Annotated in this window: 62 protein-coding genes and 1 pseudogene (2 of these 63 running past the window's edge); 51 read left to right on the plus strand and 12 right to left on the minus strand. The window is 31.3% G+C overall.

Annotated features, from left to right (window positions below; genetic code table 11):
* The 7 genes from ELQ16_RS03775 to ELQ16_RS03805 all read left to right on the plus strand — a co-directional run.
* On the plus strand, nt 1-241 hold the final stretch of the coding sequence (locus ELQ16_RS03775; protein ID WP_134238246.1) for a hypothetical protein. 566 nt of this gene lie to the left of the window's left edge; 241 of the gene's 807 nt are visible here — the last part of the coding sequence; the start codon falls outside the window, past its left edge; it ends in the stop codon at nt 239-241.
* 6 nt (nt 242-247) lie between these two features.
* Nucleotides 248-1,453: an LL-diaminopimelate aminotransferase gene (locus ELQ16_RS03780; protein WP_134238247.1), complete on the plus strand. Its 1,206-nt coding sequence runs from the start codon at nt 248-250 to the stop codon at nt 1,451-1,453.
* A complete protein-coding gene (locus tag ELQ16_RS03785) occupies nt 1,454-2,707 on the plus strand; it encodes a homoserine dehydrogenase (protein WP_134238248.1) in 1,254 nt (417 codons plus the stop codon).
* A complete protein-coding gene (locus ELQ16_RS03790; RefSeq protein WP_134238249.1) occupies nt 2,707-3,045 on the plus strand; it encodes a YraN family protein in 339 nt (112 codons plus the stop codon). Before ELQ16_RS03785 ends, ELQ16_RS03790 begins: the two co-directional genes overlap by 1 nt.
* A gap of 55 nt (nt 3,046-3,100) precedes the next feature.
* The gene (gene trxA, locus ELQ16_RS03795; protein WP_134238250.1) at nt 3,101-3,415 is read left to right on the plus strand and encodes a thioredoxin; all 315 of its coding nucleotides are present in this window, start codon (nt 3,101-3,103) and stop codon (nt 3,413-3,415) included.
* Nucleotides 3,416-3,544: 129 nt separating this feature from the next.
* Complete coding sequence (gene trxB, locus ELQ16_RS03800; protein WP_134238251.1) at nt 3,545-4,483, plus strand: thioredoxin-disulfide reductase; 939 nt, start codon at nt 3,545-3,547, stop codon at nt 4,481-4,483.
* Between the two features lie 100 nt (nt 4,484-4,583).
* The gene (locus tag ELQ16_RS03805; RefSeq protein WP_407919960.1) at nt 4,584-8,087 is read left to right on the plus strand and encodes an acyl-[ACP]--phospholipid O-acyltransferase; all 3,504 of its coding nucleotides are present in this window, start codon (nt 4,584-4,586) and stop codon (nt 8,085-8,087) included.
* On the opposite strand, the gene murG is transcribed toward ELQ16_RS03805, so the two are convergent.
* On the minus strand, nt 8,065-9,072 hold the full coding sequence (gene murG / locus ELQ16_RS03810) for an undecaprenyldiphospho-muramoylpentapeptide beta-N-acetylglucosaminyltransferase (protein WP_134238253.1): 1,008 nt from the start codon (nt 9,070-9,072) through the stop codon (nt 8,065-8,067). The genes ELQ16_RS03805 and murG overlap by 23 nt on opposite strands.
* Nucleotides 9,069-10,232 carry a putative lipid II flippase FtsW gene (gene ftsW / locus ELQ16_RS03815; RefSeq protein ID WP_134238361.1) on the minus strand — a complete coding sequence of 388 codons (1,164 nt, stop codon included), beginning with the start codon at nt 10,230-10,232 and terminating at the stop codon, nt 9,069-9,071. The genes murG and ftsW overlap by 4 nt, the downstream gene beginning before the upstream one ends.
* Before the next feature lie 181 nt (nt 10,233-10,413).
* Between ftsW and ELQ16_RS03820 the strand changes: the two genes are divergently transcribed.
* From ELQ16_RS03820 to ELQ16_RS03835, 4 genes are read left to right on the plus strand one after another with little or no spacing between them, the layout of a single operon-like run.
* Complete coding sequence (locus ELQ16_RS03820) at nt 10,414-11,853, plus strand: acetyl-CoA carboxylase subunit A (protein ID WP_134238254.1); 1,440 nt, start codon at nt 10,414-10,416, stop codon at nt 11,851-11,853.
* On the plus strand, nt 11,853-12,113 hold the full coding sequence (locus ELQ16_RS03825; RefSeq protein WP_134238255.1) for a hypothetical protein: 261 nt from the start codon (nt 11,853-11,855) through the stop codon (nt 12,111-12,113). Before ELQ16_RS03820 ends, ELQ16_RS03825 begins: the two co-directional genes overlap by 1 nt.
* Nucleotides 12,113-12,832: an arginyltransferase gene (locus ELQ16_RS03830; RefSeq protein WP_134238362.1), complete on the plus strand. Its 720-nt coding sequence runs from the start codon at nt 12,113-12,115 to the stop codon at nt 12,830-12,832. The genes ELQ16_RS03825 and ELQ16_RS03830 overlap by 1 nt, the downstream gene beginning before the upstream one ends.
* A 3-nt stretch (nt 12,833-12,835) precedes the next feature.
* The gene (locus ELQ16_RS03835; RefSeq protein WP_134238256.1) at nt 12,836-13,639 is read left to right on the plus strand and encodes an adenylosuccinate lyase; all 804 of its coding nucleotides are present in this window, start codon (nt 12,836-12,838) and stop codon (nt 13,637-13,639) included.
* Here ELQ16_RS03835 and ELQ16_RS03840 read toward each other — a convergent pair.
* On the minus strand, nt 13,636-14,265 hold the full coding sequence (locus ELQ16_RS03840; RefSeq protein ID WP_134238257.1) for a protein-L-isoaspartate(D-aspartate) O-methyltransferase: 630 nt from the start codon (nt 14,263-14,265) through the stop codon (nt 13,636-13,638). The genes ELQ16_RS03835 and ELQ16_RS03840 overlap by 4 nt on opposite strands.
* A gap of 95 nt (nt 14,266-14,360) precedes the next feature.
* Between ELQ16_RS03840 and ELQ16_RS03845 the strand changes: the two genes are divergently transcribed.
* Complete coding sequence (locus ELQ16_RS03845) at nt 14,361-14,909, plus strand: gamma carbonic anhydrase family protein (RefSeq protein WP_134238258.1); 549 nt, start codon at nt 14,361-14,363, stop codon at nt 14,907-14,909.
* A 163-nt stretch (nt 14,910-15,072) separates the two neighbouring features.
* Here the strand turns inward: ELQ16_RS03845 and ELQ16_RS03850 are convergent, their stop codons facing one another.
* The 7 genes from ELQ16_RS03850 to ELQ16_RS03880 form a co-directional block, all read right to left on the minus strand.
* Nucleotides 15,073-16,443, minus strand: coding sequence for a nicotinate phosphoribosyltransferase (locus tag ELQ16_RS03850; RefSeq protein WP_134238363.1), 1,371 nt, complete (start codon nt 16,441-16,443; stop codon nt 15,073-15,075).
* A 38-nt stretch (nt 16,444-16,481) separates the two neighbouring features.
* On the minus strand, nt 16,482-17,504 hold the full coding sequence (locus ELQ16_RS03855; protein ID WP_134238259.1) for a ribonucleotide-diphosphate reductase subunit beta: 1,023 nt from the start codon (nt 17,502-17,504) through the stop codon (nt 16,482-16,484).
* On the minus strand, nt 17,497-17,916 hold the full coding sequence (locus tag ELQ16_RS03860) for an RDD family protein (RefSeq protein ID WP_134238260.1): 420 nt from the start codon (nt 17,914-17,916) through the stop codon (nt 17,497-17,499). Before ELQ16_RS03860 ends, ELQ16_RS03855 begins: the two co-directional genes overlap by 8 nt.
* A complete protein-coding gene (gene pyrE / locus ELQ16_RS03865) occupies nt 17,917-18,525 on the minus strand; it encodes an orotate phosphoribosyltransferase (protein ID WP_134238261.1) in 609 nt (202 codons plus the stop codon).
* A gap of 2 nt (nt 18,526-18,527) precedes the next feature.
* Nucleotides 18,528-19,085 carry a ribosome recycling factor gene (frr, locus tag ELQ16_RS03870; protein WP_134238262.1) on the minus strand — a complete coding sequence of 186 codons (558 nt, stop codon included), beginning with the start codon at nt 19,083-19,085 and terminating at the stop codon, nt 18,528-18,530.
* A 9-nt stretch (nt 19,086-19,094) separates the two neighbouring features.
* On the minus strand, nt 19,095-19,457 hold the full coding sequence (gene secG / locus ELQ16_RS03875) for a preprotein translocase subunit SecG (RefSeq protein WP_134238263.1): 363 nt from the start codon (nt 19,455-19,457) through the stop codon (nt 19,095-19,097).
* Nucleotides 19,458-19,557: 100 nt separating this feature from the next.
* Nucleotides 19,558-20,250 carry a Bax inhibitor-1/YccA family protein gene (locus ELQ16_RS03880; protein ID WP_134238264.1) on the minus strand — a complete coding sequence of 231 codons (693 nt, stop codon included), beginning with the start codon at nt 20,248-20,250 and terminating at the stop codon, nt 19,558-19,560.
* 137 nt (nt 20,251-20,387) lie between these two features.
* Here ELQ16_RS03880 and ELQ16_RS03885 point away from each other — a divergent pair, with 137 nt between their 5' ends.
* The 3 genes from ELQ16_RS03885 to ELQ16_RS03895 are packed head-to-tail and all read left to right on the plus strand — an operon-like array spanning nt 20,388 to nt 23,777.
* Nucleotides 20,388-21,020 carry a carbonic anhydrase gene (locus tag ELQ16_RS03885; RefSeq protein ID WP_134238265.1) on the plus strand — a complete coding sequence of 211 codons (633 nt, stop codon included), beginning with the start codon at nt 20,388-20,390 and terminating at the stop codon, nt 21,018-21,020.
* Nucleotides 21,017-22,891, plus strand: coding sequence for a mechanosensitive ion channel family protein (locus tag ELQ16_RS03890; RefSeq protein ID WP_134238266.1), 1,875 nt, complete (start codon nt 21,017-21,019; stop codon nt 22,889-22,891). The genes ELQ16_RS03885 and ELQ16_RS03890 overlap by 4 nt, the downstream gene beginning before the upstream one ends.
* Before the next feature lie 10 nt (nt 22,892-22,901).
* The gene (locus ELQ16_RS03895; protein ID WP_134238267.1) at nt 22,902-23,777 is read left to right on the plus strand and encodes a fumarylacetoacetate hydrolase family protein; all 876 of its coding nucleotides are present in this window, start codon (nt 22,902-22,904) and stop codon (nt 23,775-23,777) included.
* A gap of 20 nt (nt 23,778-23,797) precedes the next feature.
* Here the strand turns inward: ELQ16_RS03895 and ELQ16_RS03900 are convergent, their stop codons facing one another.
* Nucleotides 23,798-24,154: a hypothetical protein gene (locus tag ELQ16_RS03900; RefSeq protein WP_134238268.1), complete on the minus strand. Its 357-nt coding sequence runs from the start codon at nt 24,152-24,154 to the stop codon at nt 23,798-23,800.
* Nucleotides 24,155-24,292: 138 nt separating this feature from the next.
* On the opposite strand from ELQ16_RS03900, the gene ELQ16_RS03905 reads away from it, so the two are divergent.
* The 19 genes and pseudogenes from ELQ16_RS03905 (at nt 24,293) to ELQ16_RS04000 (ending at nt 44,236) form a co-directional block, all read left to right on the plus strand.
* Complete coding sequence (locus ELQ16_RS03905; protein ID WP_208335057.1) at nt 24,293-29,569, plus strand: alpha-2-macroglobulin; 5,277 nt, start codon at nt 24,293-24,295, stop codon at nt 29,567-29,569.
* 5 nt (nt 29,570-29,574) lie between these two features.
* Nucleotides 29,575-31,800 (plus strand): penicillin-binding protein 1C, encoded by a 2,226-nt coding sequence (gene pbpC, locus ELQ16_RS03910; RefSeq protein ID WP_134238365.1) that lies wholly within the window; start codon nt 29,575-29,577, stop codon nt 31,798-31,800.
* A gap of 138 nt (nt 31,801-31,938) precedes the next feature.
* Entirely contained in the window at nt 31,939-33,291 is a 1,353-nt protein-coding gene (locus tag ELQ16_RS03915; RefSeq protein WP_134238269.1) for a hypothetical protein, read from the plus strand.
* A 9-nt stretch (nt 33,292-33,300) separates the two neighbouring features.
* A complete protein-coding gene (locus ELQ16_RS03920; RefSeq protein WP_134238270.1) occupies nt 33,301-33,696 on the plus strand; it encodes a YcfL family protein in 396 nt (131 codons plus the stop codon).
* A 36-nt stretch (nt 33,697-33,732) separates the two neighbouring features.
* Complete coding sequence (gene lpoB, locus ELQ16_RS03925) at nt 33,733-34,338, plus strand: penicillin-binding protein activator LpoB (protein ID WP_243832586.1); 606 nt, start codon at nt 33,733-33,735, stop codon at nt 34,336-34,338.
* Nucleotides 34,339-34,429: 91 nt separating this feature from the next.
* Nucleotides 34,430-35,767 (plus strand): DUF6844 domain-containing protein, encoded by a 1,338-nt coding sequence (locus ELQ16_RS03930; protein WP_134238272.1) that lies wholly within the window; start codon nt 34,430-34,432, stop codon nt 35,765-35,767.
* Between the two features lie 11 nt (nt 35,768-35,778).
* A complete protein-coding gene (locus ELQ16_RS03935; RefSeq protein ID WP_134238273.1) occupies nt 35,779-36,981 on the plus strand; it encodes a CsgG/HfaB family protein in 1,203 nt (400 codons plus the stop codon).
* 157 nt (nt 36,982-37,138) lie between these two features.
* Entirely contained in the window at nt 37,139-37,447 is a 309-nt protein-coding gene (gene rplU, locus ELQ16_RS03940; RefSeq protein ID WP_087725499.1) for a 50S ribosomal protein L21, read from the plus strand.
* Between the two features lie 10 nt (nt 37,448-37,457).
* Complete coding sequence (gene rpmA / locus ELQ16_RS03945; RefSeq protein WP_002800974.1) at nt 37,458-37,712, plus strand: 50S ribosomal protein L27; 255 nt, start codon at nt 37,458-37,460, stop codon at nt 37,710-37,712.
* 52 nt (nt 37,713-37,764) lie between these two features.
* Nucleotides 37,765-38,235, plus strand: a complete 471-nt coding sequence (locus ELQ16_RS03950) for a DUF2059 domain-containing protein (protein ID WP_134238274.1) — start codon at nt 37,765-37,767, stop codon at nt 38,233-38,235.
* Nucleotides 38,235-39,278, plus strand: coding sequence for a GTPase ObgE (gene obgE / locus ELQ16_RS03955; protein WP_134238275.1), 1,044 nt, complete (start codon nt 38,235-38,237; stop codon nt 39,276-39,278). The genes ELQ16_RS03950 and obgE overlap by 1 nt, the downstream gene beginning before the upstream one ends.
* Nucleotides 39,268-39,480: a hypothetical protein gene (locus ELQ16_RS03960; protein ID WP_134238276.1), complete on the plus strand. Its 213-nt coding sequence runs from the start codon at nt 39,268-39,270 to the stop codon at nt 39,478-39,480. The genes obgE and ELQ16_RS03960 overlap by 11 nt, the downstream gene beginning before the upstream one ends.
* Before the next feature lie 18 nt (nt 39,481-39,498).
* Complete coding sequence (locus ELQ16_RS03965) at nt 39,499-39,798, plus strand: TfoX/Sxy family protein (protein ID WP_134238277.1); 300 nt, start codon at nt 39,499-39,501, stop codon at nt 39,796-39,798.
* 95 nt (nt 39,799-39,893) lie between these two features.
* Nucleotides 39,894-40,253: pseudogene (locus ELQ16_RS03970) on the plus strand (DUF6194 family protein); the annotation flags it as partial.
* Between the two features lie 141 nt (nt 40,254-40,394).
* The gene (locus ELQ16_RS03975) at nt 40,395-41,312 is read left to right on the plus strand and encodes an SPFH domain-containing protein (protein WP_134238279.1); all 918 of its coding nucleotides are present in this window, start codon (nt 40,395-40,397) and stop codon (nt 41,310-41,312) included.
* Nucleotides 41,305-41,703, plus strand: a complete 399-nt coding sequence (locus ELQ16_RS03980) for an NfeD family protein (protein ID WP_134238280.1) — start codon at nt 41,305-41,307, stop codon at nt 41,701-41,703. The genes ELQ16_RS03975 and ELQ16_RS03980 overlap by 8 nt, the downstream gene beginning before the upstream one ends.
* A gap of 1 nt (nt 41,704) precedes the next feature.
* On the plus strand, nt 41,705-42,460 hold the full coding sequence (gene proB, locus ELQ16_RS03985; protein WP_134238281.1) for a glutamate 5-kinase: 756 nt from the start codon (nt 41,705-41,707) through the stop codon (nt 42,458-42,460).
* Entirely contained in the window at nt 42,453-43,526 is a 1,074-nt protein-coding gene (locus tag ELQ16_RS10145; RefSeq protein WP_208335058.1) for a DUF4365 domain-containing protein, read from the plus strand. The genes proB and ELQ16_RS10145 overlap by 8 nt, the downstream gene beginning before the upstream one ends.
* A complete protein-coding gene (locus ELQ16_RS04000; RefSeq protein ID WP_208335059.1) occupies nt 43,523-44,236 on the plus strand; it encodes a hypothetical protein in 714 nt (237 codons plus the stop codon). The genes ELQ16_RS10145 and ELQ16_RS04000 overlap by 4 nt, the downstream gene beginning before the upstream one ends.
* Before the next feature lie 4 nt (nt 44,237-44,240).
* On the opposite strand, the gene ELQ16_RS04005 is transcribed toward ELQ16_RS04000, so the two are convergent.
* Nucleotides 44,241-44,489 (minus strand): helix-turn-helix domain-containing protein, encoded by a 249-nt coding sequence (locus ELQ16_RS04005; protein ID WP_134238282.1) that lies wholly within the window; start codon nt 44,487-44,489, stop codon nt 44,241-44,243.
* Between the two features lie 226 nt (nt 44,490-44,715).
* Here ELQ16_RS04005 and ELQ16_RS04010 point away from each other — a divergent pair, with 226 nt between their 5' ends.
* From ELQ16_RS04010 to ELQ16_RS04090, 17 genes are all read left to right on the plus strand, one after another.
* Nucleotides 44,716-45,366 carry an FkbM family methyltransferase gene (locus ELQ16_RS04010; protein ID WP_208335060.1) on the plus strand — a complete coding sequence of 217 codons (651 nt, stop codon included), beginning with the start codon at nt 44,716-44,718 and terminating at the stop codon, nt 45,364-45,366.
* 63 nt (nt 45,367-45,429) lie between these two features.
* Nucleotides 45,430-46,347 (plus strand): methionyl-tRNA formyltransferase, encoded by a 918-nt coding sequence (fmt, locus tag ELQ16_RS04015; protein ID WP_134238283.1) that lies wholly within the window; start codon nt 45,430-45,432, stop codon nt 46,345-46,347.
* On the plus strand, nt 46,328-46,963 hold the full coding sequence (locus ELQ16_RS04020) for a biotin--[acetyl-CoA-carboxylase] ligase (RefSeq protein ID WP_134238284.1): 636 nt from the start codon (nt 46,328-46,330) through the stop codon (nt 46,961-46,963). The genes fmt and ELQ16_RS04020 overlap by 20 nt, the downstream gene beginning before the upstream one ends.
* Entirely contained in the window at nt 46,960-47,742 is a 783-nt protein-coding gene (locus ELQ16_RS04025) for a ParA family protein (RefSeq protein WP_134238285.1), read from the plus strand. The genes ELQ16_RS04020 and ELQ16_RS04025 overlap by 4 nt, the downstream gene beginning before the upstream one ends.
* 3 nt (nt 47,743-47,745) lie before the next feature.
* Nucleotides 47,746-48,591, plus strand: a complete 846-nt coding sequence (locus tag ELQ16_RS04030) for a ParB/RepB/Spo0J family partition protein (RefSeq protein WP_134238286.1) — start codon at nt 47,746-47,748, stop codon at nt 48,589-48,591.
* A gap of 58 nt (nt 48,592-48,649) precedes the next feature.
* Nucleotides 48,650-49,075 carry a FoF1 ATP synthase subunit B' gene (locus ELQ16_RS04035; RefSeq protein ID WP_134238287.1) on the plus strand — a complete coding sequence of 142 codons (426 nt, stop codon included), beginning with the start codon at nt 48,650-48,652 and terminating at the stop codon, nt 49,073-49,075.
* A 7-nt stretch (nt 49,076-49,082) separates the two neighbouring features.
* Nucleotides 49,083-49,595 carry a F0F1 ATP synthase subunit B gene (locus tag ELQ16_RS04040; protein WP_243832583.1) on the plus strand — a complete coding sequence of 171 codons (513 nt, stop codon included), beginning with the start codon at nt 49,083-49,085 and terminating at the stop codon, nt 49,593-49,595.
* Nucleotides 49,595-50,116: a F0F1 ATP synthase subunit delta gene (locus ELQ16_RS04045; RefSeq protein ID WP_134238289.1), complete on the plus strand. Its 522-nt coding sequence runs from the start codon at nt 49,595-49,597 to the stop codon at nt 50,114-50,116. The genes ELQ16_RS04040 and ELQ16_RS04045 overlap by 1 nt, the downstream gene beginning before the upstream one ends.
* A gap of 14 nt (nt 50,117-50,130) precedes the next feature.
* Nucleotides 50,131-51,636 (plus strand): F0F1 ATP synthase subunit alpha, encoded by a 1,506-nt coding sequence (atpA, locus tag ELQ16_RS04050; protein ID WP_134238290.1) that lies wholly within the window; start codon nt 50,131-50,133, stop codon nt 51,634-51,636.
* 8 nt (nt 51,637-51,644) lie between these two features.
* Nucleotides 51,645-52,529, plus strand: coding sequence for an ATP synthase F1 subunit gamma (gene atpG / locus ELQ16_RS04055; protein WP_134238291.1), 885 nt, complete (start codon nt 51,645-51,647; stop codon nt 52,527-52,529).
* 26 nt (nt 52,530-52,555) lie between these two features.
* Complete coding sequence (atpD, locus tag ELQ16_RS04060) at nt 52,556-53,953, plus strand: F0F1 ATP synthase subunit beta (protein WP_134238292.1); 1,398 nt, start codon at nt 52,556-52,558, stop codon at nt 53,951-53,953.
* Between the two features lie 3 nt (nt 53,954-53,956).
* On the plus strand, nt 53,957-54,337 hold the full coding sequence (gene atpC, locus ELQ16_RS04065) for an ATP synthase F1 subunit epsilon (RefSeq protein WP_134238293.1): 381 nt from the start codon (nt 53,957-53,959) through the stop codon (nt 54,335-54,337).
* Between the two features lie 3 nt (nt 54,338-54,340).
* Complete coding sequence (locus tag ELQ16_RS04070; protein WP_134238294.1) at nt 54,341-54,898, plus strand: MotA/TolQ/ExbB proton channel family protein; 558 nt, start codon at nt 54,341-54,343, stop codon at nt 54,896-54,898.
* Between the two features lie 2 nt (nt 54,899-54,900).
* Nucleotides 54,901-55,290: an ExbD/TolR family protein gene (locus ELQ16_RS04075; protein WP_134238295.1), complete on the plus strand. Its 390-nt coding sequence runs from the start codon at nt 54,901-54,903 to the stop codon at nt 55,288-55,290.
* 5 nt (nt 55,291-55,295) lie between these two features.
* Nucleotides 55,296-56,063 (plus strand): TonB C-terminal domain-containing protein, encoded by a 768-nt coding sequence (locus ELQ16_RS04080; RefSeq protein ID WP_134238296.1) that lies wholly within the window; start codon nt 55,296-55,298, stop codon nt 56,061-56,063.
* A 3-nt stretch (nt 56,064-56,066) separates the two neighbouring features.
* A complete protein-coding gene (gene tolB / locus ELQ16_RS04085) occupies nt 56,067-57,272 on the plus strand; it encodes a Tol-Pal system protein TolB (protein ID WP_134238297.1) in 1,206 nt (401 codons plus the stop codon).
* 66 nt (nt 57,273-57,338) lie between these two features.
* Nucleotides 57,339-57,417 carry the beginning of an OmpA family protein gene (locus ELQ16_RS04090; RefSeq protein ID WP_134238298.1) on the plus strand. The gene runs 422 nt beyond the window's last position, so only the first 79 of its 501 coding nucleotides appear in the window; it begins with the start codon at nt 57,339-57,341; the stop codon falls past the right edge of the window.

Genomic DNA, 57,417 nt, shown 5'->3' on the forward strand with positions numbered 1-57,417 from the left:
TTATATTGTTTTGTTGCAAGGTGCAAAAAGTATAGAAATTACCTCAAATTCTATGGATGTATGGTTTGCAAAAATTATATTTTTGGATCAAAATTTAAATTTAATTCGTGCGGTTCAAAGCTCTACGAAAAGTGATAAATTTAAAGATTTTATTCCCAGCGGTGCAGTTTATGCTATTATAGGCGATATATTTACTCTTGATAATATACGCAGAGGTTTAACTATTTATCTAAAAAAGTGAGACAAAATGTTTGAAGAAATTCATTTTAATACCATAGAAAGACTTCCAAATTATGTTTTTGCAGAAGTAAATGCAATCAAAATGGCAGCAAGAAGAGCTGGAGCAGATATCATCGATTTTTCTATGGGAAATCCTGATGGCAAAACACCACAACACATCATTGATAAGCTTTGTGAAAGTGCAAACAAAGACAAGACTTCGGGCTATTCAACTTCTATGGGAATTTATAAACTCCGTTTAGCCATTTGTAATTGGTATAAAAGAAAATATGGCGTGAATTTAGATCCAGATAGCGAAGTGGTAGCTACTATGGGTTCTAAGGAAGGCTTTGTAAATTTAGCAAGAGCGATTATTAATCCTGGTGATGTTGCTATAGTACCAACTCCTGCTTATCCTATCCACACTCAAGCTTTTATCATTGCAGGGGGAAATGTAGCTAAAATGCCTTTAATTTATAATGAAAAATTTGAGCTTGATGAAAATCAATTTTTTGAAGATTTAAATAGAACTTTACATGAAAGCATTCCGCGTCCAAAATATGTAGTGGTAAATTTTCCACACAATCCTACCACTGTGACTTGCGAAAAAAGCTTTTATGAAAGACTTGTTGCAACTGCTAAAAAAGAAAGATTTTATATTATTTCAGATATTGCTTATGCAGATCTTACTTATGATGAGTATAAAACTCCATCTATTTTAGAAGTAGAAGGCGCAAAAGATGTAGCGGTAGAAACTTACACTCTTTCAAAATCTTATAATATGGCAGGTTGGCGTGTGGGTTTTGTTGTGGGCAATAAACGCTTAGTGGCTGCACTTAAGAAGATAAAATCATGGTTTGATTATGGTATGTATACACCTATACAAGTAGCTGCTACTATAGCTTTAGATGGGGATCAAAAATGTGTTGATGAAATTAGGGCTACTTATGATAAAAGAATGCATATTTTACTTGAAGCCTTTGAAAATGCTGGTTGGAAGCTTTCAAAACCAAGGGCAAGTATGTTTGTGTGGGCAAGATTACCTGAAAGTAAAATGCATTTAAAGAGTTTAGAATTTTCAAAACAACTCTTGCAAAGTGCAAGTGTGGCAGTAAGCCCTGGTATTGGTTTTGGTGAAGCGGGTGATGAGTATGTAAGGATAGCTTTAATAGAAAATGAAAATCGTATCCGACAAGCTGCAAGAAATATTAAAAAATATTTAAAAGAAGAATAAATGAGAGTAGCAATTTTAGGTTATGGAGTTGTAGGAAGTGCAGTTGTAGAAATTTTACTTAAAAATCAAGAGCTTATTAAAGCAAGGTGTAATGAAGAAATAATCCCTGTTGTAGCTTTAGCAAGAAGTACTAAAAAAAATGCTTTAATACCTGTGGTAAATGATATAGAAGAAATTTTAAACCGCGATGATATTGATGTTTTTGTAGAGCTTATGGGTGGTATTGAAACACCTTTGAAATTAATTAGCGAAATTCTACAAAGAAAAAAAGCAGTAGTTACTGCCAATAAAGCTTTGCTTGCTTATCATAGAGAAGAGCTAGAAAAATTAGCCCAAAATACAGCTTTTGGTTATGAGGCTAGTGTTGCAGGTGGAATTCCTATTATAAAAATTTTAAAAGAAGGGTTAAGTGCAAATAATATTTTTTGCATTAAAGGAATTTTAAATGGAACTAGCAATTATATTTTAACCCAAATGAGTAAAGGGGGTATTGATTTTAATTCTGTGCTAAAAAAAGCACAAGAATTAGGCTATGCAGAAGCTGATCCTACTTTTGACATTGAAGGGCAAGATGCAGCACATAAGCTTTTAATCTTGGCTAATATTGCTTATGGTTTGCGTGCAAAACCTGAAGATATTTTAATAGAAGGTATTAGCAAAGTGAGTGATGAGGATATTTATTTTGCTAATGAATTTGAATACACGATTAAACATTTGGGTATTGCAAAAATTAAAGATGATAAAGTAGAACTTCGCGTGCATCCTGCGATGACGAGTCGTGATAAAATGCTTGCCAAAGTAGATGGCGTGATGAATGCTATTAGTATTTATGGAGATGTTTTAGGCGAAAGTTTGTATTATGGAGCAGGAGCGGGTGGCAAGGCTACTGCAAGTGCAGTGATAGCGGATTTAATAGACATAGCTAGAAAAGAAAAAAATTCTGCTATTTTTGGCTACTTAAATGATACTAAATATAAGCTTTTGCCAAAAGAAGAAAGCTATACAAAATATTATTTAAGACTAAAAGTAGAAGACAAAATCGGGGTTTTGTCTAAAATTACTCAAATGATGAGTGAGCATGAAATTTCTATTGATAGCTTTTTGCAAAAACCTAAAAAAGAGCAGGAAAATTCCGCAGTGTTATTTTTTGTAACACATCAAACTTATGAAAAAAATATACAAATTTTAATGCAAAAACTTAAAGAACAAGAATTTGTAAAAGATGATGTTTTTATGATAAGAATCGAAGATTAATGGGTTTAGCTGAATATCTTTTTGGCATGAAGGCAGAAGATAGAGCTTGTAAATTTTTAAAAAAGCAAGGCTATAAAATTATAGAACGCAATTTTCATTCTAAATTTGGTGAAATAGATATCATTGCTAAAAAGAATGAAATTTTGCATTTTATAGAAGTAAAAAGTACTGCAGGAGATTATGAAGTCGCTGAACGCTTGAATGCTAAAAAATATGAAAAGATTTTAAAGACTATTGAATTTTATACGCTCAAAAAAGGAATTTGCAACGATTTTCAACTTGATCTCATTTGTATTAAAAATGATGTGATAGAATTTGCTGAAAATATCAGTTTTTAAGCTAATATTTTTTTTATTTGATTAAAATAGCAAATAAAAATTTAAGGAGAAAATTATGGGAAAATATATTGAGTTAACTTCTGAGAATTTTGCAGAAGCAAAAGAAGGTGTAGCATTGGTTGATTTTTGGGCACCATGGTGCGGACCTTGTAGAATGCTTGCTCCAGTTATTGATGAGCTTGCAAATGATTTTGATGGAAAGGCAAAAATTTGCAAAGTAAACACCGATGAACAAGGCGATTTGGCTGCAGAATTTGGTGTTCGTTCTATTCCTACGCTTATTTTCTTTAAAAATGGTGAAGTGGTAGATCAACTTGTGGGTGCACAATCAAAACAAGCAATTAGCGATAAACTCAATTCTTTATTATAATTTTAAGCCACTTTTTGTGGCTTTTTCTGACTTTAATCTTCTTTTTTATCAAATAATAATTTTTATTAACTACTATTAAGAATAATTTGTATATCATTATCAATAAAAATCAAAAATAAAGGAAAAACAATGTTAGATGTAGCAATTATAGGTGGAGGTCCTGCTGGACTTAGTGCTGGACTTTATGCCACAAGAGGTGGACTTAAAAATGTAGTGATGTTTGAAAAAGGTATGCCAGGAGGTCAAATTACTTCAAGTTCTGAAATCGAAAATTATCCAGGTGTAGCACAAGTTATGGATGGAATTTCTTTTATGGCACCTTGGAGTGAGCAATGCATGCGTTTTGGCTTAAAGCACGAAATGGTAGGCGTGGAACAAGTTAGTAAAAATGCTGATGGAACTTTTACTATAAAGCTTGAAGGTGGTAAAAGTGAGCTTGCGAAAGCAGTGATTGTTTGTACAGGTTCTGCACCAAAAAGAGCAGGTTTTAAAGGTGAAGATGAATTTTTTGGTAAAGGTGTGAGTACTTGTGCGACTTGTGATGGATTTTTTTATAAAAATAAAGAAGTGGCGGTTTTAGGTGGTGGCGATACGGCTTTAGAAGAAGCTTTGTATCTAGCAAATATTTGTTCTAAAGTTTATTTGATTCACCGCAGAGATGAATTTAGAGCTGCACCATCAACCGTTGGAAAAGTAAAGAAAAATGAAAAAATTGAGCTTATTACTAGTGCTAGCGTTGATGAGGTATATGGCGATAAAATGGGTGTTACGGGTGTAAAAGTAAAACTAAAAGATGGTAGCATTAGGGATTTAAATGTGCCTGGGATTTTCACTTTTGTAGGCTTGAATGTAAGGAATGAAATTTTAAAGCAAGATGATGGAAGCTTTTTGTGTGGTATGGAAGAAGGCGGACAAGTAAGTGTAAATCTTAAAATGCAAACAAGTGTTGCAGGGCTTTTTGCGGCAGGAGATCTTAGAAAAGACGCCCCAAAACAAGTTATTTGCGCAGCAGGAGATGGAGCAGTAGCGGCACTTAGTGCTATGGCTTATATAGAAAGCTTGCATTAATCTTTTAGATTTGCTTTTGACTGAAATTTGTTTTTGATTAAATTTTAAAAGCAAATTTTAGCTATAATCTTTGTTTTATTAAAAAATGGAGATTATAGTTATGTCTTTGTTAAAAATTTATGGAGTTATTCCTTTTTTAATTGTTGGTTTTATTAATGCCTTTGTAGATTTGGGGCATAAAATCATTATCCAAAATACTATATATAAAATTTACACAGGTCCTGAACAATTATTTTTAATTTCAATCGTTAATGCTCTAATGATACTTCCTTTCATTATGGTGCTTTCCCCTTCTGGCTTTTTGGCTGATAAATTTCCAAAAAATTCTGTGATGAAAATTTCAGCTTGGTTTTCAGTTGCTTTAACTTGTATTATTTGTATTTGTTATTTTCTTGGGGCTTTTTGGCTCGCTTTTGTTATGACTTTTATTATGGGAGTGCAGTCTGCAATTTACTCTCCTGCTAAATATGGTTATATTAAAGAATTAGTTGGAAAAGATTTGCTTGCTTTAGGAAATGGTGCAATTTCAGCTGTTAGTATAGTGGCTATTTTAGCCGGTATGAGCGTATTTTCTTTTAGTTTTGAGTTACTTTATGATCCAAATTTAAGTGATCAAAATGCTGTGTTGAGACAAATTGCCCCTTTGGGATTTTTGTTGATTTTATTTGCTGGTTTTGAGCTTTTTATGGCGTATCGTTTGCCTAAATTAAAAGAAACTTTAGATATTAAATTTGATAAAGACAGATATTTAAAAGGGCAGTATTTAAAGGAAAATATCAAACTTATTACTAAGGATAAAATTATTTGGCTTTGTGTAGTAGGTATCGCACTTTTTTGGTCTATTTCCCAGCTTTATTTAGTAGCTTTTCCTAATTTTACAAAAAGTATTTTGCTAGAAGAGAATACTTTTTTTGTGCAAATTACAATGGCTTGTTCTGGAATTGGCGTTATTTTTGGCTCTTTAATTGCTGGGCGTTTTTCTAAAAATTATATCGAACTAGGTCTTATTCCATTTGGAGCTTTAGGTGTCTTTCTTGCAACTTTTTTAACTCCTCATTTTGAAAGCTTGTATATTCATTCTATCATTTTCTTTTTCTTTGGTTTGTGTGGAGCATTTTTTATCATTCCTTTAAATTCTTTAATGCAATTTTATGCCAAAGAAAATGACTTAGGAAAAATTCTAGCAGGCAATAATTTCATACAAAATGTCAGCATGTTGGTGTTTTTAATTTTTGCAACTTTATGTGCGTATTTTGAATTAAGGGTTGAAAATTTATTTTATTTTATTATGTTGGTAAGTTTTTTTGGTGCTTGTTATGTGGTATTTAAATTGCCTTTTTCTTTGGTGCGCTTATTGGTAAGTTTTGCATTTTTTCAAAGATATGATTTATTGGTAGAAGGGTTTAAAAATGTGCCTGAAAAAGGTGGAGTTTTATTGCTTGGAAATCATGTTTCATTTATAGATTGGGCTATAGTACAAATGGCTATGCCTAGAAAAGTGCATTTTGTAATGGAGCGTAGCATTTATTCAAAATGGTATATACGCATTTTTTTAGATCGTTTTGGGGTTATTCCCGTGTCAAGTGGGGCAAGTAAAGGTGCTTTTGAGCTTGTGTCTAGTTATCTTAAAAAGGGTGAAGTGGTTTGTCTTTTCCCAGAAGGTGTGCTTTCAAGACACGGACATTTAAATGAATTTAAAGCAGGTTTTGAGCATATTGGTAAGATGCTAGAAGAAAGTGAAAGCGTGATTTTGCCTTTTTATATCCGCGGTCTTTGGGGTAGTAGTTTTTCAAGAAGTGATGAGGAATTTTCTGCAAGACATAGAAGTTTAAGTAAGAGAAATATTGCTATTGTGTTTGGAAAAATTATGAGTATTCATTCAACTAAAGAAGAGGTTAAAAGCAAGGTTTTTGAGCTTTCTTTTAAAGCGTGGGAATCTCAATGTCTTGCGATGCAAACCATTGCTAGGGTTTGGATTGATAATGCGAAGAGAAATCTTTCTCGCATTGCTATCATTGATACTATCACAGGCAGTATGACTTATAGAAGGCTTTTGGCACTTACTTTAATGCTTTCTTTAGAAATTAAGAAAAATACACAAAAATTTGATATTAAACCCAAACAAGGAGCTTATGCTCCACCACAAGAGTGTGTAGGGATTTTATTGCCTGCTTCAATGGCGAGCTCAATGTGTAATCTTGCCACACTCATTGCGCAAAAAATCGTTGTAAATTTAAATTTCACAGCAGGAAATAAGGCCTTAAACGCGGCAATTGAAAATGCAGGCATTAAGCAAATTTATACTTCAAGAAAATTCCTTGAAAAACTTAACAATAAAGGCGTTTACTTTGAATTTGGCACGGATATAAATTGGGTTTATATGGAAGATATTGTTGCGGAATTTAAAGCTAAAAAATTAAAAATTTTAAGCTTTTTGGCTATGGCGAGTTTTTTGCCATCTTTTGCATTAAAAAGTATTTTTTCTCCACAAAATAATAATCTCGCAGTTGCAGCTATACTCTTTAGCAGCGGAAGTGAGGGACAGCCAAAAGGTGTGATGTTAAATCATAGAAATATTTTAAGTAATATCTCTCAAATTTCTGATGTGCTTTGTACAAAAGATGACGATGTTATGCTTTCATCTTTACCGCCATTCCATGCTTTTGGTTTAAGCGTAACAACTTTTTTACCGCTTCTAGATTCTATTATTAGCGTGACTTTTGCAGATCCAACCGATGCTTTGGGCGTTGCAAAGGCTGTAGCTAAAAATAATATTACGATTATGTGTGGAACTTCTACTTTTCTTGGAATTTATGCAAGAAATAAAAAACTTGATGCTTTGATGTTTGAAAGCTTGCGTGTTGTTGTTAGTGGCGCTGAAAAACTTAAGAGTGAGGTAAGAACAGCTTTTGAGATGAAATTTCATAAAAGAATTTATGAGGGTTATGGGGCGACTGAAACGACTCCAGTGGCCAGTGTGAATTTACCAAATAAATTTGATGTGGATTATTGGGTTTGTCATAGAGGTACTAAAGAAGGAAGTGTGGGAATGCCTTTGCCTGGAACGGCTGTAAGGATTGTTGATCCTAATACTTTAGAAACTTTAAAAAACAACGAAGACGGTTTGATTTTGGTTGGCGGACATCAAGTTATGGTGGGTTATCTTAATGATAAAGAGAAAACCGATGAGGTTATTGTTGATATTGATGATATTCGTTGGTATAAAACCGGCGATAAAGGGCATTTAGATGATGATGGATTTTTATATATTGTTGATCGATATTCTCGTTTTGCTAAAATCGGTGGAGAAATGATTTCTTTAGGGGCTTTGGAAGAAGAAATTGCCAAAAACCTTTCTGGAAAGGATATAAAATTCTGTGCTGTAGCTTTAGAAGAAGAAAAGAAAGGCGAGATGATAGTTTTATTGCTTGAATGCAATGAAAATGAGCATGAAGAGCTTTGCGCACAGATAAAAACTTCTGCTATGCCAGCAATTTTTAAACCGAGTCATTATTTAAGTGTTGAAAAAATTCCACTTCTTGGTTCTGGGAAAGTGGATTTAAAAGGTGCAAAAGAATTAGCTAGAGAACTTCTTGGAGCATAAAATCTGCTCCATTTTTTTGCACAATATCTTTTAATCTTGAAGAAATATCTTCTAAATTCATTGCCAAAATTGCTTTTAAAACAGCATTTTCATTTTTGGCTTGTTCTTGGGTGAAAATTTGACACAAAGCTTTATCTTGTAAAAATTTCGCATTGAAGTATTGATGATTTTTTGCCGCGTAAGCAAAAGGGATAAAAAGTGCAGGTAAGGTGTTAGCGCAAAGTTCAAAAAGCGTGCTAGCACCAGCTCTTGAGATAGCTAAATCTGCCTTTTGCATTTTTAATTCCAAGTGATTATCAAAGGCAAAAAGATCTACTTGTATGTTTAATTTTTCATACTCTTTTTTGCAAAGCTCATAATCATTTTTACCACATTGATGAATGATGCTAATGCCTTTTGCGTTAAGTTCACAGGCGAGTTTTAATGCAAGTTGATTGATAAAATTTGCACCCTGTGAGCCACCTAAAAATATAATGCTTTTAAGCTCACTTCGTTTTCTAGCACTGTTAAAAAATTTTTCATCCACAGGATAAGGACAAAATGTATTTTCAAAAGCACTGAAAAATTTTTTGCTAAAAGGCTTGAGTAAAGAATTTAAACTGCCTTTTTTTGAATTTTGCTCGTGGATAAAAAGTGGAGTGCGAGAAAAAATCGCACCAAAAGCTGCAGGAGCGCTACTGTATCCGCCTACGCTAAAAACCGCTTGGATATTGTGTTGTCTAAGAATTTTCTTGCATTCAAAACTTAGTTTTAGGATATGGATAAAAGATTTTAATTTTCCAAATCCTTTTTTATTCACAACACCGCTACTGGATAAAAAATATTTTGCCTCAAATTTATCTTCATTTTCAAACCAAGCCTTATCTTGTCCATTTTGACTGCCTATGTAAATGCATTCTAAATTTCTTTTTTTTGCACTTTCTAGTATGCATTTAGCTATGCTTAAATGTCCGCCTGTTCCACCGCCTGTGATTGCTATTTTCATAATTTAACCTTTTTTGAAATCATTAATACATATCCAAGTCCTATACAAATGGCCCACATTGAACTTCCTCCATAACTTAAAAGTGGTACCGCAACACCTTTAAGCGGAGTCAGAGAAATGATGCCAAAAGCATTCATAAAAAATGAGAATAAAAGCAAAAGTGCAATTCCGGAGCAAAAGATGAAGTGAATTTTACTTTCGCAACGCCCAGCTATTTTAAAAATTCTTAAAATCATCCATAAATACAAAAAGCAAACAAAGCTTAGTCCTACTAAGCCTATCTCTTCAGTAATGCCTGAAAGAACGAAGTCTGTATGCACTTCACTTAAAAAACCTAATTTAAAAATTCCAAGTCCCAAACCTTCGCCAAAAATTCCCCCATGTGCTATAGCATTTAAGGAGTGCGAAATTTGATAGGGTTCAGAATTTGCACTCACTCTTAATGCATTGGCTATCCAGTCAGGAAAAAGTGGCAAGAAAGCATCTTGTATATTTCCCCACCAACTTGTGATGCGTTGAATTCTTCTTTGGTTGCTAAAAATAACTAAAATTCCAATCATTGCAATAATGACAAGCCCAAAGGCAAATAATCTTTTACTCGCTCCTGCAAAAAAAGCCAAAGCTAAAATGATGAAAAATGAAATTACGCTCTGTCCTAAGTCATTTTGAGTCATGTAAATATAGCCTATCAATAAAGTCGCAACGATACAATAAGGCAATAAAATCAAAATTTCGTGCTTAATGGCTTTTTTACTATCATCAATGCGTCTTGTGTAACTCCAAGCTAAAAAATAAATGAGTCCAATTTTAAAAAATTCAACCGGAGAAATTGAAATAGGCCCAAGTCTTATCCAGCGTTTTGCACCACCACTTGCTGTAGCAAGAGAAGAAGGTAAAAAAGGCAAGATAATGATACAAATTACCGAAAATATCAGTAAAAAAGTGATGGGTTTATAAGAATTGGGATTATTAGGATTTAATTTTGAAATGAAAAACATAATTAAAATTCCACTCACTCCAAAAAAAAGTTGCCTTATAAAAAAATGAAATTCGCCGTATTCAAAATAAAGTACAGTAAAAGCCGTAAGAGAATAGGAAAAAACAATACCTATAGCAATTAATGTTGAAGCGATATAAAACAATTTTTTATCAGCCAAAATGTCCCTCATTTTTATAAAATAAACGATTATTTTATAAAAAAATCTCTTAAAATAAGTGCAAAATAAAAGTGTAAAAATGAAAATAAAATTTTGAATAAATTTTTGGCTTTTAATATTTTAAATTAGCTTTTAAAGTATTTTGTTTATAATTTAAATTTTTAATGCTTTAAAAGGTTTTATCATGATACACAAAATTTTAATTGCCAATCGTGCTGAAATAGCCGTTAGAGTAATTCGTGCTTGTAGGGACTTGCATATTAAGAGTGTAGCGGTTTTTACTGAACCTGATCGTGAATGCTTACATGTAAAAATTGCTGATGAGGCTTATCGTATAGGTACAGATGCCATAAGAGGGTATTTAGATGTTGCAAGGATAATAGAAATTGCTAAGGCTTGTGGGGCTGATGCTATACATCCAGGTTATGGATTTTTAAGTGAAAATTATGAATTTGCCAAAGCTTGTGAAGATGCAGGGATTATTTTCATAGGTCCAAGGTCTGAAGTTATACATAAAATGGGAAATAAAAATATTGCAAGAAATTTAATGGCAAAAAATGGAATTCCAATTGTTCCAGGTACTGAAAAGTTGAATGATTATTCTATGGATGAAATTAAAACTTTTGCAGAAAAAATAGGCTATCCTATTATTTTAAAAGCCAGCGGTGGTGGCGGGGGTCGTGGAATTCGTGTTGTTCATGATGAAAGTGAGATAGAAAAATCTTTTGAAGCTTGTAAAAGAGAGGCTTTGACTTATTTTAATAATGATGAAGTTTTTATGGAAAAATATGTGGTAAATCCTCGCCATATCGAGTTTCAAATCTTGGGCGATAATTATGGTAATATTATCCATCTTTGCGAAAGGGATTGTTCTATCCAACGCCGCCATCAAAAAGTCATTGAAATCGCTCCTTGTCCTGGGATTTCTGATAATTTACGAAAAACTATGGGTGTAACCGCAGTTGCTGCTGCAAAGGCAGTAGGATACACTAATGCTGGAACTATAGAGTTTTTGCTTGATGATTATAACCGTTTTTATTTTATGGAGATGAATACAAGAATTCAAGTCGAGCACCCAGTGACAGAAGAGATCACGGGTGTTGATTTAATCGTGCGTCAAATTCGTATTGCAGGTGGGGAAATTTTAGATTTAGAGCAAAGCGATATTAAACCTAGAGGTTTTGCAATTGAGGCAAGAATTACAGCTGAAAATGTATGGAAAAATTTCATTCCAAGTCCGGGTAAAATCGGAGAGTATTATCCAGCTCTAGGTCCTTCTGTAAGGGTCGATAGTCATATTTATAAAGATTATACCGTGCCTCCTTTTTATGATTCTATGCTTGCAAAACTTATTATCAAAGCTACAAGTTATGATTTGGCGGTAAATAAACTAGAACGCGCTTTGAAAGAATTTGTCATTGATGATATAAGAACAACTATTCCGTTTTTAATTGCCATTACTAAAACGCGTGAATTTCGTCGTGGTTATTTTGACACTTCTTTTATCGAAACGCATATGCAAGAATTGCTAGAAAACACTGAAGATCGTCATCAAGAAAATAAAGAAGAAGTTATTGCTGCGATTGCGGCGACGCTTAAAAAAATTAGAGAAAGTAGAAAATAATGGATTTTTTAGACAGTTTAAAAGATATCAAAAAAAGCCTAGAAAAAGAGCAAAAACAGTCTGAAAAACCAAAAAATAAGTCTAGCAAAAGTGGAGTGAGTTTGAAAAATGACTTGACACAACTTGGTGAAATTAAAGCTCAAATTTCGCAAGTTGATAAAGATAAAAAAGAATTTGAAGAAATTTTTTTGAAAGAGGAAAAGCTTATTGATGAATTTGAAAATTTTATCAAGAATTCTGATATCAAAAGAATGAAATGATAGAAGAAATTCCTTTTTGCACCCTAGAAGATGAATGTTCATATCTAAAAGATAAAAAATGCAAAATGGAGTACAAATATATCCAAAATTGCTCAGCCTTACTAAATCAAGAACTGATTTTTAGAGGCTGGAGGCGTTTTGGAAAGTATTTTTTAAGACCAATTTGTGATGGTTGTAAAGAGTGTTTAAGTCTTAGAATTGATGCTTTAAATTTTCATTTTAGTAAGCAATATCGCCGAATTTTAAATAAAAACGCCAATACAAAAATTATATTAAAATCCCCATATATTTCAAATGAGCATTTATTTTTATATGATAAATATCATAAATTTATGCAGCAAAAACGCGAATGGAAGGCTAGTGAATTAAGCTATAGACAGTATTATAATCTTTATGTAGATGGTGCTTATGAATTTGGCGGTGAGCTTGATTTTTATGTAGATGGAAAATTGGTTTGTGTTGATTTTATTGATATTTTAAAAGATGGAATTTCGAGTATTTATTGTTTTTATGATCCTGATTTTTCTCATTTGTCTTTGGGTAAATTTTCTTTACTTAGCGAGATTAAAATTGCACAAAATTTAAATCTTAAATATATTTATTTAGGATATTATGTAAAAAATTGTCAATCTTTAATGTATAAAGCCGATTATACACCTAATGAAATTTTAAGAGAAACAAGCACTTTAAATGAAAATGCTTTTTTATGGGAGAAATAAGCAATGCAAGTAATTCAAACTTTACAAAGCATTCATGTTAATACTGATGATGTGGCAATTTTTGATTATTTTAAGGCTTTGATAAAAAAGAATTTTTCTAAGGTTATAGGCAAAAAAAATAAGATTTTTTCTTTTTTCGAGGAGAGTGAAATTCCTCAACGCAGATATTTTTTAAAATTGCTTAATACTCAATATAAAAAAATTTCTGGAGAAGATATAGAAAATATTAATTTTGCGCACCAAAAAACTTTTAGGCTCAATTTCCAACAAGAAAATACCTTAAAGCCTGTTATTTTTATTAAAGTCGATTTTGATGGGGGTTTGATTTTTAAATTTGATACCAATGAGAGATTGTTTGTGGCTTATATTAAACAATATTTTAAAAATCATCATTGTGAGTATGATGAAAATTTAAAAATTTTAACTATTGATTATAAAGATGAAAGCACTTTTTCGCTTTTTGAAATTTTTGCCAATGAAAGTGAGCATTTAAAATACTGCGTGAATTTTAATATTGATGAAGAAAAATATAAAAATTTCAAAAAACAAATTCACAAAAAAGAAGAAGTAAAGTGGAAATTTAATGCTCTAGCTAAGCTTTTTAATAATTATTTCACCACTTTAGAATGCACCCCGCAAAATAATTTAGATGAAATTCGTCAAAAATATCTTATTTTGGTTAAACTTTATCATCCTGATTTTTATCACGGAAAGAGTTCTATAGAAAAAGCTTATGCAAGAGAGAGATTTGAAAAAATTCAAATCGCTTATGATAATCTTAAGGCCCTTTATAAAAACAATACCTAATTTTTACCATCTAATATTGGTACAAACAGGCATTCTTCAAGAGTTTGCTTGTGAGTTTTTCCATCTTTTTTCGTGAATTTTGTGATATATTGACGCCCATTTTCTAATAAGGGTGCAACCAAAATACCATCATCACTTAATTGCTCAAATAAAATTTCAGGAATATAAGTAGCATAAGCAGAAAATAAAATTCTATCATAAGGTGCATAATTTTTCCAGCCATTTTGCCCATCGTCAAAACGCACATTAATGTTTGAAAATCCAAGAGTTCTAAAGGTATCTGCTGCACTTTTTGCAAGTTTTTCGATGCGTTCTATAGTAAAAACTCGTCTTATAACTTTGCTTAAAATTGCAGCTTGATAGCCACTCCCACAGCCAATTTCTAATACACTATCAGCACCTTTAAATTCAAGCGCCATTGTCATTTTTGCTACAGTTAAAGGAGAGCTTATCCATTGATTAGAAGCAAGTGGTAAAGCATCAAGGCGGTAAGCATGGGCTTTAAGTGGGGAAAAAATTTCGCGTGGTACTGCACAAAAAGCTTTAAAAAGTTCTTCGTTGATAAATACATTTTTAGCAATTTCTTCAGTCATGGTTTGAACGCGTTTTTGTTCAAAAGTGTTCATTTTGTTTATCCTAGTAAAATTTTAAAAATAATTTTAGCTAATAAAATTTGAAAATCGCATTATTTTTGCTATACTCAAAATAAAAAGGATGAGAAATGTTGATGAAATTTAAGGGAAAAACCCCAGAATTAGGAAAAAATGTTTTTGTTGCAGATGGGGCTAAGGTTATTGGTGAAGTTGAAATTGGCGATGAGAGCAGTGTTTGGTTTAACTGTGTTTTAAGAGGCGATGTGAATTTTATCAAAATTGGCAAAAGGACAAATATACAAGATTTAACAACCATCCATGTGTGGCATAGGGAATTTAATATGGATGGAAGTTTGAAAGATGCGGGTTTTCCTACTAGTATAGGTGATGATGTGACTATAGGCCATAATTGCGTGATTCATGCTTGCACGATAGGCTCTCGTGTTCTTGTGGGTATGAATGCGGTTGTAATGGACGCAGCGGTGATTGGCGATGATAGTATAGTAGGAGCGGGTAGCGTGGTGACTAAGGGTAAGAAATTTCCGCCAAAATCACTTATTTTAGGAAATCCTGCCAAAGTTGTGCGCGAATTAAGCGATGAAGAAGTGGAGTTTTTAAAACAGTCGGCTTTAAATTATGTTGAATTTAAAAATGAGTTTTTAAAGGAGCAAGGATAAGTTTTGGACTTATCCTTTTTTTGTGTTTATAGATTTTCATTTTCGAAAAATAAGATTTATCGAAAACCTTGAAAATGAATTATAAATCTCAGGGTCATTTACTGTTTCTGGCAGATCATTTAATCCACGCAGCTTTGGAAAAATATGAAATAAAAATATTGGACTAATTTTTTATCAATTTTTTTTGCAAATTTTTTAAATTTTTTGAAAGTTTGATTTTATATTTTTCTTTGTTGCTAAAATCCAAGAATTTCTCATCCAGCTTTGAAATTTGATCTTTTGTGTATGAGGCAATTTTTTTAATATTGCTTTGTTTGTTAAGAATTTTACCTTCTTTAAAAATGCATTTTAAGAGTTCTTTTCTTTCTAAATTTTCATCAAGTTTGGCTAAATTTTCATCATAAATATAAAGCTCATCGAAAAGTATTTTTTGGCTTTTTTTATCATAAATTCTAAAAAGTTTTTTAAAATGCGGTATGGTTGTTTTTTGTTTATCCTCACTGATCTTAATTTTGGGCGTTATGGTTTCGTTTTCTTCTATAGCTACGAGTTTATAAACACAGCCAAAAGTAGGATCACTTGAAGCAGTAATGAGTCTTTCACCAACTCCAAAAGCATTAATAGGCGCATTGTCTGCAAGAAGTTTTTCTATACTTTTTTCATCTAAGGAATTTGAAGCAATGATTTTGCATTCTTTTAAATCATTTTGATCTAAAATAACTCGAATTTCTTTACTAAGCACTTCTAAATTTCCAGAGTCAATGCGCACTCCACACTGCCTAACTTTAAATTTTTTAAATGCTTTTATAGCATTATTTAAGCCTTGCTTGTAATGATAGGTATCAATAAGCAGAATGGGGTTTTTAGGGTAAAGTTCTAAATAACGACAAAAGGCTTCAAATTCATCGCTAAACATTTGTATCCAAGAATGCGCCATTGTTCCGCTTGTTGTGATATTATAATTTTTTCCTGCAAGCGTGCAAGAACTTGCCACGCAACCTCCTATTATCGCCGCTCTTGCACCTTTGAGTGCTGCTTCGCTTCCATGTGCCCTGCGTGCCCCAAATTCAAGCACAGGTAGATTTTTAGCTGATCTTACAATGCGGTTTGCTTTTGTGGCAATTAAACTTTGATGATTGATACTAAGAAGAAAAAAAGTTTCAAGAAGTTGCGCTTCGATAGCATTGGTTTTAATAATCATCAAAGGTTCATTAGGAAAAATGATTTCGCCTTCTTGCATGGCATAAATTTCGCCGCTAAATTTGAAATTTTCTAAATATTCTAAAAAACTTTCTTTAAAGATATTTTGCGAACGCAAATAGTTTATATCTTCTTTGCTAAAATGTAAATTTGAGATAAAATCAAGTATATCATCAAGTCCAGCAAATATAGCAAAAGAGCCGTGATCTGGAATTTTTCTAAAAAATATATCAAAATAACAAATTTTATTTTCAAGCCCATTAAGATAATAGCCTTGCATCATGGTTAATTCGTAGAAATCGCAAAGCAAAGCAAGATTTGGCTTTGCTTGCATGAGAGAATTTTGTGCCATAAATTTAATTTCCCAAGATTTTAAAAATCATCAAAACTTATGCTACCTTTAGAATAATTAGTAACCTTACTTTCAAAGAAATTGCTTTTTTGGTCGTTAAATTTGGAAAAATCATCTACCCATTTGATAGGATGTTTTGCGTTGTAAATTTTGTCAAGGTTGATAGCAATAAGTCTTTGATCTACAAGATAATGGATATATTCTTCTATAATATCATCTGTAAAGCCCATGATTTGATTTTGAGTGATGTATTTGCCCCATTTAATTTCTAAATCGCCCGCTTTTTTAAACATATCATAAATTTTATTTATATTTTTATCATTAAATAAATCGGGTCTTTCTTTGCGAACAGAATTAATCATATTTTGAAAAAGCAAAAGATGGGTGATTTCATCTCTTTGGATAAAACGAATCATTTGTGCAGAACCTAGCATTTTACCTGCTCTTGCAAGCGCATAAATTGCGGTAAATCCACTGTAAAAATAAACACCCTCTAAAATTTGATTTGCTACCATAGCCAAAAGAAGTTTATTATCATCCACATCGCCGGCTAATTCCTCATAAATGCTTGAAATAAAATCATTTTTTTCACGCAAAGTTTCGTCGTATTTTTCCATTTCATAGATTAAATCTGTATTATCACAAATCGCTTCAACCATTACTGCATAAGACTTTGAGTGATTTGCTTCTTCATAAGCTTGGCGTGCTAAAACCGCATTGATTTCAGGCGCAGTGATGTAAGGATTGATGTTATCGGCTAAATTATTGGTTTGAAAACTATCCATAGAAATGAGTTGTGACCATACAAGATCATACATTCTTTTTTCAGCACTTGTAAGATTACAACGATAATCTAGTGCGTCTTTAGTAGTATCTACTTCTTTTGGAAACCAAGTGTTTGCTTCCATAATATCCCAAAGTTTTAAAGCCCAAGTGTATTTTGCTTTTGTAAAATTTAAAATTCCGTGCGGATTTCCACTGAAAACCTTGCGTTCTGTTAAAGTTTCATTTGAGTTTGGGTTATAAATTCTTTTTCTATCCATTGTCTTTTGCCTTTACTACAAGATAAGATTTGCTTAATAAATCATGAATTCCCAAGCCGTCTTTGCGTAGGAATGGAAATATTAAACCTATAATAATTGAATAAGTAAAAATAAATACCAAAAATCTTAATAATGCTTGTATAAAACTTACTTTTTTATGATTAATGCTACTAATAAGATACATATCATAAGCTTTGCAACCTGGACTTTGAGCATTTTTTACAAAAAATAAAGTTTGTATAAGTCCAAAGCTGATCCAACAAGCAAAAATAAACCATTCATTTTTTAAAAAAACTTCTTTACCTAAAGAGAAATAACACAAATAAAGCAAGGGAACATAGATCATAAAAATATCTATTAAAAATGCTCTAAATCTCATCCATTTAGTAGCAAGTCTTGCTTTGCTTGACATTTAATTTCCACGACTTCCTGGTTTTATAGCTGTGCTACCTTGCTTGCAAAGCGGACATTGCTCTGCCTCATAGATATCAAATTCAAAATTTCCTAAAACAAAAAGTGGTAAATTATCAGGCAATTTTGCATTGTCTTTTTTTGTTGTGTTGAGATTTTTTACTGCACAAAAACCACGATTTGCTAAAGCTGCAAATCCTACTACAACTCCCCCTAAACTCTCTATGATTTCAGCACTTTCCAAAGCACTTCCACCTGTTGTGATAATATCTTCACAGATAATGAATTTTTCGCCTTTTTTAACTTCAAAGCCACGTCTTAAAGTCATTTGCTTTTCTACTCTTTCGGTAAAAATAAAGCGTTTATTGCAAGCTCTTGCTAGTTCATAACCTGCTAAAATTCCACCCAGTGCGGGAGAGCAAACACTATCAAATTCAACATCATAACTAAAAATAATTTTTGCTAATTCATCACAAAGTTTGCCAGCAAGTTGCGGATTTTCTAATACTTTAGCACTTTGCAAGTAAAACTCAGAATGCTTTCCCGAGCTTAAAAGAAAATGCCCTTGTAAATATGCACCACATTCTTTATAAATTTGTTCTAAATTCATTATCAAACCTTTAGAAGCTCTACTTCTTTATTTTTTACACTCTCGTCAATTTTTGCAGTATAAGTATCGGTAAGTTTTTGCACATCATCATAAGCTTTTTTGGCTTCATCTTCAGAAATAGCTTTGTCTTTTTCGAGCTTTTTTACTGCATCGTTTGCATCTTTACGAATGTTTCTTATAGAAACTTTTGCTTTTTCTCCCATGGCTTTGGCTTGTTTGACATTTTCTTCTCTTTGCTCTCTAGTCATTGGTGGGAAAAATAATTTCACGCTTTCGCCATCATTATTTGGATTTACACCTATATTTGCTGCTGCGATAGCGCTTTCTATTGTTTTTAACATAGGTTTTTCCCAAGGAGTAATGCTAATGGTTGAAGCATCGCTTGCAAGTACCGTTGCAACTTGATTTAGAGGAGTTTGAGTGCCATAATAATCAACGCTGATATGATCAAGTATATGGATATTAACTTTGCCGGTGCGTAGTGTGGTAAAGTCTTTTTTTAAAGCTTCTAGACTTTTTTCATTTTGGGTTTTTTGTTTGTTTAAAATTTCGCTTAGCATATTTTTCCTTTAATTTGTAGTATTGTTTTGATCGGTATTTTGCATAGGTATGCTTGGTGCCATAGGAATTGCTGGAGCCGATGGAACATTAGTGGAGTTGTTTTCGTTTGAAGGAATCTGAATTTGTTCTGCAAGTGAAGACTTGGAATTTTGATTGTATAAATATCCTAAAGCTATGGTATTTGCTATTAGAGCCACGCCCATTATAAAGGTAAATTTAGCTAAAAATCCCGCAGGTCCTTTGGCGCCAAATAAACTTTCATTACTTCCACTATATGCTCCAAGTCCTATGCTTGAACTTTTTTGTAGTAAAACTGCTATACAGATAACAACAACAAGGGTAAATTGAACAATAAGTAATAGAGTAATCATAAATTTTCCTTAAAAGAATTTATCAAAGATAAAATTGTAACTTAAAAAGATTGAAAAGAATTTGAAATTTAAAATTTTTGCGGGTAAATTCCCGCAAAAATTATCGATTAACACTTCTTAAAATATTAAGTAAAGATATAAAAAGATTTACAAAATCAAGATAAAGAGCTACAGCTCCTTCAATTGGGGTTTCGTAATTTCCGCGAATGATATTTTGTGTATCATAAAGAATATAAAATGAAAATAAAATCGCAGCAACTGCTGAAATGGCTAAATTTAATAGACCGCTTTGCATAAATATGTTAAGAATCGAAGCTGCAACTACGATTAAAAGTACGATAAATAAAGCTTTTCCCATCATTGTAAAATCTTTTTTAGTATTCATAGCAAAAATACTAAGTCCTGCAAAAGCCACTGTTGTTAAAGCAAAGGCTTGAGCAACGATTACTCCGCCTGCTGGTAAAGCAAGGACTGAGATAAGTAATGGAGTTAGCGTTAAGCCAGAACAAAAAGTAAAAGCAAAAAGCAAAATCAGATTAAGCGGAGCTTCTCTTTTTTTATACATTAATGCAAATAACAAACCAATTTCAACTATAAAAAGTATCCAAAAAGTCGCTTGAGATCTAAAAAAGAATTCTGCCAAAGCATAAATTCCTACATAAGCACCTACAGTTGCGGCTAGAAGTGAGGCAGCAAAAAGCTGGTAAGTTTGCTTAATGAAAACACTTAATTCGCTAGAGCGAATGCTATCAAATTCTCTTGATTTTGAATAATCTCTGTCATAAAGACTCATAATAGAATATCCTCCTAAAATTTAATTTTGTAAATTTACACAAAAAAGTTAAACAAAAAATTAAAAATCCCATTAAATCAAAAAATAACTAAATGCTTGATATAATTACAAGTTTAAACTTTATTCAAGGCTATGGAATGGATAATTTAATTAAAGGTGCTATTAAATTTATGCAAGAAGATTTCAAAGAGCACCAAGAACTTTTTATGAGTTTGAAAAATAAACAAAATCCTCATACTTTATTTATAGGTTGTGCTGATTCTAGGGTTATACCAAATTTAATTACAAATACAGGTCCTGGCGAGCTTTTTGTTGTTAGAAATATCGCAAATATAGTCCCGCCTTATCGCGTGGGCAATGATTATTTGGCCACAACTTCAGCTATAGAATACGCGTTAAGCTCTTTGCATATTAAAAACATTATTGTTTGTGGGCATAGTAATTGCGGCGGTTGTGCTGCACTTTATAATCAAGAAGCTTTAAAAGATGCTCCAAATGTAAAAAAATGGCTTATGATGCTAGAGCCTATAAAAGAAGATGTGTTAAGATTTGCAAGTAATGATCTAGCAATGCGTTCTTGGCTCACTGAAAAGTTAAATATAGTGAATTCTTTACAAAATTTATTCACTTATCCAGGAGTGCAAAAAGCTTTAGATGAGGGCAAGATAGAGCTTCATGCTTGGTATTATATCATAGAGACAGGCGAAATTTATGAATACGATTTTAAGGCAAAAATTTTTGTTTTAATCGAAAATAAAGGAAAAGAATGAAAAAGATTTTTTTAATTTTAGTTGTATTTGTTTGTGTGCTTTTTTCGCAAGAACTTAAATTTTTTGATGCTAATAAAAGCAATGCAAATGAAAAGACAAGTTATTCTTTGGTGGAAAAATATGTTTTAATTAACGAGCAGATTAAAGATTATCAAGAGCAAGAAGATGCCAATGTTAGTCTTTTTTCGGGCGAAATTAAAGTTTTAGAGAAACAAAAACAAAATATTTTAGTTGAAATTCCTTCTGTTATTGTCACACAAAAAACAGATGAAAATGCAGTAAATAATTTTTTAAAAATTAAAAAAAGTATAGAAAATAAGATTAAAAAAAACAAAAACAATCCTAGTGTTTATGTGGATTCTAGTTTAGATTTGATTTATTTAAATTTGGTCGAAAGTTTTTATTCTTCCTTTATAGGATTGGAGCAGCTTTTCAAGGATGCAGCTCAAAGTTCAAGTATAGAAAAAAGCATAGATCAAAGTATTGGTCGTCTTCAAAAAGTTATGGTTTATAATTTTGATGAAATGAAAAGTAAAATTACTGATGAGAGTATTTTAAAAACTTTGGAAGAAAAGGAAGAAAAGCTTAAAGATCGTTCACTTGCTTATCAAGAAATTTTGTCTTATTTAAGAACTAATGCAAGCTTGTTGGAGAGTAATTATTTATTTAGTAAATTAGGTTTGCAAAATTGGATAGATAAAATCAATCAAATTGCAAATTTTGAAAGTATAAATTTAGGAAAAATTGTTATTTCTGCACTCGTGCTTTTGATATTCTTTTCTTTGCGAAAATTTTTCTCTCATATTGTGTATTTTGTGCTTGTAAAATTATTTTATAAGAGTAAAGAAAATTTAAAAGATATTAAGGCAATATTTATAGAACATATACAAAAGCCTGTCGGAATTTTGTTGCTTGTTTATGCTGTAAGTATTTGTTTTACTATAATTTATTATCCTACGCCTGTTTCGATTAAAATTACTAATTTATTTTATATTGCTTATGCAATTTTAATTGCTTGGCTGATCTTGACTGCGCTTGATAGTTACGGTGTGATTTTGGTTTCAAAACTCGCCCAAAAAAGTGGCAAAAAAGAAGTGGTGAATTTAATCATTAAGATTTTATATTTTCTCATTATTGTTGTGGCTTTGCTTTTTGTTTTAGCACAGCTTGGATTTAATGTTTCTGCTCTTGTGGCCTCTTTAGGTATTGGTGGTTTGGCAGTGGCTTTGGCGGCAAAAGATATTATTGCAAATTTCTTTGCTTCGGTTCTTTTGCTATTTGATAATAGTTTTAATCAAGGCGATTGGGTTGAAATTTCAGGCGTTGAAGGAACTATAGTAGAAACTGGACTTAGAAAAACGACCATAAGAACTTTTGATAATTCCTTAGTGTTTTTACCAAATTCAACCATTATGGGAGCCAATATTAAAAATTGGAGCAAAAGACGCATAGGGCGTCATGTGAAAATGTATATAGGGGTAACTTATGGCGCTACTCCTGAACAGCTTGAATCTTGCATTAAAGATTTAAAAGAGCTTTTAAATACTAGTGATTTAGTTGCACATGCAGATGATAGTGCTTTAAAATATGGTGATCATAGGGCAAAATATCGCCAAAATTTAGTTTCAATTAATGATTTAGAAGGCTATAAAAATGCTTGTTATGTGGCTTTGAGTGATTTTGGGGATAATAGCATTAATATAGAATTGTATTTTTATACCAAGGCTATAGATGCGGCTGAATTTAGAGAATCAAAACAAATTTTAATGCTTGAATTTATGAGAATAGTTGAAAAAAATGGTTTGAGTTTTGCTTTTCCAAGTCGTAGTATTTACATCGAAAACTTACCAAAAATTAATTTAAGCAAATAAAGGATGAAAAATGAAATTTGTTAATTTTCTTCTAGAAGATAAGGCGACTTTGGGTGTGTTAAATTCAAATGATGAGGTTGTGGTTTTAAGGGATTTAGGTATTGATGCAAAAGATATGAATGAGTTGATTTTAAATTATGAAAAATTTGCTCCAAAATTACTTGATTTACAAAAACAAAAGGGTATAAAAATTTCAAAAGATCAGTTTTTAGCACCTATCATTCAGCCTTTGCAAGATATTATTTGTTTGGGTATTAATTTTTTAGATCACGCAAAAGAGTCTGCCAAATTTAAAGGCGAACAATTTGAAGAAAGAGAATATCCTGTGTATTTTGGCAAGCGTTGTAATGGCGCGAGTGCTCCTTATGCGGAAATTCCTTTGCATGAAGATGTGACTTCACAACTTGATTATGAATGCGAGCTAGCTTTTGTTTTAAGTAAAGATGCGTATAAGATTAAAGCAAGCGAAGCTGAAGATTATATCTTTGGTTATACTATTATTAATGAAATTTCAGCAAGAGAGCTACAAAAACGACACAGGCAGTTTTATCGCGCTAAAAGTTTAGAAGGAAGTACGGTAATGGGTCCTTATTTGGTGAGCAAAGATGAGATTTCTTATCCACCAAAGCTGAATTTGCAAAGTTTTGTAAATGGCGAACTAAGACAAAATTCAAATACTAAATTTTTTATTTTTGATATCGCTTATGTTTTGGAAGAATTAAGTGCAGGTATGCGTTTAAAGGCAGGGAGTATTATTTCTATGGGAACGCCTAGCGGTGTAGGTATGGGGCTTAATCCGCCTATGTTTTTAAAAGAAGGTGATGAAGTGTGTTGTGCGATAGAAAATATTGGTCAGCTTTGTAATAAAATTAAGTCATTTGCCTAGAAGGCAAATGATGAAAATACTTAATATGCTTTTTTATAACATTGAATTTCTATTTCTCTTGCTACAGGCACTACTTGTGAATTGGTTGGAGTATTCATTGTTGAAGGATAGTAAAGTTTTACTTCTAAAAAATCTCCTACATTTAAGTCTTTAAACATACCTCTTTTATCCATACCAAAAATTCCACAATCATCCATATCAATTTCGGTATTTGGTAAAACTTTTACTGCCATTTGACCGCCATAAATAGAGTCAATTAACAAAGTTTTGTTGTTGTCATAAATTTCTGCAATAGTTCCTTGAAGTTTAACACTATCAGCAAGAAGTGTTGATCCAGCCAAAATAGCTCCAATAGCGAAAACTGCTATTTTTTTCATTTTTTCTCCTTTTTAGAAAGTTTATGATGTAAGTATAAATTTTTTAGGTGAAGTGAATGTGAAATTTGTTACAATGAAATTTGTAAGCAATATTTCTTGATATTGTTATTTTAAAATCATACCATAAAGGCATTTGCGATGTTTAAGAAAATTTTAATGAGCTGTTTTATGCTTTTGTTTTTGTTTGCTTGTTCGGACAATAAATCATTTTCTAACAAAAAACCACCACTTGAACAAGGAGTAAGGGCAAAGAGTGATGGTTTAATTAAGCATTCAGAAGCCATTTTTGTGGAATTTGATAAAGCTATTGTAGATTTTGATGAAATGATTATTGATGGAAAAATCAATTCTAAAGATGAAAAAATTTCACTTCTAAAAACTTCAGATTCAAGTTTTTTGCTGAATTTTAATTCTTTGGAGGCCAATAAAGATTATAAAATAGAATTTAATTATAAAGATATACCTATAGTTTTAAATTTTAAAACAGATTTTATAGAAAATTTTACTTATAAGTCGGAATTTGAGGGCGATGATGAAAAAATTTATTTGGATTTTGTTTATGATTTTGGCTTTAAACATAGTAATTGGGATTTTGAAGATAAAACACAAGAGGGTTTGAAAATTACTTTAGATGGAAAGGAATTGCCATTTAAGAAGCTTGATAAATTTCATTTAATTACTGATAATATTAAGCTTTTGGATAAAACTCGAGAGCTTGTTTTAACTTATGATGAAAAAATTATGGGTTTTAAAGAGTCAAAAATTTTTAAATTTCAAGTTCCTAGCAAACAAAGCAATAGTGATTTTAGACTTATTAGTGCAGAAAAAAAAGAACAAATCATTACTCTAAAATTTTCTAAAGACTTAGATGAAAACCAAAATTTTAAAGAATTTATCCGCATCTTTCCAGATATTAATTTTAAGGCTTATAGCGTTGGAAAAGAGCTTAAAATTTCGGCCAATTTTGCTTTAGGAAAAACCTATGATATAGTGATTTCTAAAGGTTTGAAATCAGTTCAAGGTTTAGTGAATAATGGAGAAAAAACAAGCATTGCTTTCGAAAAAGATTTAGAGCCAAGTTTGAGTTTTGCAAGCAATGGGGTATTTTTAGCCAATAAAGCAGATCATAAAATTTACATCAAATCGCGAAATATTAAAAAAGTAAGTGTTGAAGTATCGCAGATTTTTTCTAATAATTTGGGAGAATATTTGCGCTATAAGGAATTATCAGGTTTAAAACAAGATAATTCCAGACAAATTTGGGAAAGCCCTGATAGTTTTTATTATATAGGCAAACAAGTTTTATCTAAAACAATAGACATACAAAGTCAAAAAAATACTTGGGTAAATACTGAAATTGACTTGAAAGAGTTAAAAAAATTAAGTGGTGTTTTTGCTATCAATGTTTATGTAAAAGATGGTGAGTTTGACTATGAATTTAATCAAAATGATGATAAATATTATGAAATCAGAGAAAAAACTAATATTAAGAAAAATATCATTTTTTCTAGTATTGCCTTAAGTGCTCAAAAATTAAATAATGAATTAATTATCCATGCAAGAGATTTTGGTTCAAATGAATCTTTAAGTGGTGTTAAAATCGAGCTTATAGATAGACGCAATCAAAATATTAAAACTATGGATACAAATTTTGGTGGAGATGCTAAATTTACGCTTAATGATAGCAATGAAATTTTGTATATTTTAGCTAGCAAAGGTGATAATGCAAGTATTTTAAAACTCAACAGTCCTTTGTCTACAGATGGTTATGAAGTTGGAGGTTTGCAAGAAGATGGTGCAATTAAAGCTTTTGTCTATACAGACAGAGGGGTTTATAGACCAGGTGATAGTATTCATTTAAGTGTGGTTGCAAGATCAGATAAGAAACCTATAAAACACCCAATTTATTTGACTTTTTATAATCCAAAAGGACAAAAAATTATTAGCGAAAAAGCTATAAAAAATACCAATGATATTTTTTATGAAAAAATTAATACAGATAAAAATGATATTAATGGAATTTATACAGCAGAGTTTAAAATTGCTGGCACATATTTTACTAAAGATATTTTGCTTCAAAGCGTAGCGCCAAATCGCATTAAAGTTACATTAAATGCCGATGAAAACACTACAAAGGATGGACTAGCTTACGCGCTTAGCGCTGATTATCTCTTTGGCACTGTGGCTTCAAATTTAAAATATCAAAATAAAATTTATTTTTCACCTAAAATTTATAGCAATCCAAAATATAAAAATTATATTTTCAAAAATCCTACTTCGCGTTATGCTATGGATTTAAGTAGTGAAAATGAAGGTGTGCTTGATGAAAATGGCAGGGCTAACATTAAAACGAGTCTTCCCAAAGAGCTTCAAAGCGCGCAAGGTTTAAATTACAACGCACGCATTGTGAGTGAAGTTTTTGAAAATGGCGGACGAGCGGTTGGAAGTGTTAAAGATGTAAATATTAATTATTATGATTATTTTGTAGGACTAAAAGCTTTGGATAATGACTATGTAAGCTCTGGTTCTAAAATAGAATTTTGGGTTATTGCGAGCGATCTAGGACATAATTTACTTAGCAATAAAAAAATAAAATATAAAATTTATCACAATAAGTATTCTTGGTGGTGGGATTATGATAATTATAATGAATTTTTGCGTTCCATTAAACAAGATAAATCCACGCAAATTGTTGCCAGTGGAGAGCTTGTGACTCAAAAAGATCCTGTGAAAATAGAATTTGATGCGGCAGATTATTATGGCGAGATGTTTATAGAAATTATTGATGAAGAAAGTGGTGTAAGTGCAGGACAAAATTTTTATGTCAGTGCGTGGGGCGAGCCAAGTCGTGTTGATGTGGTGAGTAATTTAAAAATCAAAAGCGATAAGACAAATTATAAAGTTGGCGAGAATGCAAAAATAGAATTTGAAAGCACTAAAAATGCTAAAGCTTTGATAACTTTGAGTAATAATTCTAAAATTCTCGAACGCTTTATAGTGGATACTAAAGATCAAAGCACCAGTGTTGAATTTAATATGAAAAAAGAATACACCCCAAATGTTTATGTAAGCGTGAGCTTGTTTCAAGATTATGAAAGTTTAGATAATGATCGCGCTTTAAGACTTTTTGGTGTTGTACCTTTAAATGTTATTGATGAGGATACTAAGCTTGATTTAGAAGTCAAGACACCTGAAAAAATCTTGCCAAATAGCGAATTTGAAGTGCAAATTCAAAGCAAAAACCACAAGGCTTATAATTATACTATTGCTATAGTTGATGAGGGGCTTTTGGATTTAACTGATTTTAAGACCCCTGATATTTGGGGATATTTTTACGCTAAAAGAGGATTTAGCTTAAAAACTTACGATACTTATAACCAAATCATTCCTAAATTTACTGGCGGAGATATGCTAGCATCTAATAGGGCACAAAAAAACCGCGATGATAATGCGCAACGCTTTAAGCCTGTTGTGTTTTTTAATGCTCCTGCAAAGAGCGATGATAAAGGCTTTGCGAGCTTAAAATTTAAAATGCCTTCATATATGGGTTCTGTGCGTGTGATGGTGGTTGCAAATTCAAATAACAGTTTTTCTTCAGCCCAAAAAACTATCCAAGTAAGTGCTCCTGTTGTTATGCTTGAAACCTTGCCGAGGACTTTGAAAGTTGGAGATGATTTTACAATTTTAGCGGAGCTTTTTAAAACACAAAAAGAGATTAATGAAGCGAGTTTAAGCGTAAAAAGTAAAAATAAACTTATACATTTACCGCAGTCAAATTTTAAAGTCAATTTTGATGCCAAAACTCAGCAAGAAATCGCCATAGAAGCGAATGTAAGCAAAGATAGTGTTGGAATGGATATTTTGGATTTTGAATTAAAAACGAAAGATTATAGTTTTAAAAATAGCATTGAAATTGATATTAAACCGATCAATCCCTACACTTATGAAAGCCAAAAATTTTTAGTTAGGGCTGGAGAGAGCAAGGAATTTAGCATTGATAAGTCTTATTTAAAGGGCACAAGTACAGCGCTTTTAAAAATTTCTCCTACGCCAATCATTAACTTAGATAAGCGTTTAAAATACTTGCTTAATTATCCTTATGGTTGTATAGAACAAACAACTTCAGCGGTTTTGCCACAGCTTTTTATCGATAAATTTAGTACCAATTTTGATAAACAAAAGGCAATTAACAATATCAACGCAGCCATAGAGCGTTATGTGAATTTTCAGACGGCTGATGGCGGTTTTGCTTATTGGCAAGGAGATGAGAAAAGCAGTCTTTGGGGAAGTAATTATGCGGGGATGTTTTTAATTTTAGCTAAAGAAAATGGTTATTTTGTGCCTGATTCCATGTATGAAAGATGGCTAAAATATGAGCAAAATTTTGTCCAAAATAGTGCAAATGCGAATTATGTAATGGATATTAAGGCCAATTCATTATATCTTTTGGCTATGGCAAAAAGACCAAATATCAGCGAGATGAATTTGCTTTATGATAATTTAAATGTCCTTAGCACCGAAGCTAAATGGCAATTAGCCGCGGCATATAAACTTGCAGGAGTTGAAGATATTGCTAAAAAAATAGCGAGTCAAATTTCAACTACGCCAGATTCAAAGTATTCTTATTATACTTATGGCTCGGTGCTTAGAGATAGGGCTATTATCGCAAATGCGTATAGGCAAATTTATGGTAAAAATAATGAAGAATTGCTTCAAAAAATCAGCGATACTTTAGAATCCAAAGATTATCTTTCTACCCAAAGCACAGGTTATGCGCTTTATGCTTTGGCTTTGGGGATAAATTTAGGCAATGCAAGTGAGAATTTTATGGATGCAAATTTAAAATTAAATGAAGAAAATCATATTCTTAATCAAAATCAAATACAAATTTTTTCATTTAAAGATAAAAAAGCAGTGCTAAATGCAAAGAAAGATACCTTTGTAAGTTTTGGTATTGAAGGGGTGAGAATGGATGAAAATACTCCATTTAGCAATAAAATTATCTTAGAACGCACTTTCTATGATGAAAAAGGTGGAGAAATAAGCCCTAGTCAAATCAAATCCGGCCAAACTTTTTATATGAGAATTTCGGCAAGTTTAAGCCAAGAGGCGGGTTTTGTTTCTAATGTTGCTTTAACGCAAATTTTGCCAAGTGGCTGGGAAGTAAGCAATACGATTTTAGATGATAATGCTCCAAGTTTTTTTAAGAATTCTCCGCTTGATTTTATTGATGTTAGAGATGATAAAATTATGTGGTTTTTTAGCTTGAATAAAAACCAAACACGAGCTTTTTTTGTTAAATTAAATGCTGTAACTCCAGGTGCTTATACTTTGAGTGGCGCTTATGCTGAAGCAATGTATGATGATACTTATAAGGCTTTAAGTCAGAGCGAAAAAGTTTTTGTGATTAAATGAGATTTATCAAAATTGCCCTAAAAATCGTTTTATTTTTAGGGCTTTTAATTTTTATTTATGGAGCTTTTGTTTATTTTAGTTTTGATGCTAAGAAATTTTTGCAAACTTTTGAGCAAAGATACAGCAAGGTTTTATATGATAAAAATGAAGAGCTTTTGAGTGTTTTTTTGAATAATGAAGAGCAATGGCATATTAAGGCTAAATTTATTCCAGAGCGTTTAAAAATCGCGGTGATTAATTATGAAGATAAAAATTTTTATTCCCATTATGGAGTGGATTTTTTAGCCCTAATGCGTGCTTTTGTGAGTAATTTTAATTCTGCTCAAAGAAGTGGTGCAAGTACTCTTAGTATGCAAACTATCAAGCTTAATACAAGGGCTAAAAGGACTTATTTTAATAAATTTAATGAAATCATTCAAAGTTTTGCACTTGAGCAAGCTTTTGGCAAAGATGAGATTTTAAGATTTTATCTTAGTAATGCACCTTATGGTGGAAATTTGGTTGGCTTTGAAGCGGCAATTTTGTTTTATTTTAATAAAAGTGCAAAAAACCTTACTTGGTCAGAAGCTGCTTTGCTTGCGATTTTGCCTAATCAACCAGGTCTTATTAATTTAGAAAAAAACAAAACCTTGCTTTTAAATAAACGCAATGCACTTTTAACAAAACTTTATGAAAGAAAATTCATTCCAAAAGATCTTTATGAGCTTTCATTAAAAGAACCTTTGCCAAATTTTAAGCCACGCAAAAATATCGCACCCCATTTAGCCCTAAAACTCTTAGATGAAAATAAAAAAGAACTTATCTCTAGCATAGATAAAAAAATTCAAATGAAATTTGAAGCCAAAGCGAGTGAATTTTCTAAAAGCTTACAGCAAAAAGGAATTTTAAATTTAGGCATTATTTTAGCCGATACAAAAACGCGTAAAGTATTGGCTTATGTTGGCTCACAGGATTTTTATGATATAAAAAATTTGGGGCAGATTAATGCAAATGTAGCAAAACGCAGTGTGGGTTCGATTTTAAAACCTTTTTTATATGCTTTGAGTATGGATGAGGGTTTGATAAGTTCTAAATCTATACTTTTAGATGTCCCAATCTTTTTTTCTAATTTTAATCCCCAAAATGCCAACAAAAAATACTACGGTCTAATACAAGCCGATAAAGCCTTGCAAAAATCTTTAAATGTCCCTTTTGTGTCGCTTTTACAAGATTATGGTTATGAAAAATTTTTTTATAAATTAAGAGCTTTTATTGGTTTTGAAGAAGAAAATTTTCAAAATTATGGTTTGTCTTTTATTTTAGGCACAAAAGAACAAAGTCTTGAAGAGATGACTAAGCTTTATTTGGGCTTGGCAAATTATGGAGAATTAGCGGATTTATCTTTTTTAAGAGATGAAAATTTAAGCAACGTCAAAACCATGTTTTCTAAAGGCAGTGCTTATCTGACTTTAAAAGCCTTAAAACAAGTGCAAAGAGTAGGTTTAGAGAATTTTAACCCCAATAAAATTATTTCTTATAAAACTGGGACAAGTTATGGTAGAAAAGATGCTTGGGCTATGGGTGCAACGCCAAAATACACGCTAGGTGTTTGGGTTGGAAATTTTAGCGGAGAGGCTAATGCAAATTTATATGGAGTGAGCATTGCTGGAGATTTGCTTTTTGAGCTTTTGGGGCTTTTAGACGATGTGGAAGTTGATTTTACGCTGCCAAATGATTTAATCAATATAAAGCTAGATAGTGTTACAAAATATCATTACGATGAAACTTTAGGCGGAGCTTATATAAATGCACTTTATCCTAAGGATGCTAAAATTTTGCAAACTTCGCCCTATCTTAGAAAAATTTATGAATTTAACGGCAAGGAAGTGGATTCAAAAGATGAAAATTTTAAAGAAGCAAAAGCAGTTGTAAGACTTGATTTGCCTTTGTATGCTTTGAATTTTTTATATCAAGAAAATATCAAATTGCAAAGTAGAAAAAATCTTAAAATTCTTTATCCAAAAAATGATTTAAAAGTAATTTTAGCTAAAGACTTTGATGGAAAAAAAGGACTCGTGATAAGAATAGCGAATTTAAAAAACGAAAAGGTTTTTTGGTATTTAAATCAAAAATTAATTTATGAAGGCAATAAAAATAATCAAATTTTAAATTTAGACAAAGGAAAATATACCCTTTTGATTATAGGTGAAGAATCAGGCGATAATGATGAGATTGAATTTGAAGTTAAATAATATCTAAAATAGCATTACATTGCGAGACAGTTTGATAAAATTTAAAGATTTCTGTGTTTAAAATTAATAAAATATTTATTAATTTTCAAATATATGATAAAATATTTGTTTGGTTAATTTCAATATTTAAGGAAGAAAATGCGTCATTTGTTGTTTATGATTTTACTTTTGCCTTTATTTATTTTTAGTGCATGTGCAAACCATATGCAAAATAATAAAGAGTATGAAAATGCTTTGAATTATTGTTCTAAAAATTTTATTGCTAATAATATGAAGAAAATTAATGAAAATAATGATGTAATTTATGTGGGTTTAAATGCTGGTGCAGTGTCTAGACATTGTGGAGATTTTAACACGAGTAATTATTTTTTTGATATAGCTGAAAATTCTTATAAATATGATGTGGATTTAGAAAATTTTGCTTCAAAAGGAACAAAAACAATTGCTACAACTCTTTTGAATGATACTATAGTAGATTATGATGGTTCTTTATATGAAAGAATTATGGTAAATATTTATAAGGGCTTAAATTTTATGAGTCTTGATGATTATCAAAACGCGAGAGTGGAATTTAATCGTGCTTTAATGAGACAAGATAAAGCTAAGGAGTATTTTGCAAGTCAAATTGCCAAAAATCGCAAAGATTTACAAGAAGCCAAAAAAGATCCAAACTATAAAGCTAATATGCAAACGAATTTTAAAACTATTCAAAATGAGTATGAAAAATGGTTCGAGGAATTCCAAACGACTAAAAATTTTACAAATCCTTATGCAACTTATATGGCATCTTTGTTTTTTTTCTTGGATCAAGATTATAGAAAAGCAAATTCATTATTCCGTGAAGTTGCAAGTGTTGATGCGAAAAAACCCGAAATTATTACACAGGCAAAAGTATTTAAGCAGTATGCCAACGCAATTAAGCCAGATAAATTAAAAAAATACATTTTCTTAGTATATGAGGATGGGCAAAATGCAGTAAAAGAAGAATTTGCCTTTACCTTACCTTTTATAGTGGATAAAAAAGTGGTTACAGCTAGTATAGCCATACCAAAGCTTGCTAAAAGAGAAGCTTCTTATGGAGGCTTAAAGCTTAATGATAAAAAAAGTGTTTTATTGGTAAATTTCGATGATATTATAGCTACAGAATTTAAGATTGATATGCCTTCTGTTGTCACAAAAGCCATTGCTTCAACCATCATTAAAACCGCTTTAAATGTTACAGTGGCAGAAAATGACTCCACGGGTGGTTGGTTGGCTTTAGCTAGTAGTGTTGTAACGAGTTTAAGTACTAGAGCAGATGTGAGATCTTGGAGAACATTGCCAAAGAGTGCCAATGTTGTAATGGTTCCAAACGATGGTTTGGTAAAAATTGATACTTTAAATTCGCAAAATCTTTTTAAGCAAAAAGTATCAAAAAATAAAAATATTTTAGTGTTTGTAAGATCTTTTTCGCCAAATACTAAGCCGCAGATTGAAATCATAGAAAAATAAGGAGAATAAATGCTAAAAGTTATAAGTATTATTTTGGTACTATTTTTTGCTTGGGGTTGTAGTACGGCAACTTACACGCAAAAAGAAAGTCAAAAATATGTAATGGGAAAATATCCTAGAAGTATAGTTAAAAGCGTAAAAAGCAGGGTAAATAAAAATGGTTTGCTTGAATTTGAACTTGTGATGCAAAGTTCTAATATGGTTACTTTAGATTATAAAGTAAATTGGCTTGATGCTGAAGGATTTATTTTAAAAACAGCTTTAGATGAGAATTATCGCAGACTTATTTTAAATCCTAATCAAGAATTTGTTTTAAGAAAAGTAGCCGTAGATCCTTGTATAAAAGATTTTAGAATTCATCTAAATACAATACAAATTTATAACGACAATACTCGAAAATATTAATCAATGAAAGGATTTATTATGAAAAAAATTTCTAAAATGGCTTTTGCTGCTAGTTTGGTTTTGGTGCTTGGCGCTTGTACTAAACCGGTTTATACTGATGGGACAGCTGCGCAAGTAAAACAAGGCGATGCGCTTACCTTAGGTTTGGATAGGGAAGATTTTGAAAAAACAGCTGAAACTATGATCAATAGTATGCTTAGCGATCCAGCTTTTGCAAATATCAAACCAGGTCAAAGAAAAGTGATTGCTATGGGAAGAGTTGTTAATGATACTCCACAAAGAATCGACACTGAAAAATTAACAGCAAAAATCACCACGGCCCTAAGACGCTCAGGAAAATTTGTGCTTACTTCAGCAGTTGCAGCAGGCGGTGCACTTGATAGTATGAGCGAAGATGTAAGAGAATTAAGAGATAACGAAGAGTTTAATCAAAAAACCATAGCTAAAAAAGGTACACTTGTATCTCCTGATTTTTCACTTGCGGGTAAAATCAGGCAAGATAATGTAAAACTTAGCAATGGCAAAACCCAAGTTGAATACTTCTTTTTATTAAGACTTACGGATTTAAATTCGGGTCTTGTGTATTGGGAAGATGAGCAAACTATTAATAAAACAGGTTCTGATAAATCAGTGACTTGGTAAGATTGAATTTTGATTTATAGTTGAAAAATTTAGCTCAAGTTTTGTTTTTGCAAGCTTGGGCTTTTTTTATGAATTTACAAAAAGGATACAAATGAAAAAATTATTATTTATCGCTTCATTGGTAGCAGCAAGTTTGCTTTATGCGCAAGGATCAAAACCCATTGAAATTTCTCAGCAAGATATTAATACACAAAATGAAATGTCAGATGCTAGCACTAAGGATATTACGCCAAAATCTTTGGATGATTTTTTTGAAGAATTTGCAGATAATTATGATATAGAATATGGTATCACCAAAGATGGCAAAACTTTCTATACGGGAAAAAGTACTGTTGCTGTTAGTGATAATGATCCGCAGTTTGCACAAGCTTTACAGAATGCTTATCAAAAAGCAATGCTTAATTTGCAAACCGAATTTATAAGAGATGCTTATGGACGAATTGCAACAAGTAAAGTGCAAAGTTATGAAGCTGATAATTCAACTAATGCTAGAGAATTTGAAGAGCTTCCAAAAGGAAGTACTTTTGAACAGGTTTTAAATAAATTGACCCAATTAACCGGAGCAAAACTTGATAATGCCTTAAAAGATTTAGGTATTGATGTAAGTGCTTTGAGTGAAGAGAGGAAAAAGACTTTACTAAAAGAAGAATTTGTTAGTAAAACAATGACAAGTGCTATTGGCTCGATGAGTGGGCTTGTTCCGGTGCAAACCATAATCACACAAAGAAGAGGCGAGTATGATGTGGGTGTCATTGCTATAGTGTCCAATAAAACGCGCCAATTGGCTAAAGATATGGCTTTGTCGCGTCAAAGTGCCATTAAGGGCAAAGGTAAATTTGTCAGTGAATATTTGCCAAAAGAAGATAAAGGTTTTTTAAATGAGTATGGTATTCGTTTGGTTTATGATGAGAAAGGTGCTCCTGTTATTTTAAGTTATGGAAATTGGGGTTATGTAAATGATGCAAGCAATACTAAAAAGACGAATATTTTAGAAGATAGAGCCAAAGATACTGCTATGACTATGGCGGATGCAGCTATTATTGAATTTATTAACACCAATTTAAGTCTTAAAGATGAGAAAACAACAGGTGATAGCTATGAGGAAATTATTAAGCAAAGTATTAATATCAATGATGGTTCCACTCAAGAGCAAATGCAAAATATTACAAATATTATTGATAAAGTTAATAGCAAAGTAAAAACAAGCTCAAGTGGAAAGATTCGCGGCATTCGCACTCTTAAAAAATGGAATTATACTAGCGAAAATGGCGTAGAGCATGTTGGCGTTGTTAGATTTTATTCTTATGACAATTTGGCAAATTTTAATGAAACTTTAAACCAAAAGTCAAATACCAATAAAGATAATAATAAAAAATCTTCCAATATACAAAGAAGTTCTAACGTAATTAATAGTATGGATGATTTTTAAGGACACAAAAGATGAAAATAGTTAAAATTCTTTTTTTAGGTTTGTTTTTAAGCTTAAGTCTTAATGCCAAGGTGGTGACTACAACTTCTACTAAATTAAGCACAGGTGAAGGAAGCGGACTTACGCGCGAAGAAGCAATAAATAATGCTATCATTGAAGCTATGAGTAAAATGAATGGGGTAAATATAAATTCTCTTAAGAAGTCTAACACTCAAGTTTTTACTGATGGTTTAAATTCCAAAATAAAAGATCATTATAGCGAGCAAATTTCAAAAGCCACAAAAGGTAGAGCCGATACCTATGAAATCAACAGTGTAGAGCAAGATCAAAGCGGTAAATTTATAGCTAATGTAACCATTTATAAAACCACAACAACCAAAAAATACCAAGTCCCAGGTTTAAGTGCGGATAGCAGAAGGAGTATTACGGTTTTTGATTCTACGCCAGATCCTATGAAAAGAGGTATTGGGGCAGCTTTGCAACAAAAAATTATTTCTGATTTACTAGAGAGTAGAAAATTCAATGTTTTGGATAGGGACAGTCAAGGTTATTATGAAATGGAAAAAGCTCTTATTAAAAGCGGTAATGCGGCAAGTGATGAGATTTATAAACTGAAAAATGTTTTAGCAACGGATTATATCTTGCTTTTTTCTATTTCAGGACTTGATGGTAAACAAAAAACAAGTAATCTCACGGGAAAAACTAAAGCAGAAGTTGAAGTTGTGGTTGATTATCGTGTGCTTTTGTTTGCAACAAGGCAAATTAAATTTTCTAATACTTTAAGTATGAAGGTAAACCTTAAAGACAATACTCTAAGCACTAATGAAGCGGCTTTGGAGCAAATTGCAAGCCGTGTTTCGGGTGATATTTTAAATGCGATTTATCCTTTGAAAGTTGCAAGTGTTGAGAATAATGAGGTAGTGTTTTCTCAAACCTTAAATCAAGGCGATATTTATGAGTGTTTTTCACTTGGTAAAGTTATAAAAGATGCTTATACAAAAGAAACTACTGGTGCAGTTGAAACAAAGACAGGAAGCATTGAAATTACTCGTACAAGCCCCAAGCTTTCTTACGCGAAAATCACAGAAGGAAGTGTGAAAGTAGGAGATGTTTGTAGGCCTTTAAGCAACGGAGGAAGTGGTAATGGCTATACTATAGGTCGAGATGCAAATTATAAAATCGAAGAAGGTGGCGGAGTAAATTTGGGCTTTTAAGATTTTAGAGTTTGGCTTTTCAAACTCTAAAATCTTTCTTAAATTCAAAAAAAATTAAAGAAAAATTCTGTAAAATTAAAACTTTTTAACCACTAAAGCTTTTAAATCCAAATTTTTGGTGCTTTATGGTGCTTACCAAATTATTAAGGAAAAAGCAATGTATGCTATTATTAAACACAGCGGAAAGCAATACAAAGTAAGTGTTGGCGACGAGCTAAAACTAGATCACTTTGAAGCTGAAAGCAAAGCAAGCATTGAAGTAAGTGAAGTTCTTGCTATCAATGATAAAGAATTAAAGGTAGGTGCACCTTTCGTAGCAGGTGCAAAGGTTGTTTTGGAAGTGATTAATCACGGAAAAGATAAAAAAGTAGTGATTTACAAAAAAAGACGCAGAAAAGATTCTAAGCTTAAACGCGGTTTTAGAAGACAATTTACTCGCGTTGTAGTAAAAGAAATTAAAGCTTAAGGAGTAAAGAATGGCACACAAGAAAGGTCAAGGATCCACTCAAAATAACCGCGATTCTATAGGTCGTCGTTTAGGTGTTAAAAAATTTGGCGGTGAGTTTGTAAGAGCCGGAAATATCATCATTCGTCAAAGAGGAACTGCAACTCACGCAGGAAATAATGTAGGCATGGGAAAAGATCATACAATTTTTGCTTTAATTGATGGTTTTGTAAAATTCGAAAGAAAAGACAAAGATAGAAAAAAAGTTTCTGTATATCCTGCATAATTTTAGGGCTTTTAAGCCCTTTCTTCATAAATTGATTTTTTAAAGGAAAGCAATGTTAAGGTTTTTATTAATAGTAAGTATATTTTTAAGTTTTGTTTATGCTAAAAGTTATGAAGAAGTTTTTGACGAGTATTATACTCTTTCAGGTGGCAGAGCAATGCTTGAAAAAAACATTGATGAGACTACTATTTCTCAAATGCTTGATTCTATGATTGCACAAGAAAATTGGCAACTTGATGAGGTTCAAAAGCAAAAAGTTAAAAATATACTTCAAAAATACATCAAACAAGTAGTTGAGGATGTAAACAAGGAAATAGTAGAAATTCATAAAAAATATTTTACCCAAAAAGATTTAGAAGATCTTAATAAATTTTATAAAACCTCTATAGGTAAAAAAAGTGCTAAAAATGCAGTATTAATGCAAGATGACTTGCAAAATTTAACTGTAAAAATTATGACAAAATATATTTTTAATATGCAAGAAGATCTTTCACGAGAATTGGGTAATTTGAATCAAGAATAATGTTTATCGATAGTGTTAAAATTACTTTAGCTTCAGGGGACGGCGGAAAGGGTGCAGTGAGTTTTCGCCGTGAAAAACATGTCCCGCTTGGCGGTCCTGATGGAGGGGACGGCGGAAATGGTGGCGATATTATTTTTGTTTGTGATAACAACACTCATACTTTAGTGAATTTCAAAGGCAAAAGAGAACTTCGCGCACAAAATGGTGCAGGCGGTATGGGACGCAATAAAAATGGCAAAAAAGGCGAAAATTTAGAGCTTATCGTGCCTGAAGGCACGCAAGTTATTGACGCGCAGACTAATGAAATTTTACTTGATTTGACTAAAGAAGGACAAAGAGAGCTTTTTTTAAAAGGTGGCAAAGGCGGACTTGGAAATACGCATTTTAAACACGCGACCAACCAACGCCCTGATTACGCACAACCTGGTATAAAAGGAGAAAGTCGCCTAGTAAGACTTGAGCTTAAACTCATTGCTGATGTGGGGCTTGTAGGCTTTCCAAATGTGGGAAAATCTACTCTTATAAGTGTTGTTTCAAATGCAAAGCCTGAAATTGCAAATTATGAATTCACCACACTTACACCAAAACTTGGACTTGTAGATGTGGATGAATATAATTCTTTTGTAATGGCGGATATCCCAGGGATTATTGAAGGCGCAAGTGGTGGCAAGGGCTTAGGGCTTGCATTTTTAAAACATATCGAACGCACGAGTTTTTTACTTTTTGTGCTAGATCCTATGAGAGAAATGCCTTTAAAAGAGCAATTTATAGTGCTAAGAAATGAGCTTGAGAAATTTTCAAGCGAGCTTTTTGGGCGTAAATTTGGCATAATGATTTCAAAAAGTGATAGTGTGAATTTTGGCGAAGATTTTGCAGAGCAGATTGCTCAAAATATAGCGAATTTGGAAGATTATTTAAAAAGCATTGACAACCCACAAAGTTTTTTGATTAAGGTATCAAGTCTTGAAAAAACCGGACTTAAAGAGCTTAAATTTATGCTTTTAGAAGAGATTAAAAAATTAAGAGAAAAAAATGGAAAATGATGAAAAAATTAAAAAGCTAAAAAAGTTGCGTTTTGCAAGTATAATGTATTTGATTATAGCTTTGATACATTTTATTGCCATATTTACCTTATCGCTTTTTGGCGAAAATTCAATGCTCGTTTGGTCTGGAATTTTTTGGCTTATTTTAGGAATGGGCTATTTTATTTATACTAAATATCAATTAGGAAAACTAGCTAAATAATAAATAAATAGGGAAATTATGGCAAGTAGTGAAGATTTCAAAGATTCTGTTTTAGAGCAACTTAGACTTTGTGAAAGTAAAAGTGTTTTTAGTGCGAGAAAGATGTTTGGTGAGTATTGCGTTTATGTTGATAACAAGCCTATATTTTTGATTTGTGATGATGTTTTGTATATCAAACAATTTCCTTTTTTAAAAGAGCTTTTAAAAGATAATGATTTAGGTACTCCTTATCCAAAAGCCAAACAATGGTATATTTTAGATATTGAAGATATTGAAATTTTAAAAAAGGTAATTGAAAAATTTGCAAGCAAAATGTAGAATTTAATATAGATTTTATCTAAAAACATATTAAGTCTAATTTTTAAAGGCTTGGTATATAAATTTACCTATAAAGAACATAGTTTTTTTATAATCCCGATAGGGTTTTAAAAAACGGAGTTTATTTTTGTACTATTAAAGAAAATGATGGCATAAATGATAAAACTTCGAATTTAAATAGAGAAGGCGTGTTTCGTCTAAGTTGCTCTATTTATGAACAAGATTACCAAAAACTTTTTGGTCAAAAACCTAAAAAAGCTTTAAAGGGTGAGGTTGTTAATTTAAATTATGATTTTTCTATGCTTGATTTTATCATGCCTCATCTAATTTATGCTTATATGGGATATATTTGTATCAACAACCCTTCTAGAAAAAATTTTGAAATTTTCAAAGGTGATCTTGGGCTTTCATATCAAAAAGTTATAAAAACTTATCAAAAAAAGGATAAAAAATAATAAAAATTTTATTATAACACTGAAATAAATTTAAACAATCTTGAAAAATATTAAACTTTTATCGAGTATTTATAAAAATAAATTTCTAATCAATTTTTTGATAAAATTAAATGAAACTTATTATTTTATTAAGGAGAATAGATGTTTGAGATTGATTTGTCTTATCTTTGGGTAGTGATTTTATTGCTTTTAATTGCCGTTTTCTTAAAAATGAGTATAAAAATAGTTTCACAAAGCGATATTATGATTATCGAGCGTTTGGGTAAATTTAATAAAGAAATTAGCGGTGGTTTTCATGTAATTATCCCATTTTTGGATATTCCGCGTGCGGTGATTACTATCCGTGAGCAACTCATTAATATAGAAAGACAGCAAGTTATCACAAAAGATAATGTTAATATTACAGTTGATGGTATTGTATATCTTAAAGTAACGAATGGAAAAATGGCACTTTATAATGTAGAAGATTATAAAAAAGCAATTTCAAATCTCGCAATGACAACCTTGCGTGGAGAAATTGGCGGAATGAATCTTGATGATACTCTAAGCAGTCGTGATAGACTTAATGGAGCTTTGCAAATCGCACTAGGCGGTGCAGCAGATAATTGGGGTGTGAAAATTATGCGTGTTGAAATTTCAGAAATTTCTGTTCCTTTGGGTATAGAAGAAGCCATGAATTTACAAATGAAAGCCGAACGCGAAAAAAGAGCGATTGAGCTCAATGCTGAAGCTAAAAAAGTAGCTATGATACGCAATGCAGAAGCGCAAAAACAAGAGCAAGTTTTGATTGCAGAAGCCATTGAAAGAATGGCAGATGCGAAGCGTTACGAGCAAATTGCAATCGCACAAGGACAAAAAGAAGCGATGGAAAATATCAATAAAGCTATGCAAGAAAGCCCATTAGCGGCAGAATTTTTGCTTGCAAAAGATAGGGTTGAAGCTTTTAATGAATTTGCAAAAAGTGCTTCAAAAGATAAAATTTTAGTGCCTTATGAAAGTGCTGATTTAATAGGTGCGATAAGCATACTTAAGGATTTTATGGGTAGAAAAAATGCTTAATGCTTATTTGCTTTTAATCATAGCTTTTATACTTGCTATTATCGAGCTTTCAATTGGTAGTTTTTATGTGATATTTTTTGCTTTGGGCTTTTTGATTGTAGGGCTTTTAAGTCTTTTTGTCCCACTGAATTTAGTATGGCAAATTTTATTTATTGTTTTTATTTCTCTTATTTCTTTGTTTGTTTTTAAAAAATTTTTCAAAAAAACTAAAAAAGAAGAAAGTTTAAAAGATAATTTTTTAGATGAAAGCGGCGAAGGCGTCATTCAAAATGGATTAATTTATTATAAGGGTGCACTTTGGCAAAGTGATCAAATCAAGGGTTTAAAAAATGGAGATAAGGTCTTTGTCAAAGGGGTAAAAGACAATCAAATTCAAATCACAAGAGATTAAAATGCAAAGAATAGTTATAAAAGTGGGTTCGCATGTCATTAGCGAAGAAAATGTTTTGAGCTTTGAAAGATTGGGGAATTTAGTAGAATTTTTGGATCAGCTGATGCAAAAATATGAAGTGATTTTAGTCACTTCAGCTGCCATTTCAGCAGGACACACAAAGCTTGATATTGATAGAAAAAATTTAATCAATAAACAAGTTTTGGCCGCAATCGGACAGCCATTTTTAATCAGTGTTTATAATGAATTTTTAACTAAATTTGGCAAACTAGGCGGACAAATTTTACTTACAGGAAAAGATTTTGACTCAAGAAAGGCAACCAAACACGCTAAAAATGCCATTGATGCGATGATAAATTTAGGCGTTTTGCCTATCATCAATGAAAATGATGCCACAGCGATTGAAGAAATCGTTTTTGGAGATAATGACAGTTTAAGTGCTTACGCGACGCATTATTTTGGAGCTGATTTGCTTGTGATTTTAAGCGATATTGATGGTTTTTATGATAAAAATCCTAGCGAATTTAGCGATGCAAAGCGTTTAGAAAAGATTGATTTTATAAAAGAAGAATGGCTTAAAATGGGCGTTAAAACGGGTAGCGAACACGGAACCGGTGGCATAGTTACCAAGCTAAAAGCGGCTAAATTTTTATTGGAAAATGATAAAAAAATGTTTTTAGCAAGCGGCTTTGATTTAAGCGTGGCTAAGGCATTTTTGCTAGAAAATAAACAAGTGGGCGGGACTTTGTTTGAGTGATTATAAATTGCCTAGAGAAGCTAAGGCTCATCAAATAGGAAGAAATGGCGAGAGAATTTTTAGCTATTCTATTCCATTGGGTTGGATAGAAACTAAAATTTCTCCAGATAATGGTCTTGATTATCTTATACAGTATGAAAAAGATGACAAACCAATTTGTTCGTTTTTTGTCCAATTAAAAAGTACAATGAATGAATTTAATGATAATGAAATTTTTGTCGAATTGAAAACTAGTACTATAAATTTTTGTTGCAATTGTGGAATTGTTATGGTTGTTGCTTGTGATCTTGTAAAAGAGAAGTGTTATTATGAATTTTTAGATGTTTTATTAAAAAATAAAGGTAAACTTAGTAAAAAATATAATAGATTTGTAATTTCTCGTAAAAATGAGATAACGAAAAATTTAGACATTTTTTATGAATTAGAGAAAAGAAGAGCTATTCAAACAGTGAGTTCTTTAAATGAAAATAAAAATAATTCATTTTTTAATCAAGTTATAGAAGCTAAAGTAAATGAAGATAAATTTACTCATTTAAAAAATAATGTTTATATCAGTGCCTATATACCTTATAAACATAGACTAGATCTTTCTATGCTTGCAATGTTTAATATTGATGGTTTGGATAAAAATATGTTTACGCCTTCGAAAGATTATATTTTGGAAGTATTTTTTTCTGGCTATAAAGCAGATCTCGATAAAAGAAAATGGATTGCCTTTCAGGACCCTAATGATAAAGAAAAATATATGGCAACCATAGGATTTAATAGTTTTTTCTTATCTAAAAAAACTTGTGAAGAATTTGCAAATGGATTAGATAAATTGTTTGATGCTTATTTTGATAGAATGCAAACATTAGAAAATAATCTAAAAGCTTGTTTTTATCCAAAATTTCATAAATATAAAAATGCTTACAAGCTCATAAAAATTGATAAAAATTTATGGGAAAAAATGATTTTATTTATTAAAGACAATGAAAATAAAAAAGCTAAGATACGATATTATCTGGTAGGTAACAATATACGAGTAGATTTTCAAAATAAAGAAAAAATGTTCATGGAAATTTGATTATTAGTCCTGAAATTTATAGAGACGATGTTATTTTGATCTGGAATAGTCTTTATTGGGAATTTGATAGGTTTACTTCTTTAGATCTAGAAAAAAGTTTGCTTAATGTAGAAGATGCCCATAAATGGTTGTTTGATGAGTTTATACCGCTTGTTATTTATGATTATGAAAGAAAAAAAGATGAAGAGCGGTTTTTGTATAAAATTTTTAATTTTATAAAAATTAATAAGACTTTGGCCTTTCATGATTTTATAAAAAATTTCAAGATTAGAGAATATATAAAATCAGATTACAAACAAAATGATATGGAATTTTTGCTTACTAGATGTGAAAGTTTGCAGTCTTATTGTAAAAATCATAATGATATACTTTTTAATAATGAAGCTTTTGTTTCTCTTTATGAGGGATTGCTTATTTTAATCCAAAATTGTTCCGAACTAGATATATATTATATTTATGGAAATTTAGGAAATATTGGTTTTTGTGGAGAAAGGAATAGGGAAAATTTAATAATGGGCATTAAAAATTATTTAAAAAATAATTCTAAATTTGAAAGCAATTGTAATGTAGTTGATTTGATATTACGCAATTATGTAGCACTTATTAGAGATAATAAACAAGCATTGGAATTTAATATAACTTCAAAGCTTATAGTAAAATTACAAAATATAATAAAAATTAGCCAAATGATTGACTTAAAATTCAATTAATATTTTAAATTCCTTTAAAAAACTCCGTAATTTCTACATTTAAAACCTTAGAAATTTTATAAAGATGTTCTAAATTAAAATGGATATTCTTATATCCTGCTTCTGCGCCACCAACTAAAGAACAAGACTTATAGCCGATTTCAAGACTAAGCTCAAGCTGTGATAAGCCTTTTTCTTTTCTGATTTTTGCTACATTTTGTGCGATTTTTTTGTGAAAATTTTCTATTTTATCTTCACTGAATTCGTAAGTCATCTTTACTTTAATCTATGATGATAGATTGATAGATTAAGCACATTTAATTTGCAATTTCTTTTCACTCTATTATAATAGATTAAAACCAAAGGAAAGACATGTTTAGAAAAGTTAAATATGGGAATGGAAAAAAAGAAATTTATATTAAGAAATTTTAGAATTTTAAAATATTTTAAACAAAGTTAATACCTAGAATATCAAATTTCTGAATGAAATATTTCATAAATTGTTTTTCACCAAAGACATCGGTTATTTAAAAGACTTGTTAAAAAGAGCTTTTGCGATAGAAAAGTATCAAAAATTTTTTTACAATTTTTTCTTAAGAAGTCAAAAAGGTGAAGAGCTTGCCTTTATAGATGCTGGAGCGCATGTAGGAGTATTTAGTGATGTGGCGTTAGCAAGTGGTGGGATTTGTTATGCTTTTGAACCAAATATTTATTTGCATGCTTTTTTAAAAGATCTTTATAAAGATAATGAAAAACTCATTTTATCAAATAAAGCCGTGTCAAATCAAAATTCCACAGCCATATTTTATGATGAAGGAACTAACGCAGTGGGGCAAGGCGGGGGAATTGTAAAAACAAATCATTGTAATCATAAAGAAAGTGGTTATGAAGTGGAGTTGATTGACTTTTGTGAATTTTTGCATGAAATTCTTAAAAAACATAAAAAAATTACCTTTATTAAAATGGATATTGAAGAAGCTGAATTTGATGTATTAGATGCCTTAATCGAGCAAAAGCTTTATGAAAATATCGAATACATAATGGTAGAAACACATGAAAGATTTTTTGAAAATCCTAGCCAAAAAATTAACACTTTAAAAGAAAAAACCACTCAAAATAATATTACAAATATTTTTCTAGATTGGATTTGATAATAAAGCTTTAAATTCAAATTTGTTATAATGAAAGCTTTGAATTTTACACAAAGCGAAATGATGAAAAAAATTATTTTTATGGGAACACCATCTTATGCAACTTGCATTTTAAAAGCCCTTTTAGAAGATAAAAATTTTGAAATTTTAGCACTTTTTACCCAGCCTGATCGTGCGGTGGGTAGAAAGCAGATTTTAACACCAAGTGATACAAAGGCATTTTTATGCCAAAATACCCCGCAAATTCCAATTTTTACACCAAATTCTTTAAAAGATGAAAGCATTGTAAATGAAATTTGTGCTTTAAAACCCGATTTTATAGTAGTTGCTGCTTATGGAAAAATTTTACCAAAAGCTATTTTAAATCTTGCACCTTGTATTAATTTACACGCTTCACTTTTGCCAAAATATCGCGGTGCAAGTCCGATACAAAGTGCGATTTTAAATGCTGATAAAATAAGTGGGGTTTGCACAATGCTTATGGAAGAAGGGCTTGACACGGGTGCTGTGCTTGAGAGTATAGAGTGCGATATAAAAGATAAAAACGCGAGTGAAGTTTTTGATCTTTTGGCAAATTTAGCGGCAAAACTTATACTTTCTACACTTTTAAATTTTGAAAAAATCACTCCAAAAAAACAAGATGAAAGCTTGGCTACGCATTGTAAAAAGATCAAAAAAGAAGATGGGCTTATCGAGTTAAATGATGCAAGAGAAATTTATCAAAAATATTTAGCTTTCACGCCTTGGCCTGCAATTTTTTTAGAAAATGGTTTGAAGTTTATAGAGCTTGAGCTTGTTGATGAAACAAAACAGAATACTAAAATAGGTGAAATTTTAGAGCTTGAAAAAGAAAGTTTTTTATTGGCTTGTAAAAAAGGAATTTTACGCATTAAAAAACTTCAAGAAAGCGGAAAAAAAGCCCTTGATGGTAGGACTTATTTAAATGGAAAAAGGTTGAAAATTGGAGATAGTTTGTATTGAAAGCATTACTTCGACCCATCATTTTTTATGCGAACAAATTCGAAGTGGCAAAATAAACAAAAATTTAGCAATTTATGCGCTAGAGCAAAATGGCGGAGTTGGAAGTAGGGAAAATATTTGGCAAAGTTCTAAGGGGAATTTACACCTTTCTTTTTGCTTAAAAGTGCAAGATTTACCCAAGGATTTGCCTTTAGCATCTGTGAGTATTTATTTTGCTTTTTTGATGAAAGAAGTTTTAGAGCGTAAAGGATCACAAATTTGGGTTAAATGGCCTAACGATTTGTATTTAAATGATAAAAAAGTAGGCGGGGTGATGAGCGCTAAAATAAGTGAATTTATCATAGGTGGAGTGGGATTAAATTTGAAATTTGCACCTGTTGGAGCTGAAATTGTAGATATTGAAATTGACTTGAAAATTTTAGTAGAAGAGTTTTTGCAAAGCTTAGAAAAATTTTCTTTATGGAAGAATATTTTTAGCAAGTATATGTTAGAATTCGAAAAATCAAGACAATTTAGTATTCATCACGAAGGTAAGATTTTTTCGCTTGAAGAAGCATTATTGTATGAAGATGGTTCTATTTTATTGGATAATAAAAGGATATATAGTTTAAGATGAGTGAAGTAATAACCATAGCAAATCAAAAGGGTGGCGTTGGAAAGACCACTACAGCGATAAATTTAGCAGCATCTTTGGCAGTAGCAGAAAAAAAGGTTTTGCTTGTAGATATTGATCCTCAAGCAAATGCTACCACTGGACTTGGTTTCAATCGTAATAATTATGAGTACAATATTTATCATGTATTTACAGGAAGAAAGAAATTTTCGGATATTATTTTAAAGACAGAATTACCGCAGCTTCATTTAGCTCCTTCAAATATAGGACTTGTAGGCATAGAGCAAGAGTTGGCAAAAGATGATAAAACTGAAAAAAAAACGCTTTTAAGAACTCAGCTTAAAGAAGTGGTGGAAGATTATGACTTTATTATTATAGATTCTCCGCCAGCACTTGGCAGTATTACTATTAATGCTTTTGCAGCAAGTGATAGCGTGATTATTCCAATTCAATGTGAATTTTATGCACTTGAAGGTGTAGCTATGGTTTTAAATACTATAAAATTAATCAAAAAAGCTATTAATCCTAAATTAAAAGTGCGTGGGTTTTTGCCAACTATGTATAGTTCTCAAAATAACTTGTCTAAAGATGTTGTTGAAGATTTAAAGCAAAATTTTAAACAGCATCTTTTTACCATTAACGGACAAGAAGATTTTGTTGTAATTCCGCGTAATGTAAAGTTAGCAGAAAGTCCAAGTTTCGGTAAGCCTATTATACTTTATGATATAAAATCTCCAGGTTCAATTGCGTATAAAAATTTAGCTTATTCTATTTTGGGGTGAAAAATGGGTTTAAATAAAGATAAAGGGCTTAGTTCGCTTATTAGTGATATGGATGAGGTTTATAGCAGGGAATTGGGGCTTGATTTAGATAGGGTAGAAGAAATTTTTATAGACAATATCAAAACCAATCCCTTTCAACCGCGTAAAGATTTTGATCAAATAGCTTTAAATGAACTTGCACAATCAATTCAAACTTACGGTTTGATTCAGCCTATTATTTTATTAAAAAAAGATGAAAATTCTTATATTCTTATTGCAGGTGAAAGAAGACTTAGGGCATGTAAAATTTTAGGTTTTGATAAAATTAAAGCTGTTGTGGCTGATATTGATGAGAATAAATTAAGAGAGCTTGCTTTAATAGAAAATATTCAAAGAGAAAATTTAAACCCTATTGAGTTAGCTTACTCTTATAAAGATCTTATTGATGAGCATAAGATTACCCAAGAAGAACTTGCGGTTATTGTTCATAAGTCAAGATCTCAAATTGCCAATACTTTGCGTTTATTAACTCTTGATGAAAATACACAAAAACTTATTCGAGAAGGTAAAATTTCACAAGGACATGCTAAAGTGATTGCGGGACTTGAAGCAAAAGATGAAAAAATGCTTGTAAATACCATATTGGGTCAAAGGTTGAGCGTAAGAGATACAGAAAAAATAGTCCAGAAAATGAAAAATAAACATCAAAGTACAATGAATGATGAAATTAGTTCTGAGCTGAAAAAATTACAAGAGATATTCAATAAGTTAGGTGTGGTAAGTAAGGTTAAGCAATCAGAAATTGTTTTGTCATGTTCTGATGTTACAAAAATTAGAAAACTAAATAAAATACTTGCTACTTGTGTGTGAATTTACTTTAATGAGTTAGAATAATAGTTTTTGTATAATTAGAAAAAGGAGAAAGTTAATGTTTGACGGCGTTCATCTGTCGATTATTTTTACAACTATGGCGATATTTATTGCTTGTATTTTTATTTTAAATATTATTTTGTATAAACCGCTTCTAAAGTTTATGGACGAAAGAAGTGCATCTATTAAGAATGATGAAGAAAAGGTTAAACAAAATTCTCAAGATATGTTAGGCGTTGATGATGAATTGGAAAAAATTCATCAAGAAACAAGAGCGGAAATCAATCGCATAAAACAAGAAGCATTAGATGAGGCTAAAAAATCTGCTCAAGAACAAATTAATCAAAAAAAAGAAGAGTTAGAAAGAAAGATGGATGTGTTTTATGCAAAACTTGCTGAAGATAAAAAAAATTTAGAGCTTGAGCTTGAAAATAGACTGCCTATTTTAAAAAATGCTTTGAAAAATAATTTACAAAATATTTAGAAGGAAAGTGATGAAAATATTTTATTTATTTGCCTTAACACCTTTATTGTGTTTTGCAGCAGGATCTGGAAATGGGGATTATGATATCATACCAAGAACAGTTAATTTCTTTTTATTTGCCGCTATTTTATATTATTTCATAGCAACTCCTCTTAAGAATTTTTACAAAAACCGTATTGCTGGCATTGCAATGAAACTTGAAGAAATACAAAAAAAATTACTTGAAAGTAAAAATAAAAAATTAGAGATGCTTAAAAAGCTTGAGGATTTTAAAAAAGACTCTATGGAATCAATTGTTTTAGCAAAAAAAGAAGCTGAAATTTTAGCAAATAAAGTTAGAGAAGAAACAAAAGATGAGCTTATTATGCTTGAGAAACATTTTGAAGAGCAAAAGGACTATGAATTTAGAAAAATGGAAAAAGAAGTCATTAATAAAATTTTAATCAAGTTATTTGATGATAAAGAAGTGCAATTAAGCCAAAAGAATATACTTGAAATTATGTTGAAGAAGGTTTCGTAATGGAGTGTTTAGTTGTTAAAAAATATGCAAAAGCTATTTTTTTAAGCAAAGATGCAGATTATATTTGCGAGCAGTTGAATAAAATTTCACAAGCATTTTCTATATCAAGATTTAAGGCAATTTTAGAATCTTATGATATAAAAAAAGAAAAAAAGATTGAATTTGTGATGTCTATATTGGGGGAGGTTAAGCCAAGCTTGCATCATTTGATTCAGCTTTTGGGTTTAAATTCAAGGCTTGCTCTTATCCCTAACATTGTAGAAGAACTAAAGAAACAAAAGGCATTGGAAGAGAATATTTATTTTGGAACTATTTATAGCAAAGAGTCTTTAGAGGAAAACAAAATCAATGAATTGGAGCAAGGGCTGAGCAAGCGTTTTGATGCAAAAATTAAATTAAACAGCAAACAAACAGATCAGCAAGGTATTAAAATTAGTCTTGAAGAACTTGGATATGAAATATCTTTTTCTATGGATAATTTAAAAACAAAACTTAATGAATATATATTAAAAATAATTTAACAAGGAGAAATTTGATGAAATTTAAAGCCGATGAAATCAGTTCTATTATAAAAGAGAGAATTGAAAATTTCGATCTTAATCTTGAAATAGAAGAAACTGGTAAAATTATTTCGGTCGCAGATGGCGTTGCAAAAGTTTATGGACTTAAAAATGTTATGGCTGGCGAGATGGTCGAATTTGAAAATGGCGAAAAAGGTATGGCGCTAAACCTTGAAGAATCAAGCGTTGGTATTGTTGTTTTGGGTAAAGGTTTGGGTTTAAAAGAAGGAAGTTCTGTTAAAAGGCTTAAGAGTCTTCTTAGGGTTCCTGTTGGAGAGGCTTTGGTGGGTCGCGTTGTTAATGCTTTGGGAGAACCAATTGATGCAAAAGGAGCAATAAATAGCGCAGAATATCGTTTTGTTGAAGAAAAAGCTAAAGGTATTATGGCTAGAAAAAGTGTTCATGAGCCTTTACATACAGGTATTAAAGCAATTGATGCTCTTGTCCCAATTGGTCGTGGTCAAAGAGAATTAATTATTGGCGATAGACAAACAGGTAAAACTACGGTTGCGGTGGATACAATTATTTCACAAAAAGGTCAAGGTGTTATTTGTATCTATGTGGCTATAGGACAAAAGCAAAGTACCGTAGCACAAGTTGTAAAAAGACTTGAAGAGCATGGGGCTATGGATTATACTATCGTTGTAAATGCAAGTGCAAGTGATTCTGCAGCACTTCAATATTTGGCGCCATATACTGGTGTAACTATGGGCGAATTTTTTAGAGATAATGCAAAACATGCTTTGATTGTTTATGATGATTTAAGTAAGCATGCTGTGGCTTATCGTGAAATGTCATTGATTTTACGTCGTCCTCCAGGTCGTGAAGCTTATCCAGGCGATGTCTTTTATTTGCATTCAAGACTTTTAGAAAGGGCAAGTAAATTAAATGATGAATTGGGTGCGGGTTCTTTAACTGCATTACCTATTATAGAGACTCAGGCAGGTGATGTTTCAGCATATATTCCAACAAATGTTATTTCAATTACAGATGGACAAATTTTCTTAGAAACAGATTTGTTTAATTCAGGAATTCGTCCAGCTATCAATGTCGGCTTGTCTGTTTCTCGTGTAGGTGGTGCTGCACAAATTAAAGCAACTAAGCAAGTTTCTGGAACTTTAAGACTTGATCTTGCGCAATATCGCGAACTTCAAGCTTTTGCTCAATTTGCAAGTGATTTGGATGAAACAAGTAGAAAACAACTCGAACGCGGACAAAAAATGGTTGAAGTGTTAAAACAGCCTCCATATTCGCCGCTTAGTGTTGAAAAACAAGTGATTTTGATTTTTGCTGGTACAAGAGGTTTCTTAGATGATGTTGCAGTAAATAAGATTAATGAATTTGAAGCAGGTTTATATCCTTTTGTTGAGGCAAAATATCCTGAAGTATTTGAGCAAATTCGTTCTAAAAAAGCTTTAGATAAAGATTTAGAAGAAAAATTAGCTAAAGTTTTAGAAGAATATAAAACAAATCACATATAAGGACTTTTATGTCTAATTTAAAAGAAATTAAAAGAAAAATTAAAAGTGTCCATAACACTCAAAAGACAACCAATGCTATGAAGCTTGTTTCGACTGCTAAGCTTAAAAAGGCAGAAGAAGCGGCTAAAAAGTCTAAACTTTATGCAAATAAAATTGATGAAGTATTGTCTGAAATTTCTTTTCAAATTAATAATATTTTGAGTGATGATAAAAGATTTATCTTATTTCAAAAAAGATCTGAGATAAAAGTTGTTGATATTATTTTCATTACTGCGGATAAGGGCTTGTGCGGAGGTTTTAATATACGCACTTTAAAAGCTGTGACTCAAATGATAGAAGAATATCAAGTAAAAGGTGCTAAAGTTAGATTAAGAGCTATTGGAAAAACGGGTATTGAATACTTTAATTTTCAAAAAATAGAGCTTTTGGAAAAGCATTTGCATTTAAGTTCTAGTCCTGATTATGATAAAGCTTGTTTGGTAATTCATTCAGCTGTGGATGATTATATTGCTGGAAATTGTGATGAAGTGGTTTTGATTCATAATGGCTATAAAAATATGATATCGCAAGAAATTGCTATTAATCATCTTATTCCAGTTGAACCATTAAAAATCAATGAAGAGCAGGAGTCAAAGTCTCTTTTAGCTTTGGAGCCAGAAGATGATGAGATTTTAAATGAGTTAATTAAAACATATTTTGAATATAATATGTATTTTGCTTTGATTGACTCTTTAGCGGCAGAACACAGCGCGAGAATGCAGGCAATGGATAATGCGACTAATAACGCAAAAGCAAGAGTTAAGGAACTTAATTTAGCTTATAATAAAGCAAGACAAGAGTCAATTACCACTGAACTTATAGAGATTATCAGTGGCGTTGAGTCAATGAAATAGTAAATTTTTTAAGGAGAAGACAAATAATGCAAGGATTTATTTCGCAAGTATTAGGTCCGGTTGTTGATGTGGATTTTAATGATTATTTGCCACAAATCAACGAAGCGATTGTGGTGAATTTTGAAGTAGAAGGTAAAAAACAAAAATTAGTTTTAGAAGTTGCTGCACATCTAGGAGACAATAGGGTAAGAACTATTGCTATGGATATGACAGATGGTTTGGTCAGAGGTCTTGAAGTTCAAGCTTTGGGAAAACCTATTAGCGTTCCAGTTGGTGAGAAAGTTTTGGGAAGAATTTTCAATGTAACTGGAGATTTAATTGATGAGGGTGAAGATGTAAGTTTTGATAAGCACTGGTCCATTCATAGAGATCCACCTGCTTTTGAAGAACAAAGCACAAAAAGTGAAATTTTTGAAACCGGTATTAAAGTTGTAGATTTACTTGCACCTTATGCCAAAGGTGGTAAAGTGGGACTTTTTGGTGGTGCCGGTGTTGGAAAAACCGTTATTATTATGGAGCTTATCCATAATGTTGCCTTTAAGCATAGTGGTTATTCTGTATTTGCAGGCGTGGGTGAGAGAACGCGTGAAGGAAATGATCTTTACAATGAGATGAAAGAAAGTAATGTTTTAGATAAAGTTGCTTTATGTTATGGTCAAATGAATGAGCCACCAGGGGCAAGAAATCGTATCGCATTAACAGGTCTTACTATGGCTGAGTATTTTAGAGATGAAATGGGACTTGATGTATTGATGTTTATTGATAATATCTTTAGATTTTCGCAATCAGGTTCTGAAATGTCAGCACTTTTAGGAAGAATTCCATCAGCAGTTGGTTATCAACCAACATTAGCAAGCGAAATGGGTAAATTCCAAGAAAGAATTACTTCAACTAAGAAAGGCTCTATTACGTCAGTTCAAGCGGTTTATGTGCCAGCAGATGATTTAACGGATCCTGCTCCAGCGACTGTTTTTGCGCACTTAGATGCGACTACTGTTTTAAATAGATCGATCGCAGAAAAAGGTATTTATCCTGCTGTTGATCCACTTGATTCAAGTTCAAGAATGCTTGATCCAAATATCATCGGCGAGGAGCATTATAAGGTGGCTCGTGGTGTTCAATCTGTACTTCAAAAATATAAAGACTTGCAAGATATTATTGCAATTTTGGGTATGGATGAGCTTAGCGAAGAAGATAAACTTGTGGTTGAAAGAGCTAGAAAAATAGAGAAATTCTTATCTCAGCCATTCTTTGTTGCTGAAGTTTTTACAGGAAGTCCTGGAAAGTACATTACCCTTGAAGAAACTATAGCAGGATTTAAAGGTATTTTAGAAGGTAAATATGATCACTTACCAGAAAATGCTTTTTATATGGTTGGAAATATTGAAGAGGCAATTGCGAAAGCAGATAAATTAAAAGGTTAAAAAATGAATGATTTAATACATTTAGAAGTAATAACTCCTATGGGTATGATTTATCAAGATGAGATTCATTCTGTGGTATTACCAGGAAGTGAAGGAGAATTTGGAGTTTTAAAAGGCCACGCTTCTTTGATTGCTTCTTTGAAATCAGGCATTATTGATATTGAAAAAAGTAATTTAGACCATGAGTTAATTGCTATTGACTCCGGTTATGCAAGGGTTGATGAATTTAAAGTTACAGTATTGGCTAAAGGTGCTGTTTGGATTGCTGGAAGTACTGATAGTGAAATAGCTAAAAATTTGGATAAAGCAAAAGAGCTTATAAAGTCAATGAGTTCTGATAATGTAGCTCTTGCGGCGACTTTTTCAAAGCTTGATAGGAGATAAGCTTTGGATTTTTTATCAGTTTTTCATTTTATTGATAATTCAAGTCCTATTACTTACATAGTTTTGGCTTGGTTGTCAATTTATTTTATTATGAGTTTTACGATTCTATTTTCAAGGTTAACTTATTTATTAAGTTGGAAGCAAAAAGAGAAGGCAAGTTTAGAAATGTTGTTGATAGGAAAAGCTGAGCTTGTGCATACAGACTCTATTTTGCGTAAATGTAATATTATTGATAAAGAACACTTAGAGATTTATAAAAATTTAGCTGAAAAAAGAGCTTCTGTAGGACTTACTTGGTTGGGTATCATTGCTTCTACTTCACCTTTTATAGGGCTTTTTGGTACAGTTATTTCTATCTTGGAAACCTTTGGAGGGCTTGGGGCTCAAAATTCATTGAGTATTATTGCACCAAAGATTAGTGAGGCATTGGTAGCTACAGGTTGCGGTATTTTAATTGCAATTCCTGCTTACACTTTTCATCTTATTATCAAGAGAAAAGGATATGAGCTTATTAGTTTGATTGATAGTGAAATTAAAATTTTAAGTTCTAAAAAGGTTTAACCTTGCATTTTTTTGATGAAAAGCCTGAATTAAATATTACGCCTTTGGTGGATATTATGCTAGTGCTTTTGGCTATTTTAATGGTAACGGCTCCAAGTATTACTTATGAAGAAAAGATTAATCTTCCTCAAGGCTCACAGCAAAATTCAAGTAATGTTAAGTTAAAAAGCCTTGTTATTAGTATTAATGAAAAGCGAGAAATTTTAATCAATGATAAAAAATTTACTTTTATTGCTTTTGCTGACAATTTAGCCTTATTAAAACCACAGTTTAATACCGAAGAAGTTGTGTTTATTCGTGCGGATAAAAATTTAAAATATGATGATGTGATGTTTGTATTAAAAAATGTCAAAAATTTGGGATTTAATAAAGTAGCATTGCAGACCGAGTAAGAAAAATGAATGATTCTCAGGGTTTAGGCGATGTAAAATCTTTTATTTTAGCTTTTTTTATTTATATTGCTTTAGTAGCTTTTGTTATTTTTCGTTTAAGTATTTTTAAAGACCAAGCTATTAGGTATACGAATATTAAAGAAAGCTTTATAGACATTCAGTTTGGAGAGAGTACTACAGTTATTCCTAAAAAAAATACATCTCCTACTCCGGTTAATAGTGAAATAAAAAGTGTCAAAGTAGAAAAAAAAACAATCCAACAAGCAGTAAAAACACAAGATAAAGAAATTAAAAATGACTATAATGCTTTATTTTCAAATATCAAGGAAATTCCGCCAGAAACAAGCGATAAAGTGCAATCTTCAGCCAAAACAGTAGAGCAAAACTCGGCTCCAAGCACAGCCGCGAGTGATTTATTAAAACAATTAGATCAAAATTTAATTCAAGAACAAGCTCAAGTAAATGGGCAAACAACAAATTTACAAATGACTGGGATTTATGATGAATTTTTGGGAACATTAAGACGCATTTTAGAAGAACGTTGGAGACTTTATGAGGCTGAAGGCAATTTCGAAGCACAGGTTACCTTTTTTGTAGATAGTAACGGAAAATTTGGATATACTTCAGTTTCAAAAACCTATGATGAAAAATTTGACGCCAAGGTTTTAGAATTTTTAGACAATTTAACAGGTAAGTATATAGCGTTACCGCCTAAAAATGAAACTTACAACGGCAACTTAAATTTAAGCGATAAAATTAAAATTGGGGAGTAAATAATGAAAAAATTTTTAAGTTTGTTTTTATTTTTGGCATCTTTGTTGTTAGCAGAAGATGCAACTATCTCTATAGTAAATGAAAATGTAGCTTTGCCTAAAATTATTGTTAGAGATAACTCAACTCTTGATGATTTAAATTTGAAAAAGAGTTTTTATAATATTTTGATCAACGATTTAAAAGTTAGCTCAAATTTTGAAGTTGTTAATGAAGGCAATGAAGAGGCTAATTATGTTTTTGAATATGCTTTGTCTAAAGAAAATTCAAAACTTAGTCTTAATGTAAAAATTAAAGCAGGCGGGACATATAAATCAAATCAAAATTATTCTTTGCCCGCCATAGAGCAATATCCTTTTTTAGCACATAAGGGTGTTAAAGATTCTGTAAATGTTTTGGGGCTTGCTCCAGTCGAATGGATGGATCATAAAATTTTAATTGCAAGAACAAATGCTTCAAAACGCAGTCAAATTATTATGGCCGATTATACTCTAACTTATCAAAAAATTGTTGTAGATGGTGGCTTGAATTTGTTTCCTAAATGGGGTGATAAAGAGCAAAGTTATTTTTATTATACTGCTTATGATCATAAAGTTCCAACTCTTTATCGTTATGATTTAAATACCAATAAAATTGCAAAAATTTTATCTAGTGGCGGAATGATTGTTGCTTCTGATGTAAGTGAAGATGGACGAAAAATTCTTATCACTATGGCTCCTGAAGATCAGCCCGATGTTTATTTATATGATTTGACCAAAAAGACAACAAAAAAATTAACTAACTTTTCTGGTATTGATGTGAATGGAAATTTTATAGAAAATGACACCCAGTTTGTATTTATTTCCGATCGTCTGGGGTATCCGAATGTATTTATACAAGGTTTAGATAATGGTGTAGCTCAGCAGGTTGTTTTTCATGGACGTAATAATTCCGCAGTTTCGACTTATAAAGATTATATAGTTTATTCAAGTAGAGAGGAAGGAAAAAATAGAACATTTAATATCTATTTAATGTCAACAAAAAGTGATTACATTAGACAATTGACCGCAAATGGGGAAAATATTTTTCCAAGATTTTCTAGTGATGGTGGAAGTATAGTTTTTATCAAATTTTTAGGTTCTCAAAGCGCATTGGGAGTGATTAGGGTAAATGCTAATAAAACATTTTATTTTCCTCTTAAAGTTGGAAAAATTCAGTCTATTGACTGGTAGTTTAACTTAATTTTAAATAAATTCGGTTATAATCTTTGGAAATTAAATTTTTGAAAGGTTTACAAAATGAAAAAAATTCTTTTTGCTTCTGTTGCAGCATTTGCAATTATTGTAAGTGGTTGTAGTTCAAAAAGCGCTAGTGTAA

It is taken from the genome of Campylobacter sp. US33a, from assembly GCF_004378855.1.
Taxonomy (GTDB): Bacteria; Campylobacterota; Campylobacteria; order Campylobacterales; family Campylobacteraceae; genus Campylobacter_D.

Coding starts and splice junctions, on each gene's coding strand:
- ELQ16_RS03780 (WP_134238247.1), top strand. CDS start 248: ATGTTTGAAGAAATTCATTTTAATACCATAGAAAGACTTCCAAATTAT.
- ELQ16_RS03785 (WP_134238248.1), top strand. CDS start 1,454: ATGAGAGTAGCAATTTTAGGTTATGGAGTTGTAGGAAGTGCAGTTGTA.
- ELQ16_RS03790 (WP_134238249.1), top strand. CDS start 2,707: ATGGGTTTAGCTGAATATCTTTTTGGCATGAAGGCAGAAGATAGAGCT.
- trxA (WP_134238250.1), top strand. CDS start 3,101: ATGGGAAAATATATTGAGTTAACTTCTGAGAATTTTGCAGAAGCAAAA.
- trxB (WP_134238251.1), top strand. CDS start 3,545: ATGTTAGATGTAGCAATTATAGGTGGAGGTCCTGCTGGACTTAGTGCT.
- ELQ16_RS03805 (WP_407919960.1), top strand. CDS start 4,584: ATGTCTTTGTTAAAAATTTATGGAGTTATTCCTTTTTTAATTGTTGGT.
- murG (WP_134238253.1), bottom strand. CDS start 9,072: ATGAAAATAGCAATCACAGGCGGTGGAACAGGCGGACATTTAAGCATA.
- ELQ16_RS03820 (WP_134238254.1), top strand. CDS start 10,414: ATGATACACAAAATTTTAATTGCCAATCGTGCTGAAATAGCCGTTAGA.
- ELQ16_RS03825 (WP_134238255.1), top strand. CDS start 11,853: ATGGATTTTTTAGACAGTTTAAAAGATATCAAAAAAAGCCTAGAAAAA.
- ELQ16_RS03835 (WP_134238256.1), top strand. CDS start 12,836: ATGCAAGTAATTCAAACTTTACAAAGCATTCATGTTAATACTGATGAT.
- ELQ16_RS03840 (WP_134238257.1), bottom strand. CDS start 14,265: ATGAACACTTTTGAACAAAAACGCGTTCAAACCATGACTGAAGAAATT.
- ELQ16_RS03845 (WP_134238258.1), top strand. CDS start 14,361: ATGTTGATGAAATTTAAGGGAAAAACCCCAGAATTAGGAAAAAATGTT.
- ELQ16_RS03850 (WP_134238363.1), bottom strand. CDS start 16,443: ATGCAAGCAAAGCCAAATCTTGCTTTGCTTTGCGATTTCTACGAATTA.
- ELQ16_RS03855 (WP_134238259.1), bottom strand. CDS start 17,504: ATGGATAGAAAAAGAATTTATAACCCAAACTCAAATGAAACTTTAACA.
- ELQ16_RS03860 (WP_134238260.1), bottom strand. CDS start 17,916: ATGTCAAGCAAAGCAAGACTTGCTACTAAATGGATGAGATTTAGAGCA.
- pyrE (WP_134238261.1), bottom strand. CDS start 18,525: ATGAATTTAGAACAAATTTATAAAGAATGTGGTGCATATTTACAAGGG.
- frr (WP_134238262.1), bottom strand. CDS start 19,085: ATGCTAAGCGAAATTTTAAACAAACAAAAAACCCAAAATGAAAAAAGT.
- secG (WP_134238263.1), bottom strand. CDS start 19,457: ATGATTACTCTATTACTTATTGTTCAATTTACCCTTGTTGTTGTTATC.
- ELQ16_RS03880 (WP_134238264.1), bottom strand. CDS start 20,250: ATGAGTCTTTATGACAGAGATTATTCAAAATCAAGAGAATTTGATAGC.
- ELQ16_RS03885 (WP_134238265.1), top strand. CDS start 20,388: ATGGATAATTTAATTAAAGGTGCTATTAAATTTATGCAAGAAGATTTC.
- ELQ16_RS03890 (WP_134238266.1), top strand. CDS start 21,017: ATGAAAAAGATTTTTTTAATTTTAGTTGTATTTGTTTGTGTGCTTTTT.
- ELQ16_RS03895 (WP_134238267.1), top strand. CDS start 22,902: ATGAAATTTGTTAATTTTCTTCTAGAAGATAAGGCGACTTTGGGTGTG.
- ELQ16_RS03900 (WP_134238268.1), bottom strand. CDS start 24,154: ATGAAAAAAATAGCAGTTTTCGCTATTGGAGCTATTTTGGCTGGATCA.
- ELQ16_RS03905 (WP_208335057.1), top strand. CDS start 24,293: ATGTTTAAGAAAATTTTAATGAGCTGTTTTATGCTTTTGTTTTTGTTT.
- ELQ16_RS03915 (WP_134238269.1), top strand. CDS start 31,939: ATGCGTCATTTGTTGTTTATGATTTTACTTTTGCCTTTATTTATTTTT.
- ELQ16_RS03920 (WP_134238270.1), top strand. CDS start 33,301: ATGCTAAAAGTTATAAGTATTATTTTGGTACTATTTTTTGCTTGGGGT.
- lpoB (WP_243832586.1), top strand. CDS start 33,733: ATGGCTTTTGCTGCTAGTTTGGTTTTGGTGCTTGGCGCTTGTACTAAA.
- ELQ16_RS03930 (WP_134238272.1), top strand. CDS start 34,430: ATGAAAAAATTATTATTTATCGCTTCATTGGTAGCAGCAAGTTTGCTT.
- ELQ16_RS03935 (WP_134238273.1), top strand. CDS start 35,779: ATGAAAATAGTTAAAATTCTTTTTTTAGGTTTGTTTTTAAGCTTAAGT.
- rplU (WP_087725499.1), top strand. CDS start 37,139: ATGTATGCTATTATTAAACACAGCGGAAAGCAATACAAAGTAAGTGTT.
- rpmA (WP_002800974.1), top strand. CDS start 37,458: ATGGCACACAAGAAAGGTCAAGGATCCACTCAAAATAACCGCGATTCT.
- ELQ16_RS03950 (WP_134238274.1), top strand. CDS start 37,765: ATGTTAAGGTTTTTATTAATAGTAAGTATATTTTTAAGTTTTGTTTAT.
- obgE (WP_134238275.1), top strand. CDS start 38,235: ATGTTTATCGATAGTGTTAAAATTACTTTAGCTTCAGGGGACGGCGGA.
- ELQ16_RS03960 (WP_134238276.1), top strand. CDS start 39,268: ATGGAAAATGATGAAAAAATTAAAAAGCTAAAAAAGTTGCGTTTTGCA.
- ELQ16_RS03965 (WP_134238277.1), top strand. CDS start 39,499: ATGGCAAGTAGTGAAGATTTCAAAGATTCTGTTTTAGAGCAACTTAGA.
- ELQ16_RS03975 (WP_134238279.1), top strand. CDS start 40,395: ATGTTTGAGATTGATTTGTCTTATCTTTGGGTAGTGATTTTATTGCTT.
- ELQ16_RS03980 (WP_134238280.1), top strand. CDS start 41,305: ATGCTTAATGCTTATTTGCTTTTAATCATAGCTTTTATACTTGCTATT.
- proB (WP_134238281.1), top strand. CDS start 41,705: ATGCAAAGAATAGTTATAAAAGTGGGTTCGCATGTCATTAGCGAAGAA.
- ELQ16_RS04005 (WP_134238282.1), bottom strand. CDS start 44,489: ATGACTTACGAATTCAGTGAAGATAAAATAGAAAATTTTCACAAAAAA.
- fmt (WP_134238283.1), top strand. CDS start 45,430: ATGAAAAAAATTATTTTTATGGGAACACCATCTTATGCAACTTGCATT.
- ELQ16_RS04025 (WP_134238285.1), top strand. CDS start 46,960: ATGAGTGAAGTAATAACCATAGCAAATCAAAAGGGTGGCGTTGGAAAG.
- ELQ16_RS04030 (WP_134238286.1), top strand. CDS start 47,746: ATGGGTTTAAATAAAGATAAAGGGCTTAGTTCGCTTATTAGTGATATG.
- ELQ16_RS04035 (WP_134238287.1), top strand. CDS start 48,650: ATGTTTGACGGCGTTCATCTGTCGATTATTTTTACAACTATGGCGATA.
- ELQ16_RS04045 (WP_134238289.1), top strand. CDS start 49,595: ATGGAGTGTTTAGTTGTTAAAAAATATGCAAAAGCTATTTTTTTAAGC.
- atpA (WP_134238290.1), top strand. CDS start 50,131: ATGAAATTTAAAGCCGATGAAATCAGTTCTATTATAAAAGAGAGAATT.
- atpG (WP_134238291.1), top strand. CDS start 51,645: ATGTCTAATTTAAAAGAAATTAAAAGAAAAATTAAAAGTGTCCATAAC.
- atpD (WP_134238292.1), top strand. CDS start 52,556: ATGCAAGGATTTATTTCGCAAGTATTAGGTCCGGTTGTTGATGTGGAT.
- atpC (WP_134238293.1), top strand. CDS start 53,957: ATGAATGATTTAATACATTTAGAAGTAATAACTCCTATGGGTATGATT.
- ELQ16_RS04080 (WP_134238296.1), top strand. CDS start 55,296: ATGAATGATTCTCAGGGTTTAGGCGATGTAAAATCTTTTATTTTAGCT.
- tolB (WP_134238297.1), top strand. CDS start 56,067: ATGAAAAAATTTTTAAGTTTGTTTTTATTTTTGGCATCTTTGTTGTTA.